Source organism: Microbacterium sp. LWH10-1.2, from assembly GCF_038397765.1.
Classification (GTDB): Bacteria; Actinomycetota; Actinomycetes; order Actinomycetales; family Microbacteriaceae; genus Microbacterium; species Microbacterium natoriense.
Map to the genome: position 1 here is coordinate 1 of NZ_CP151638.1, position 57,671 is coordinate 57,671.

Here is a 57,671-nt window from a genome sequence, read left to right on the forward strand (position 1 = left end):
ACGGGCTCGGCCTCTCCGAGCGTCGACTCGGCGCGTTCTTGCGCACCAAGCCGCGGGAGGAGTACTTCCTCTCCACGAAGGTCGGCCGGCTGCTGCGCCCGAACCCCGACCACGAGCGCGGCGGGCTCGACACGGCGAACGACTTCCACGTGCCCGACGACGTGCGCCGCGTCTGGGACTTCTCGGCCGACGGCATCCGCTCCTCGCTCGCCGAGTCCCGCGAGCGTCTGGGCATCGAGCGCATCGACCTGCTGTACCTGCACGATCCGGAGCGCAACGACCTCGACCTCGCGCTCGCCGAGGCCCTGCCCGCGCTGGAGCAGCTGCGCGCCGACGGCGAGGTCGCCCAGATCGGCATCGGATCCATGGTGACGGATGCGCTCGCCGCCGCCGTGCGCGGAGCCGACCTCGACCTGATCATGGTCGCCGGCCGCTACACGCTGCTCGAACAGCCCGCCGCCGCCGACGTGCTGCCGGCGTGCCGCGAGAGGGGCACCGCCATCGTCGCGGCATCCGTCTTCAACTCCGGCCTGCTCGCGCAGAGCGAGCCGCACAGGGACGGACGCTACGAGTACGGGCAGCTCCCCGAGGAGCTGTGGGAGCGCCTCGTGCGGATCGCCGCGATCTGCGCCGACCACGATGTGCCGCTGCCGGCGGCGGCGCTGCAGTTCCCCCTGCAGTCGGACGTCGTGCGCGCCGTCGTCGTGGGCGGAAGCCGCCCGGCCCAGCTCGTGCAGAACGCCGAGTACGCGGCGCTGGAGATCCCCGCCTCGCTCTGGCAGACTCTGGCCGCCGAGGCTCTCGTCCCGGCCTGACCACCCCACCCGTCCGACCCGAGGAGACGCACCGTGCTCGAAGGCATCCACCCCCTGCTCACCGGCGAGCTGCTGCTGCACCTCGACCGGATGGGGCACTCCGACTCCGTCGTCGTCGCCGACGCGCACTTCCCGGCGTGGGCGCTGGGGGAGCGGGTGATCGATCTGCCGGGCACCACCACGCCCGAGGTCGTCGCCGCGATCCGCACGGTGCTCCCTCTCGACGACGCCCCCGGCATCGACCTGATGGCCTCGGCCGACGGCGAGGTGCTCGACGTGCAGCATCAGCTCATGGCGGCGGCGGGGACGGATGCCGGCTCCACCGCCTTCGTCGAGCGCTTCGCGTACTACGGGGTGGCGAAGGCCGCGTACCTCATGGTCCGCACGGGAGAGACCCGCAAGTACGGCAACGCGCTGCTGCGCAAGGGCGTCGTGGGGCACCCCTCCGCCTGAACGCAGAGGCCCTTGAAGTCGGCGGTCGCGGCGAGAAGACTGTCTGCGTCCGCACGGCGAAAGGGAGCATCATGGCGCACGGAGACATCACCCACATCGACATCCCGGTCACCGACCTGACGGCGGCGTCCGGGTTCTACTCGGCGCTGTTCGGCTGGCAGATCGCCGAGCCGCCCGGGTTCGAGGGCTACCCCATGTGGCAGGCTCCCAACGGCATCTCGGGCGGCGGGCTCGCCCCGCGCAGCGAGGGCTTCACGCAGCCGCGCTCGTACGTCGAGGTCGACTCGATCGACGACACGGTCGCCGTCGCGCTCGCCGCCGGGGGATCGGTCGCGATGGAGAAGCAGCCCATCACCGACACCAGCGCGTGGGCGGTCGTCGTCGACCCCGACGGCAACCACATCGGCCTCTTCGAGGGCGTCGTCGGCATGTAGCCGGCGCGGCGGCGCTCGCTCAGCGGTCGGGCGCGGGGTCCTGGGCCTCCCACTCGGCGACGAGCTGCGGCATCCGCTCGGCCATGAACCGGAGGAAGCCCGACATCTGCGCGGCGCGCTCTGCCGAGACCTCCTCGTCGCCGAGCTCGGCGCCGATCCGGTCGACGTGCTCCGCGAGGCGGCGGTAGACGGGGATGTTGCCGATGATGACCGAGTGGAAGCCGTCGGGTGCGAGGTCGTAGCGGTCGCGGCGGTGCCCGGCCGTGGGCAGCCGACGCACGAAGTGCGCGTCCTGCAGGTAGCGCACGGCCCCCGACACGGCGGCGGCCGACACCCCGAGGCGATCGGCGAGGTCGGCGGCCGTGTACCCGCCGTCCGGGGCTGCGACGAGCGCCATCATGACGCGCGCGGGCATGCGCGGCATCCCCGCCGCCGTCATCATCGCGGCCGCCTGCTCTGCGGCGTCCTGTCCCCGGTGTTCCATGTGCTCCCCAGGTTATCCGTCGGCCGCGAGCTCGCGGCGCCTCATGAGGGTCAGCGCCCCGCCGCCGGCGACCGCGACCGCAGCCACGAGCCACCAGAGCCCGCGGAGGTCGACGTCACCGTTCGAGACGACGGGGGTCACGGCGATCGGCGAGAGGTCGGTGGCCCACTCCGGCATCCCGAACAGCGGTCCGAACATGCCGAGGATGCTGGCGACGCCGATGAGCGCCCATCCGACGCCGAGCGTGGCACGCGGCAGCACGACGAAGACCAGGGCCGTGATCGCGGTGAACACGGATGCCGCGACGAACTGCCCCAGCCCGGTCACGGTGACCACGCGGTACAGCGCGCTCGCGCCGCCGTTCGCGGCGATCCCGAGGTACGCCGTGGCCATGGCGGCCGCGATGACGAGCGCGACGGCGCACGTGGCGACGATCGCGTAGTCGGCGAACCACCGCACGCGCCCGACCGCGGCGGCGAGCACCGACTCGGCCGTGCCGTGGGCCTCCTCCTGACGGGCGCGGACGATCGTCTGCACGGCCGCGCACGCGGCGAGGATGCCGAGCATGGTGAAGAAGACGGTGATCACGGCCTCGTCGAGGTTCCCCGCCCTGGCGATCTTCTCGAGGATCTGCGCGACCGCCGGATTCTCGCCGGCGACCTGACCCGCGAGTGACGACAGGGTGGTGGCGAGGATGCCGGTGAGCGCTCCGCCGATCGTCCAGCCGAGCACCGACCCCCACGACAGCCGCCAGACCAGCGCGTGCGGAGACGACAGCGCCGCCGTGGCGTTCGCGCGGCCGTTGCGCTCCGCGATGAAGCTCGCGCCCATGTCGCGGGCCGACTGCAGCAGCGTCGCGGCGGCGGCGAGGAGGAGTCCGAACCCCAGCGCGAGCACCGCGGGCCAGGGGTCGTCGGCATCGTAGGGACGGGTTTGCTCGGCCCAGCCGAACGGCGAGAGCCACACGAGCCAGGAGCTCTCGATGCGGGTGAGGTCGTCGCTGGGGGTCCCCGCGACGTTGCCGATCCCGCGGAGCAGGAAGGTCGCCACGAGCACCCACACGGTCAGCGAGTTCGCGCCGCGCGATGTGCGCATGAGCTGCGCGGCGACGAGGCCGATGCCGAGGAAGGCGACCCCGGTGGCGCCGGCCGCCGCTCCCGTGAGCAGGGAGCCGCCGCCATCCATCCCCGCCGCGATCAGCGCGAGCGCCGTGAGCAGCGCGAGCACGAGGTTCGCGGCGAGGCCGTGCACGATCGTCGCGACCGTGGGCAGGGTGCGTCCGGCCGACGTGGCGGCGACGAGCTCGCTGCGCCCCGCCTCCTCGTCGCCGCGGGCGTGCCGCACGGCGAGGAACGTGCTCATGAGCGCCGCGAGCATCGCCAGCCAGGGGAGGTCCTCGAAGGCCAGGAAGGCACCGACGGACGTGCCAGACGGGAGACCCCGGAACATCAGGATCACCGGGTTCGCCATCACCGCCGTGAGCACCTCCTGCCGGTCGGCGACCGTGCTGTACGACTGCGTGACGCCGCCGTAGCCGGCGTACGCGAGGAGGACCGCGCCGAGGATCCACAGCGTCAGCTGCAGCCAGTCCCGGCGCAGGCGCTGGCGGAGGAGGGGGATCATGATCGCGCGCTCCTCCGGGTACGGGCCGGGGCCGCGGCATCCGCGTCGCCCGCGGCATCCGTCACGTCGTCTCCGTAGTGGCGGAGGAACAGCTCCTCCAGAGACGGCGGCTCGATGCGCAGACCGGTGACCACCCGCTGGGCGAGCACGGGGAGGACGGATGCGACGTCATCGCTGTCGACCGTGAACCTCGCGCGACCGTCGGCGAACGACGGGTCATGGGCGGCGGGGATGCCGTCGGCCGCCGCGGCATCCGTCGCTGTGAACGACACCTCGGTGCGGGTGAGATGACGCAGCTCCGCCAGCGTTCCGGACTCCACCACGCGCCCCGCGCGGATGATCGAGACGCGGTCGCACAGCAGCTCGACCTCCGACAGGATGTGGCTCGACAGCAGCACGGTCGCACCGGCATCCCGCACTCTGGCGACCTCCTCGCGGAACACGACCTCCATCAGGGGGTCGAGGCCGCTCGTCGGCTCGTCGAGGATGTACAGGTCGGCCGGCACGGTGAACGCCGAGATCAGCGCCACCTTCTGCCGGTTGCCCTTGGAGTATGCGCGACCCTTCTTGCGCGGGTCGAACTGGAACGCGGTCTCGAGGCGCTCGCGCTCGCTCCGGTAGACGGCACCGCGGGTGTCGGCGCCGCGCAGGCGGCTGAGCAGGTCGATGGCCTCGCCGCCCGAGAGATTGGGCCACACGCTGACGTCACCAGGCACGTAGGCGATGCGGCGGTGCAGGTCGGTCGCGTCCCGCCAGGGGTCGCTTCCGAGGACGGATGCCGTGCCCCCGGTCTTGCGCGCGAGGCCGAGGAGGATGCGGATGGTGGTCGTCTTGCCCGCGCCGTTCGGGCCGAGGAAGCCGTGCACCTGGCCCGCGGTGACGGAGAGGTCGAGGCCGTCGAGAGCGTGCACGCGGCCGTAGTGCTTGGTGAGGCCGCTCGTGCGGATCACTGTGTCCATGAGCGGCACGCTACGCCGGTTTCAGAAGTTTGTGAAGAGTGTGAAGCGTTTGTTGTCGGCGATCGGTTCCGCCACCGGGTCGTTGAGCGAGGAGCGCAGCGGCTTCTCTCTCGGGTCGTTGAGCGAGGAGCGCAGCGACGAGACGAAACGCGGTGTAGGCGACGGGGTTCTGGTCGTGCGTGTCGGTGGGGCGTTTCGTCTCGCTGCGCTCGCTCAACGACCGGGGTGGGGGTGGGGCGTTTCGTCTCGCTGCGCTCGCTCAACGACCGGGGTGGGGGTGGGGTCAGGGCTCCGAGCGGCGGGCGCGGTAGGCGGCCACCGCATTGCGGTTGGCGCACGTGGTCGAGCAGTAGCGCTTCGAGCGGTTGCGCGAGAGGTCGAGGGCGAGAGCGTCGCACGTGTCGTCGGCGCATACCGAGATGCGTGAGCCCTCGTCGGCGCGGATGACGTCGATCAGTGCCATCGCGGTCTCCACGAGCACGCGGTCGGAGAGAGGCGCGTCGTCGACGATCGCGTGCAGGTGCCAGTCCAGCTCCCCGTGCCGTGTGAGGCGCGGGGCCAGGGTGACCGACGCGAGGGCGTCGTTGACCCGCTCGGCCATCTCGTCGCGCGGAGCCAGCAGCATCTCGCGCAGGCCGGGGCGGAGGGCGCGGAGAGACGCGGCCTCGGCGTCGTCGCGATCGATCCTGCCGGTGTAGGGGAAGGCGCCGAGGAAGGCCTCCTCGTCGGCGGCATCAGCCATCGACTCCGGATCCTCCGCCGTGTTGACCAGCCACACGGCCGCGCGCAGGGCGTCCTCCGTGTCATAGGTGAAGATCATGTTGACATGTTACATCGCGCAGGAGTAGCGTCACATGTCATGAGCGCAGTAGCTGATGACATCGCGCGGGTGACCGCGCCCCGCAGGTCGAACGCCGGCCTGCTCTTCGCGCTCGGCGCCGCGGTCTCGTTCGGCATGTCCGGCATCTTCGCCCGCGGCCTCATCGATGCGGGCTGGACCCCGGGGGCCGCCGTCACCGTGCGCATGTGGGTGGCCGCCCTGGTGCTGCTGGTGCCCACGCTCCTGGCGCTGCGCGGCAAGTGGGGCCTCGTCCGCCGCCACGCGGGAATGGTCCTCGTCTACGGCTTCCTCGCCGTGACCGCCGCACAGCTCTGCTACTTCCAGGCGGTCGCCGTGATGGATGTCGGCATCGCCCTGCTCATCGAGTACACCGCTCCCATCGCCGTCGTCTTCTGGCTCTGGATCCGCAGGGGAGAGAAGCCCACGCGCCGCAGCCTCCTCGGCGCCGCGATCGCCTTCATCGGACTCGTGCTCATGCTCGACGTCCTCACCGGCGCGCAGGTGAACCTCGGCGGCATCCTGTTCGCGCTCGGAGCGATGATCGGCGCCGCGACCTACTTCGTGCTGTCGGCGCGCGCCGACACGGGCCTGCCGCCGATCGCGCTGGCGGGGCTCGGGCTCCTCATCGGCGCGATCGGCCTCACCGTCGCTGGCGCCGTGGGGGTGCTCCCCATCGCGTGGACCACGGCTGACGTGGAGTACAGCGTCATCACGGTGCCGTGGTTCGTCCCCGTGCTGGCGATGGGTGTCATCGCGACCGCGCTCGCGTACATCCTCGGCATCGTCTCGACCCGGATGCTCGGCTCCCGCCTGGCGTCGTTCATCGCACTGTCCGAGGTCGTCGCCGCGATGGTCTTCAGCGCGCTGATGCTCGGTCAGGTCCCCGGCCCGGTTCAGGCGATGGGAGGCGCGCTCGTGCTCGCCGGGGTCATCATCGTCAAGCTCGGCGAGCCCGCGACGGATGCCGTCGCCGAACAGTTCGTCGAGCCGCTCCCCGTGGAGGGGGCTCCTGTGTCTGTGGTGCCTGCCTCTGTGGCGCCTGCGGATGCGGCCCCTGTCGTCGCTGCCGAGCGCGAGTAGCGGCACGAGGCGCCGACTCCGTGCGAGTGGGTGCCGGCGCGGAGCTTATGTATACCTCTTGCGGGTGAGGCCACCTCTCATGGCCAACCGTACCGGTTTATGTATACACTGAGGGCATGACCCTTGCCGCGGAACGGACCACAGCGAGCGACCGCGCCTACGCGCATCTGCTCGACGGCATCCAGTCCGGCGCACTCGCCGCAGGCGTCGTGCTGGGCGAGGTCGAGCAGGCGGAACGTCTCGGCATCAGTCGGACCCCGATGCGCGAGGCGCTGCGCCGGCTCGCCGCCGACGGGCTCGTCGTGCAGCAGTCACCGCGCGTCACGGTCGTCGCAGATCTCGACGCCGACGACATCCGCGCCCTGTTCGAGATCCGCCGCGCGCTGGAGGAGACCTCCGCCCGTCTCGCCGCCTCCCGCGGCGACGCCGCTCTGTTCGCGGCGCTCGCCGAGGAGTTCGCGCACGTCGACCTGACGGCTGACGCGGGGCGCGACGCGTACTACGCCCTGATCGCGCGCTTCGATGCGGCCCTCGACGAGGCCGTGGCCAACGACTACATCGCCTCGGCTCTGCGCACCGTGCGCACCCACCTCGTCCGGGTGCGGCGCATGGCGCGAGACAAGCCGGAACGGCTCGCGGCATCCGCGTCTGAACACCGCACGATCGCCCAGGCGCTCGCCGCCCGCGACGGCGACCTCGCCGCCCACGCGACGCACGTGCACCTGCACAACGCGCTCACCGGCATCCTCGACTCCCTGACAGCCAACCCAGAAGGTGTGAAATGACCGTCACCCACCACGTCCGCGTCCACCGCAGCGAAGAGAACCTCGCCCGCGAGGACCAGCTCGCCTGGAAGATCGCCGAGGTCGCCACCGACCGGGTCGAGGTCGAGCCCGCCGTCGTCGACATGATCATCAACCGCATCATCGACAACGCCTCCGTGGCGGCGGCATCCCTCACCCGTCCTCCGATCAACGCCGCCCGCGCGCAGGCGTTCACCCACCCCGTCTCGACCGGCGGGGTCGGAGCGACGGTCTTCGGCGCCGCTCTCGACCACCGCACCAGCCCCGAGTGGGCGGCGTGGGCGAACGGCGTGGCCGTGCGCGAGCTCGACTACCACGACACGTTCCTGGCTGCGGAGTACTCGCATCCCGGCGACAACATCCCGCCGATCCTCGCGGTCGCACAGCACGTCGGCGCAGATGGCCGAGCGCTCGTGCGCGGCATCGCGACGGGCTACGAGATCCAGATGGACCTCGTGCGCGCGATCTGCCTGCACAAGCACAAGATCGACCACGTCGCGCACCTCGGCCCGTCGGCCGCCGCCGGCATCGGCACCCTGCTCGGCCTCGACGCCGAGACGATCTACCAGGCCGTCGGCCAGGCGCTGCACACGACCACCGCCACCCGGCAGAGCCGCAAGGGCGAGATCTCCACGTGGAAGGCGCACGCCCCGGCCTTCGCGGGCAAGATGGCCGTCGAGGCGGTCGACCGTGCGATGCGCGGACAGACCAGCCCCGCCCCGATCTACGAGGGTGAAGACGGCGTGATCGCCTGGATGCTCGACGGCAAGGATGCCACGTACGAGGTGCCGCTGCCGGCACCGGGCGAGCCCAAGCGGGCGATCCTCGACTCCTACACGAAGGAGCACTCGGCCGAGTACCAGGCGCAGGCGCTGATCGATCTGGCGCGCCGGCTCCACAACGCCCGCCCGGAGCTGGCCGACCCCGCGAACGTGGAGTCGATCGTCATCCACACCAGCCACCACACGCACAACGTGATCGGCTCCGGGGCGAACGACCCGCAGAAGTACGACCCGACGGCGTCGCGCGAGACGCTCGACCACTCGATCCCGTACATCTTCGCGGTCGCGCTGCAGGACGGCGGATGGCACCACGTCGACTCCTACGCCCCCGAGCGCGCCGGCCGCGCCGACACGGTCGCGCTGTGGCACAAGGTCACCACGGCGGAGGATGCCGAGTGGACGCGCCGCTACCACTCCGAGGACCCCGACGAGAAGGCGTTCGGCGGTCGCGTCGAGATCCGCCTGACCGACGGCTCGACCGTGGTGGACGAGATCGCCGTCGCCGACGCGCATCCGCTCGGCGCCCGTCCGTTCGTGCGGGAGAACTACATCGCGAAGTTCCGGCTGCTGGCGGAGCCGGTGCTGGAGCCCGCCGAGATCGAGCGCTTCCTGGAGCTCGTGCAGCGTCTTCCCGAGCTCACGGCCGCAGAGGTCGGCGAGCTCTCGATCATCGCCAGGCCCGGCCTGCTCGAGGCCGCCGACGCCCCGAAGGGGCTGTTCTGATGCTGTACTCCACCGTCACCCCGGCCGAGAAGCGGCGGCTGTTCCGGGAGCGGCTCGCGAGCGGTGAGCTGCTGCGCTTCCCCGGGGCATTCAACCCGTTGAGCGCCCGTCTCATCGAGCAGAAGGGCTTCGACGGCGTCTACATCTCCGGCGCCGTCCTCTCCGCCGACCTCGGCCTGCCCGACATCGGGCTCACGACCCTCACCGAGGTCGCGGGACGGGCGAAGCAGATCGCCCGCATGACCGACCTCCCCGCGATCGTCGACGCCGACACCGGGTTCGGCGAGCCGATGAACGTCGCCCGCACGATCCAGGAGCTCGAGGATGCGGGGCTCGCGGGCACCCACATCGAGGACCAGATCAACCCCAAGCGCTGCGGCCACCTCGACGGCAAGAGCGTCGTCGACGAGGACACCGCGATCAAGCGCATCCGCGCGGCGGCCGACGCGCGTCGCGACGAGAACTTCCTCATCATGGCGCGCACCGACATCCGGGCCATCGAGGGGCTGGATGCCGCGATCGACAGGGCGAAGGCGCTGGTGGATGCCGGGGCCGACGCGATCTTCCCCGAGGCCATGCGCACGCTGGAGGAGTTCGAGGCGATCGCGAACGCGGTGGACGTGCCGATCCTCGCCAACATGACCGAGTTCGGCAAGTCCGAGCTGTTCTCCACGGACCAGCTGCGGGATGCCGGGGTGAACCTCGTCATCTGGCCGGTGTCGCTGCTGCGCATCGCGATGGGCGCTGCAGGGCGCGCACTGGATACGCTGAACGACGAGGGGCACCTGACCTCGAAGCTCGGAGAGATGCAGCACCGCGCCGATCTCTACGATCTGATCGACTACGAGTCGTACAACCACTTCGACTCCGGCGTCTTCAACTTCACACTCGAGCGGTAACCCACGAAGGAGTGACCATGACCGAGCCGGACATCAAGAAGGGCCTCGCAGGCGTCGTCGTCGACACGACGGCGATCTCGAAGGTCAACCCCGAGACGAACAGCCTGCTCTACCGCGGCTACCCCGTGCAGGAACTGGCGGCGACGCAATCGTTCGAGGCCGTGGCGTACCTGCTGTGGCACGGCGAGCTGCCCACGCCAGAGGAGCTGGCCGCGTTCCGGCTGACCGAGCGGCAGCACCGCGCGCTCTCTCCCGAGGTCAAGGACGCGATCGACCGGCTGCCGCTGGACTCGCATCCGATGGACGAGGTGCGCACCGCCGTGAGCGTGATCGGCGCGATCGAGACCGCGGGCATCGCCAACGTGCTGGATGCCGTCGGCACGCCGGAGGAGAACCAGGAACGCAGCCTCACGCTGTTCGCCGCGCTCCCCGCGATCGTGTCGTACGGGCAGCGACGTCGCCGGGGACTCGGCCCCGTCGAGTCCCGCGACGACCTCGACTACGCCGCGAACTTCCTCTGGCTCACGTTCGGCGAGGAGCCCGACCCGGTGGTCGTCGACGCGTTCAACCGCTCGATGATCCTCTACGCGGAGCACTCCTTCAACGCCTCCACGTTCACGGCCCGCGTGATCACGTCGACTCTCAGCGACCTGTACTCGGCGGTCGTCGGGGCGATCGGCGCGCTCAAGGGTCCGCTGCACGGCGGGGCGAACGAGGCCGTCATGCACATCTTCGACGAGATCGGCACGGCTGACCAGGTCGAGGGCTGGCTCGATGCCGCGCTCGCCGAGAAGCGCAAGATCATGGGCTTCGGACACCGCGTGTACAAGCGGGGCGACTCCCGCGTGCCGACCATGAAGGCTGCGCTGGACTCGCTCGTCGCGCACTACGACAAGCCGGCCGTCGGCGAGCTGTACGACAGGCTCGAGAGCGAGTTCGTCGGACGAAAGGGCATCTACCCGAACCTCGACTACCCCTCGGGTCCGGCGTACAACCTCATCGGCTTCGACACGCTCACCTTCACTCCGCTGTTCGTGGCGGCGCGCATCACCGGATGGACCGCGCACATCATCGAGCAGCAGTCGTCGAACGCGCTGATCCGTCCGCTGTCGCTGTACGACGGTCACGACGAGCGCCACATCGACGAGTACGAGCCCGACACCGCGGCGATCGACGTGCTCGATCGTCCGGAGGAGGCCGCAGGCTGAGTCCTCCGGGCCCTTCGGCAGGCTCAGGGACCCCGTTCCGGCCAGCGCCGAGACCCATCATCAACGCCGAGACCCACCCCCGCCGACGTGTGCGGGGGTGGGTCTCGGCGTTCTCAGTGGGTCTCGGCGCTCAGGAGGCGTCAGGCGCGCGCCACGTCGAGCTCGATGACCGACCACGACAGCGGGGGGAGGGTCGCGCGCACGGCGTCGCCGACGACCTCTGCGGCCGCGAGCGGCACCATATGCACGGCGTCGGGGGTGGTCTCGAGGTTCGCGGTGCGGCGGTCGCCGCCCTCCGGCACCGTCAGTGTCTCGGCCTGGCGCAGGCGCACGTCGCCCAGGCCGTGCAGGCCGATCGTGAGGTCGTTCTGCTCCTCCAGCGAGCGGTTGGCGACGAACACCACGAGCTTCCCGGACTCCTCGTCCCAGGTGCCGGCGGCATCGATGGAGTCCACGCCGCCGTAGCGCTTCGTCTCGATCTGCGAGGCGGTCACGGCGAGGCGCAGGATGCGGCCCTTCGCGAGGCGCGCCATGCGCTCGAAGGGCCAGAAGCTGGTCTGGCGCCAGGCCGGGCCGTTCTCCTCCGCCCTGATCGGCGCGATCACGTTGACGAGCTGGGCCTGGTTGGCGATCTTCACGCGATCGCCGTGCCGCAGGAGGCTGTTCAGCAGGGTGCCGACGACGACGGCATCCGTCACCGAGTAGGTGTCCTCGATGATCCGCGGGTGCTGCCGCCACCCGGCCGCGGCGATCTCGGCCGCCTCGACCTCGTTGTACCGCACCTGATCCCACACGTTCCACTCGTCGAACGAGATGTCGACCTGCTTCGTGTGCTTTCCGGCGGCCTTGACCGCGTCCACCGTGGCGATGACGCCCTCGATGAACGCGTCCATGTCGACGGACTCGGCGAGGAAGGACGCGGCATCCTCGTCGTGCTCCTGGTAGTAGGCGTGCATCGAGATGTAGTCGACCTCGTCGTACGCGTGGGTGAGCACGGTGTGCTCCCAGGAGCCGAACGTCGGCATGGAGCGACTGGACGAGCCCACGGCGACGAGCTCGATCGTCGGGTCGACCAGCTTCATGGCCTTCGCGGACTCCTGCGCCAGCCGGCCGTACTCGGCCGCGGTCTTGCCGCCGATCTGCCACGGTCCGTCGAGCTCGTTGCCCAGGCACCAGAGCGTGATGTCGAACGGCTGCTCGGCGCCGTTCCTCCGACGGAGGTCCGACCAGTACGTGCCGCCGGGGTGGTTGGCGTACTCGACGAGGGCGCGGGCCTCCTCGACACCGCGGGTGCCGAGGTTGACGGCCTCCATGACCTCGGCGCCCGCCTCCTTCGCCCAGTCCATGAACTCGTGCAGACCGAAGGCGTTCGTCTCGATCGTGTGCCAGGCGCCGTCGATGCGCACGGGGCGGTCGGCCACCGGGCCCACCCCGTCTTCCCAGCGGTAGCCGGAGACGAAGTTGCCGCCGGGATAGCGCACCACGGTGGGGCCCATCTCCTTCACGAGGGCGAGCACGTCCGTGCGGAAGCCGCGCTCGTCGGCCAGCGGGTGCCCGGGCTCGTAGATGCCGGTGTAGACGCAGCGTCCCATGTGCTCGACGAACGACCCGAAGAGTCTCCGGGGGACGTCGCCGATCGTGAAGTCGCGGTCGACGGTGATGCGGGCCTGGGTCATCGCTCTCCTTGGATCCGAGTCCGACGCCGAACGGGAACGGCGCGGATCTCCATCATTACATCGATGTAATCGAGGAGCAAGGATGCCGTCGGCATCCGTCCGCACCCGTCAGGGACGGTAGCCGCGAGGACGGCCCTGCGTACTCGCGCGCTCTTCCAGCCGGTGCGGCAGGGTGACCCCCCGAGGGGCGGCGCCGCGGTCGTCGATGCGGGACTCGAGGAGTCCGAGCGCGGCGTCGGCGACGGCTCGGCGCTCGAACGCGATCGTCGTGAGGGCGGGGGAGGCGAACCGCGAGAACTCGATGTCGTCGAAGCCGGTCACGATCACGTCGCCCGGCACGCTCACGCCGCGTTCGTGCAGGGCGTGCAGCGCGCCGAGCGCGAGGGCATCGGTGAACGCGACGATCGCGTCGAACGCGACGCGGCGTTCGTAGAGCGTCCGCACGGCGTCGGCCCCTCCGGTCGCGGCCCAGTGGAGAGGGTTGATCTCGAGGGCGGGGTCGCGGGCGATGCCCGCCTCGCGGAGGGCGTCGTGCACGCCCTCCAGTCGGAGGCGGCTCGTCGCGGTGGCCGCGGTCGGGTCGTCGTCGGCGCCGACCACCGCGATCCGCGTGGCCCCGCGGGACAGCACGTGCCTGGTCGCGTCCGCCGCGGCACGGCGGCTGTCGATCCTGACGTGGTCGGCCCTGTTCTGCTCGACCTCGCCGATCACCACGAGGGGCGGCAGTCGATCGGCGTACTTCAGGACGCTGTCCTCCAGCCGGATGGGGTTGAGGATCAGACCGTCGACGAGGCGGGCGCGAGCCCGGGAGACGAGCTCCTTCTCCCGCTCCGGCACCGACGCGGTCTCCTCGATCTGCACGGCGAGCCCCCTCTCGTGGGCGGCCTCGACGATGTGCTGCACGAGCTCGGCGGAGAACGCGCTGGCGAGGTCGGGGAGGGCGACGGCGATGATCCCCGAGCGGCCCTTGCGCAGTCCGCGGGCGCTGAGGTTCGGCACGAAGTCGAGCTGCGCCATCGCCGACTCGACCCTCGTGCGCGTCTCCTCGCGGACGGCGACGGCGCCCGTCACGACGTTCGACACCGTCTTGATCGACACGCCGGCGAGAGCGGCGACGTCCTTCATGGTGGCGCGCGGCGGCAGCATCGCTGTCATCCGGTCAGCCTATCCTCCGGTCCTTGCTCCGCCGAGCTGCATCGATGTAATCCTCCGCGTGGAGGCTACGATGACGCCATGAGCACCGAGCGCAACTGGGCGGGCAACGTCGTGTACCGGGCGTCGTCCGTCGAGCATCCGGAGTCGGTCGACGAGCTGCGCGATCTGCTCGGGCGCGGCGGTCCCGTGCGGATGCTCGGCTCCCGCCACTGCTTCACCGACATCGCCGACACCGACGGCGTGCTGATCGCGCTCGACCGGATGCCTCGCCGCATCGAGGTCTCTCCGCAGCGCGACGCCGTGCGCGTGTCGGGGGCCCTCCGCTACGGCGACCTCGCTCCCGTCCTGGAGGAGCAGGGTCTCGCCCTCGCGAACCTCGCCTCCCTGCCCCACATCTCCGTCGCCGGCGCGGTCGCGACGGGCACCCACGGCTCCGGCGACGCGATCGGCTCCCTCGCGAGCGCCGTCAGCGGGCTCACGATCATGACCCCGGCGGGGGAGATCGTGGAGCTGACTCGGGGCGACGAGGGCTTCGACGGGGCCGTCGTGTCGCTCGGGGCGCTGGGCGCCGTCATCGACCTGACGCTCGACGTAGAGCCGACCTATCAGGTCGCCCAGCACGTGTACGAGCATCCGTCGTGGGAGGCGATCCTCGCCGATCTCGACGCCGTCACCGGCGCGGGCACCAGCGTGAGCATCTTCACGACCTGGCAGCGCACCGACGTCGCCGACCAGATCTGGATCAAGCAGCGCGTCCCTGCGTCGAGGGCCGAGGCCCGCAGCCAGCAGTCGTCGCGGGAGGGTCTCGCCGCCGCGCTCGGCGCCGAGGCCGCCGACGGCGAACGGCATCCGATCCTCGGCGTGGACCCCGCGGCCTGCACCGCGCAGGAGGGCGTCGCCGGTCCGTGGTTCCAGCGGCTGCCGCACTTCCGGCTGGAGTTCACGCCCTCCGCCGGAGCGGAGATCCAGAGCGAGTTCCTCGTCGCGCGAGCGGATGCGGTCGCCGCGATCTCCGCCGTGCGCGCGCTCGCCGACCGCATCGCCCCGCTGCTGCTGGTCACCGAGATCCGCACGGTACGTGCCGACGAGCTGTGGCTGAGCTCGTCGTTCGGGACGGATGCCGTCGGCATCCACTTCACGTGGAAGCCGGAAGAGGAGGCCGTGCGCGCGCTGCTCCCCGTGATCGAGGCGGCGCTGCCCGCCTCCGCCCGCCCGCACTGGGGCAAGGTCTTCACGCTCGACGCGGCCGAGGCGCGGGCTCGTTACCCGCGGTGGGACGACTTCGCGGCCCTGGCCGCCGCCTACGACCCGGATCGCCGTCTCGTGGGTCCGTACCTGGAGCGCCTCGGGCTGTGAGCGGAGCGTCTCAGAGCGCGCGCCGCAGCTCCGGCGCCGCGAGGATGCGCGACAGCGTGCGGCGGCCGAGCTCGCTCATCGTCGGGTGCGACTCGCGGTAGTACCAGACCAGACCCATCGCCTGCTGCAGCGCCCAGGCGGCTCCCCGCCGCCACACGAGCTCCTCGTCCCTCGACGCCGACGGGTCCGCGCTGCGCAGCGCCTCGCGGAACACCGCTCTGGCATCGGCGTCCAGGAGATGCCAGCCGGAGACGAGGTCGAGCGCGGGGTCGGCCGGGGCGAAGCCGCCTCCGTCGAGCACGCCGCCCAGCCGCTCGCCGTCGAGGAGCAGGTTCGCCGGGATCAGGTCGCCGTGCGACATCACATCGGGGCCGGACGAGGGGAGCACCCGCAGGTCTCGCCACAGCGCGCGCAGTTCGTCGACCGCGAGGAGCCCCTCGCTCTCACGGAAGCAGAGGTCGAGCCAGTCGTCGGAGTCGGGGAGGTGGCCGCCGCGTCCATTCCCGGAGAAGACGCGGCCCCTCGTGTCGGCGCTGCGGAGGGCGGAGACGAGCGCCGCGAGGTCGCGGGCGAACACGGGGGAGTGCGCCGCGGCATCCGGGGACGCGACCTCGCCGGGGATCCAGGTCTGGATCGACCAGGGCAGCGGGTAGCCGCGTCCGGGGGCGCCGATCGCGAGGGGGACCGGGGTCGGCACGGTGGCGTGCGCGGCGAGCTCGTGCATCGCGGCGGACTCCGCGGCCAGGGCCGCCGTCGTCTCCTCGGGGTCGGCGGCGACGAGCGGGAAGCGCGCCGCGGCGCCGTCTCCGATGCGGAAGATCGCGTTCACGGTGCCGGCGACGGCGATGCGGCGCACCGACTGGTCACGCCACCGCGGGAACTGCTCGTGGATCAGCGCGGCTGCCGTCTCGGTCTCGATGAGCAGCTCGTCGTCGTGCAGGGGCATGGGGCCATCCTGTCGCATGCCCGAGGTCCCCATTCGGCCCGCACCGCGGGAAGGACCGTTTCGCGTCATCAATCGCGCGTCGAGGAGTCTCATCTGGTGAAGGCGCAGAAAGATCGCTGCCCTGCACCGCGCCTCGATCCTCGGTGCAGGCGACCCATCATCGGAGAATCACGTGACCACGCTCAACCCCTACATCTCCTTCCACCAGAACGCCCGCGAGGCGATGACCTTCTACCAGAGCGCTCTCGGCGGAGAGCTGCGCATCGACACGTTCGAGAACTACGACATGGGTCTGCTCCCGAACGAGAAGCACCTCGTCATGCACGCTCAGCTGGAGACGCCCGACGGCCTCACCCTGATGGGCGCCGACACCCCCAGCCACATGCCGTACGCCGCCCCGGCGGGCATCTCGGTGTCGGTCAGCGGCGATGACGAAGCGCGCCTGGAGAGCATCTGGAACGCGCTCGCCGCGACCGGCACGATCACGGTGCCGTTCGAGACGCCGCCGTGGGGCGGCCGTTTCGGCATGCTCACCGACGCGTTCGGCATCGGCTGGATGGTCGCGCTGAACGCGACCGCCACGGCGTAGCGAGAGCGGCGGGGCGGCTTCCGCTCAGGTGACCGTCCAGTCCAGGGTCGCCCCGTCGTCATCTCCGTCGAACTGCCTGGTCGGGCTGGCGTACACGCAGTCCACATCGGTCGGGTCGCCCGTGGAGCAGTACGTTCAGACCCGCTCCGGTCGCGAACCCGGTCGCAGGAGACGATGCTCCTCGACCGGGTTCGCGACCGGAACGGGTGGATCAGGACGGCGTCAGCAGGTGCGCCCGGCGAACGAGGCGGATGCCGCGGCGACGCCGCCGACCGAGGCCTGCACCTGACCGGCCGCGATCGAGGCCGCCCTGGTCGTGTAGGTCACGGTCGTGCTCTTGCCTCCGGCGACGTCCACGATGCGCTCGCCGTAGGGCGAGGCCAGGGCGACCTCGACGGGGGAGGCCGCCGCGTTCGTCACCTTCGCGGTCACGACGACCTTGCCGGCGACGCAGCGGGACGACACGTCGAGACCGACGCCCGGCGTGACCGTGACGGTGGCCGTGACCGGCATCCGCGAATCGTCCTGCGCGATGCCGCGCACCGTGAAGGCGCCGGGGGACGCGTAGTCGGCCGGGTCCACTCCCGCCCAGGCGACGTCGACCGTGGAGGTCGCGCCGCTCGCGGTCGTCAGCACGGCCTTCGGCAGCGAGGGTGCGCGACCGGCGGTGGTGGATGCCGTGATCGGGGCGACCTCGGTCACCGCGATCTCCGGCGCGAAGCCCTCGAGCACCGTCTGGTACTCGGCGCGGGTGACCGGGATCACCGTGCCGTGGCGCGGCTTTCCTCCGTCGCTGTTCTGCGGCAGGTTCGCGCGCAGGATGGACCCGAGCGGCTGCCACGACGATCCGTTCGCGATGTCGTCCGACCCGAACGGGATGTAGTGGTTCGGCCCGCCGTGGTAGTTCGGCTGATCGATGAACAGATACCACTCGAAGCCGTTCACGTCTCCCGGGTTGGCGGGGAAGATGCTCGGTCCCTCGCCGCTGGAGTACGTGCCTCCCGGCTCGCCGTTCGGCAGTCCGGTCGCGATCTGCTCCTTGACCAACGTCCACTGGTCTGCGGCGCCGGAGGCTCCGGGCAGCGCACCGGTGATGGTGGCGAGCAGGTCGGTCGACTTCTCCTCGCGGAGGGTCATCGACGCCTCGTCCTTCGTGAAGCGGTAGTACACGCCGTCCTGCTTCGCGACCGTGGAGTCGATCAGGCCCTTGCCCGTGCCACGCGGCACGTCCGACCACACCTGCGGCTCCGAGAAGGTCACGAAGTCGTCGGTGGTCGCGTACATCATTCGGTTGTAGGTCACCGCTGTGCGGCTCGCGGCGTCGGTCGTCGGGTACAGGTTCGACGCCCAGAAGACCACGTAGCGGCCGAGCTCGTCGTCCCAGTACGCCTCGGGTGCCCAGGTGTTGCCGGCGTAGGCAGACGACACCTGCACGTGGCGCTGCGCCGACCAGTTCACGAGGTCGGTGGACTCCCACACCTCGATGAACAGCGACCCGGAGATCTGCGCGGTCGTGAAGCCGCCGGCGAGGCCGTCGATCTTCAGGTCGGTGGCGAGCATGTAGAACTTGTCGCCCTCGTGCGAGCGGATGATGAACGGATCGCGCAGGCCCTGCGTGCCCTGCGAGGACGCGAAGATCGGCTCCCCGTCGTTCAGGGTGTTCCAGCGCAGCGCGTCGTCGCCCTTCGAGGCGGCGAGGCTGACGCGCTCGGCGCCCGCCCCCTCACCCGTGAAGAACGCCCACACGTACGCCTCGGGGTCTCCGGCGTCCGCCGGCTGCGGGCGCACGGTCAGCGTGAACTGGCGGCTCGCGGTGGCTGCTCCGCTCGTCGCCGTCGCGGACAGCACGACGGTCGCGGCGGCGGCATCGGCTGCGGGGCGCGTGATCGACACGGTCGCGACGCCGGCCTTGACGCCCTCGCGGAGGGTCGCCGCGGCGCCACCGGACACGACGGTCCAGTCCAGGGTCGATCCGTGGGCCCCGCTCGTCGGAACCGAGAACGACGTGCGGACGTCGTCCTGACCGGCGATCGAGACGGCGGCGATGTCGGCATCCGCCTTCGCCTGCGCCGACAGCTCGGCCGGGACCGTCACGGAGAACGTGCGGGTCGTCGTGGCCCCGCCCAGCGTGAAGGTCGCGGTGAGGGTGGCGACGGCATCGGCTGAGCCCGGAGCCGGTCGCGTCACGGTGGCGGATCCGCCCGACACCTGCACGGCGGCGTCGTCGGACGCCCACGAGATCGCCACACCGCTGCTGCTCGTCGGCAGGGTGAAGGACGCGGTCGCCGTGCCAGGCACCGAGACCGCTGCGACGGCCCGGTCGAGCGCCTGGTCGGAGAAGACCTGCTGCACCTGCGCCGCGCTGAGAGCGGTGGAGTAGACGGCGAAGTCGTCGACATCGCCCGCCCACCCGTTGTCGTTGTACGTCGAACGGCCGAGGTACGACACGAGCGACGAGCCGAACGACGCCACGGAGCGCGCGATCGGCACGGACGAGATCTGCGCGCCGTTGACGTACGTCGTGAGCGTGCCGGCGGCGCCGTCGATCACGGTCGTGTACAGCGCAGGGCCCGAGGGTGTGCGGATGCCGCTGCTCGCCGCGTTCGTGGCGCCGGCTCCAACCTCGGTGCCCCAGGGCGCCGAGGCGTTCGTCGCGTTCGTCACGACCGACTTCACGTAGCCGTTCGGATTCGTCGGGTTCAGCAGCCAGTATCCGCTGGAGTAGCTCGCACCGGAGGCGACGGGGGCGCCGATGAAGGCCGCCGCGGTGTTGGCGGCCCCCGACCGGCCGGTGAGCCAGGTCGACACGGTCAGCTGCTGCGCCCCGACGAGCCCGGCCGTCGGGATCTCGAGATAGCCCGCGGTGGCCCTGGCGCCTCCGGGCAGCGTGAGCTGCCCGTTCTGCACGGTGGCGCCGGTCTGCTTGATCACGCCGTCGTAGCCGTTGCCCGATGCGTCGCCGACGGTGCCGCCGGCGGCGGAGTCGAACGTGTAGTGGATGAGCGGTGCGGGACCGCCCGCGGCGACCGAGGCGGTGTGCGTGGACACCGCTCCGATCGCCACGATGGTCGCCGTGGCGGCGGCGATGGCCGCCGTCTTCCTGATGCTCCTGGAGAGCAGGGTCGTCATGTTCTCTTCTCCGATCAGCCGCAGGCGCCGGCGGGGGTGGGGGTGGTGGCTCCGTAGGTCTGCCCGTCCGCGCCCGTGGCGGTCACGGCGACCGTTCCGGCGGGGACCGTGGCCAGGCGGCTCGCGAACGACGCCGACGTCGAGGCGCCCGCCGCGAGCGAGACCGTCTTCGAGCCGTACGGGGTCGCGACGGTCACGTCGGCGCGGACCGCCGAGGCGTTGTGCACGGCGACGACGACCTGCGCCTTGCCGGCGACGCAGCGGAGCGTGGCGTTCGCGGTGATCGTCAGGCCGTCCACGGGGGCGGCGGCCGAGGCGGAGGTCGAGACGAGCCCGTCGCGGTAGCCGTCGTACGTCGCGGTGACGCTGGTCACCCCGGCGGGCACGGTGACCGTCGCCGTGCCGTCGCTCAGCGCGACCGTGGTGCTCCAGGAGCCGCCGGCGAAGGTCACGGCGCCGGCGACGTCTCCGCCGTCTGCGGCGGTGACGGATGCCGTCGCCTGCCGACCGTTCACCGTGAGAGCCGTCGACGAGGAGACGGCCGCGATCGACGTCCAGTCGTGCATCGCGGTGAGCACGGTCTGCGGGACGCTGACGAACGCGCCGTGCCGCGGGCTCGCGGGGAGTCCGCCCTGGGGTCGCACGTTCCAGGTGGACCGCTGCGAGAGGCGGTTCGACTGGCTGCTCGAGGCGATCTCGTCGCCCGTGGTCACGAACGCGCGGTAGCCGCCGGCGCCGTAGTTGTCGACGAGGAAGACGTAGCCGTCGCCGCTCGCGTTGTTCGGGTCGCCCTCGTTGAGCTTGATGATCTCGGGGCCCTCTCCGGCCTGTCCGGTCTCGAGGCTCGTCATGCGGGTGTCGGTGAGCTGCCAGGTCTGGGTCGGGTCGGCGCTCCAGCTCGACGAGGTGGTCGGCGCGGTGAGGACCTTCGAGCGCTCCAGGAAGATGTCCTTGCCCGCCTCGAGGGTGCCGGCGGCGCCGGACTCCTCGTTCTTCGTGAAGCGGTAGTAGTAGTCGCCGATCTTCGTGACGGTCGAGTCGATGCGCGCGTACCCGGTGTCCTGCCAGCTCGCGGGCGGCGAGGTGAACGTCTGGAAGTCGCGGGTGAGCACGGCGAACATGCGGGCGTAGAGCTTGTCCGTGTTCGTGTGGGAGGCGTCGGAGTACAGGCGCGAGGCGAAGAACACGACGTAGGACTGCAGGTCGTCGTCCCAGTACGCCTCGGGGGCCCAGGTCATGCCGGCCTCGGGCTGGTTGATCGTGATGCCGGTGTTCTCGCCGTTGGTGCGGTCCCAGTGCACGAGGTCGGTCGATTCCCAGACCTCGACCTTGAGGCTGCCCTGCGACTGCGCGGGGCCCCAGCCGGTGCCGCAGCCGATGCAGAGGTCGGTGGCGATCATGTAGTACTTGTCGCCGTCGTGCGAGCGCAGGATGTACGGGTCGCGCAGACCCTTGGTGTCGGCGGTGGAGGCGATCACGGGGTTGCCGCCGTTGACGGGGGAGAACGTGAAGAAGTCGTTTCCGCTGGTCGCCGCCTGGTAGATCTTCTCGTCGCTGTCGGACTTGAAGTAGGCGCTGGCGTAGCCGGCATCCGGTGCGGTGCGGCCGTGCTCGGCGACCGTCACGGCGAACTCGCGCTGCACGGTCGTGCCGTTCAGGGTCGCGTGCGCGGTCAGGGTGACCTCGCGGTCGCCGGCGCCGTAGGCGGGGCGCTCGACGAGGCCGCCGCCGCGGTACGGGTCGGCCATGCCGACGGCGGGGGCCGCGTAGGCGGGGTCGGTGGGGGTGACCAGGGCGGCGTCGGACGACGTCCACGTGATGGTCGATCCGTCGACGGCGCCCTTCGTGACGAGCGGGAGATTCTCGGTGGTGCGCGGGGCGATCGAGAGCGCATCGAGGTCGGCGGAGGCGGATGCCGCGGCGACGGTCACGGAGAACGTGATCGGCGAGCCCTGGGCGGGGGTCGCGGTGAGGGTCACGGCGGTGTCGGAGGTGACGGAGCGGGACACCACGCCGGTGTTCGAGATCACCGAGGGGGCCGAGGACGACCAGGTGAGCGCGACGCCGTTGGAGGATGCCGGGAGCACGAGGTTGCTGCGCACGGCGTCGAGGGAGCTGTTCGCGCCGACGATGATCGGCAGCAGATCGGAGCGGAGCAGGCCCTGCGTGGTGGCGGCCTTCTGGCCGGACGTGGGCATGCTCGCCGCGACCTGCGCGGCCGTGAGCGAGGTGTCCCAGAACTTCACGTCGGTGACGTCGGCCTGCAGCAGCGCGTCGCCCGTGTAGAGCGAGCGTCCGAGGTAGCCGAGCGTGCTGCCTGTGGGGACGATCGAGCTGAGGTTGTACGCGTGCGTGGCGGTCGAGATGACCTGGCCGTCGCGGTACAGGGTGAGCGTGCTGCCGCTGCCGACCATGGTGAGGGTGGTGAAGCCGGGGTTCAGGCCGCCGCCGGCGGGCAGGCGCACCTCGCCGTTGCTGCTTCCCGACTTCACGCGGATGCCGGAGAGCACCTGGTTCGCGTAGGAGCCCTCCGCGGAGCGGGGGTTGACGAACACGTGGTTGCCGAGCTGGGTGGTGTTCCACGCGCCGACGCCGTCGCCGATGACCCATCCGAACTGGTTGGTCGCGGTCTGCGTCGCCACGGTGTACTCGACGGTGAAGTCGTTGTCGGCGCCGGTGACGAGCCCCTGGGGGAGGCTCGCGTACCCGTCCTTCTTGAACCTCAGCACGGCGTCGCCCGACGCGTCGACGAACGACGCGTCGGTGAATCCGGTGAGCGCGGCGTTGCGGCCGTTGCCCGACACGTCGATCAGCGCCTGACCAGAGTGCGACATGTCGTAGTGCGCGGCCGGTGCGGGCACGTCGGCCGCGAACGCCGCCGAGGGGGCGAACGCGCAGACGGATGCCGCCAGCGAGCCGATCACGCCGGCGGCGAGCATCCGGCGGCGTCGAGGTGGTCGGGTGGGTGCGCTCATGGGCGGTACTCCTTGTCGTCGTTGACGGGCGTGTGGCAGGGCTCCGGCTGCGCCTGGTGAGCCCTCGGGTGGGCTTCCTCGGGGAATGTTAGCGGACACAACACCGAAAAGACAGGGGTCGGTGAAATGGTTGCGACCGTGGAATCCGATGCTGGCGTGCACGCGCGGCCGTATGCTACAGTCGGCCCGTTACCGGTAACAGACAGTGATCGGTAGACGCCACGCCCACTGCTGGGAGTGGAAGCGGCAAGGACGCCCATGCAGTTCCTGCCCGAATCCGAGGAGCGCACCCGACAGCTCCTCGGCTGATCGCCGATTCGGTGCGGCATCCGCCGGCCGAGGAACTGGAGAAACGAAGATGATGAAGAAGGGCACCGCAGCACGCTGCGCAGCCGGAATCCTGGGCGGGCTGCTGCTCGTCGGCGTCGGCTCGGCCGCCTTCGCCGAGTTCCCCGACGCCGAGGACACCGACGGCGTCGACGTCAAGGTCGACATCGCCCCCACCGCGAACGGCGCGCTCAGCCTCACCGTCGCGAACACCGAGACCACTCTCACCGAGAGCGGGACGACGGCATCCTTCCGCCAGTTCACCGGCGCTCTGCCGAACGTGACCGTCACCGACACCCGCACCGACGTCCCTGCCGGGGTCGCCTGGTACGTCGTCGGTCAGGCAGGGGACTTCGTCGGCACCGCCGGCCAGCCGAACATCACCCCCGACCACCTCGGCTGGGCTCCGGCCGTCGTCACGGCCAACGACGGCGAGGTCGCACCCGGCGACGTCGTCGACACCTCGCTCGACTCTGGTCAGAACGCGGTCGGCCTCGCCGGTCAGGAGCTGCTCTACCTGGCTCTCGATTCCGCCGACGCCAAGGCCGTCTCCGGGCAGTGGACCGCGAACGCCAACCTCGTGCTGAAGACCCCGGTCACCGTGGCACCCGGGTCGTACACCTCGCTGCTCACGCTGTCCCTCTTCGAAGACGCGTACTGATCCCCCCCATCGTCTGCCGGTGACGCCATGACCTCTCCCACCCCCACCCCGCTCGCACTGTGCGCCGCCGTCCTCGTGGCCGCGTTCGGCGTGCTCGGAGTCCCCTCGGTCGCCCAGGCCGAGGAGGCGCCGAGCGACGCGGTCTCGTGGTCGGTGTCACCGGCGGACGAATCGGGTCCTGACGGCCGCACCTCGGTCGAGCATGAGCTCGACCCCGGCGAGAGCGTCGACGACCACATCGTCGTGCGCAACCTCGGCTCGGCCGACGTCGTCTTCCACCTCGCCGCGGCAGACGGCTACTACACGCCCGCCGGCCGGTTCGACATGCTGCCCTCCGACCAGGAGTCCGTGGCCGCCGGCACCTGGATCTCGCTCCCCGACGAGGTCTCCGTCCCCGCGGGCGGCGCCGTCGTGGTGCCGTTCACGGTCGCGGTGCCCGACAACGCCGAACCCGGCGACCACGCGGCGGGAGTCGCAGCATCCGTGCTGTCGATCCAGAGGGACGACGCCGGCGGCACCGGGGTCGGCGTCGAGAGCCGCGTCGGGATCAAGGTGATGACCCGCGTCACCGGCGAGATCGCCCCGGCGTTCGCGGTCCGCAACCTCAGCGCCGACTACGAGATGACCTGGAATCCGTTCAGAGCGGGGTCGGCCACCGTGTCGTTCGACGTGGCCAACACCGGCAACACCCGACTGGATGCCGCGGGCGAGCTCAGCATCGCCGGACAGACCATCGCGTTCCCCGCCGAGGGGGAGCGCCGCCAGGAGATCCTTCCCGGCGAGAGCCGCACCTTCACGATCACGGTGCCGGACGTGTGGCCGCTCGTCGCCGTCGGCGGAGACCTGCGGATCACCCCGTCGTCGTCGACGCTCGCCGGCGACCCCCTCGCGGTCGACGCCTCGACCACGTCCGTCACGGTCTGGGCGATGCCATGGCCGCAGCTCGGCCTCCTGGCCGGTGCGGCCCTGCTGATCCTCGCGCTCCTCTGGAACCGCATCCGCTCCCGGCGCCGCATGGAGGCGCTCCTCAGCACCGCGCGGGAGCGCGGACGCGAAGAGGCACTCGACGAGGCCCGCCGAGAAGAGGCCGTGCGGTGATCGCATCGATCCTCGCCGGGGTCGCGGGCGCCGCAGCGGCCGTCGACGCCGAGGGTGACTCCGCAGCCGACGGCGTGCGCGGCGTGCAGATCCACGTCGACATCTCTCCGCTCGACTGCGTCGGCGTCTGCGTCGGCGGTCAGCTCCCCGGCACCGGCGCCGACGTGCCCGGCGCGATCCTGCTCGTCGGCGCGCTGCTCGTCGGGATCGGCATCGCCCTCCTCATCGCTCGACTCCTCGTCCGCCGTCGCCGTCACGGCGACTGACCTCACAGGGGGCGGCCGACGCCGACCGCCCCGTAGACCATGGCCGACGACGGCCGCACAGAAGGAGATGCAATGACGCAACGCTTCGCCGCCAGGGCCGTCGCAGGCCTGGCGACCCTCGTTCTCGGCATCGGCGGCGCCGTGGTCGCCGCCTCGCCGGCATCCGCGGCCGACACCCTCGTCGCCTACTACCCGCTCAGCGAGACGACGGGCACCGTCGCGGCCGACGCCTCCGGTTCCGGTCGGAACGCGACCTACGTCGGCGCGCCGACGCTCGCGGGGGGAGAGGGCGTCCGCCTCGACGGGGTCGACGACCATGTGAAGCTCCCCGACAACCTCCTCGCCGGACTCACCTCGATCACGGTGAGCGCGGAGGTCCTGGTGCGGCAGGCCCAGGCGACCCCGTACTTCATCTACGGCTTCGGCAACACCGACGCCTCCGGGGTCGGCAACGGCTACCTCTACTCCACGGGCAACCCGTACAAGGCCTCCATCGCGAGCGGCAACTGGTCGACGGAGCAGACGGTCGGCGGATCCGGCGCGAACCTGCAGCGCGACGTCTGGAAGACCCTGACCTACACGCTCGACGACGCCACCGACACCGCCCGCATCTACCTCGACGGGGTGCAGGTGGCGCAGAACACCGCGGTGACGCTGACCCCCGCGGCGATCGGGGGCGGCGTGACGACCGCGAACTACCTCGGTCGATCGGTGTACAACGCCGACAGGACCCTCGCGGGCAGCCTCCGCGACGTGCGCATCTACAGCAGCGCGCTGAGCGCGGGAGATGTCGCCGCTCTCGTCCCCACCGACGCGATCAGGATGCAGCGGGATGCCGCGGGGCTCTCCCTCGGCGACCTCTCGCAGGTCGCAGCCGACCTGGCTCTTCCGAGCACGGGGGCGAACGGGTCGACGATCTCGTGGGCGTCGAGCGACGCCGCGCGCATCAGCGCGAGCGGCGTCGTCACCCGCCCGGCGGCCGGCAGCGCGTCGGCGCACGTCGTCCTCACCGCGACGGTGGTCCGCGGGGCCTCCACCACGACGCGCACGTTCGACGCCACGGTGCTCCCCCTGCCCGGCGGCGACGCCCTCGCTCAGGCGGACCTCGACGGCATCACGATCCCGAACGCCGACGACATCCGCGGCAACATCACCCTCCCGTCGACGGGCGCGGTCAACGGCAGCAGCATCGTGTGGTCCGCGTCGCCTCAGGGCGTCATCTCCACGACCGCGCAGGACGGCAGGGCGCCGGGCGTCGTGACCAGGGGGAGCGCCGACACCGCGGTCACCCTCACCGCGACGGTGCCGGGGACGACGGCGCAGCGCTCGCTCGCGGTGACCGTCACCGCGGCCCCCGCAGTGCTCGACCGGGACTACACGGCGGGCTATCTCTGGACGCACTTCGCGACGGAGGGCGGCTACGAGAAGATCTTCTTCGGTCACAGCGACGACGGCCTGCACTGGTCGAAGCTGAACGACGACAAGTCCATCCTCGCGAACCTCGCGGGTGACCTCGGCGTGCGCGATCCGCACCTGGTGCGCGCTCCCGAGGGCGACAAGTACTGGATCATCGGCACCGATCTGCACGCCGAGGGCGGCGGCGCGGGCGGCTCGGGCTGGAACCAGCTCACCGCGAGCCAGAGCATCGTCGTCTGGGAGTCGACCGACCTCGTCACCTGGAGCGATCAGCGCATCGTCTTCGCCGGCTTCGACAAGGCGGGGTGCGTCTGGGCGCCGGAGGCGATCTACAACGACGCCACAGGCGAGTACTACGTGTACTGGTCTGCCCGCGATCAGCGCGACGACGGCACGAACGACTGGGCGCTGCGCGTCTACCTCACCAAGACCCGGGACTTCGTGACCTTCACCGAGCCCGAGATCTGGGCCTCCCTGAACGACCGCGGCGACGGTGCGACAGGACCGAACATCATCGACTCCACGATCGCCAAGGAGGGCGACACCTACTACCGGTTCTCCACCTCGGACTGGAACACCGTGGTCGACACGGCCACGAGTCTCGACGGCCCGTGGACCACCGTGATCGCCTCGGGGCAGGCGGCGTCCCACGGCCTGCGGGCGTCGATGGAGGGGCTCACGGTCTATCAGCTGCCCGACGGGCGCTGGTCGGTCATGGGCGATCAGAACGCGTACTACGGCCACACCGCCGACACGCTCGCGAGCCTGCAGTTCACCCAGCTGAGCAGCGGCGCCGGCGCGAACCAGTACTCCTTCGACCAGAAGTTCCGTCACGGCTCCGTCATCCGCCTCTCACATGCCGAGGAGGAGAGGCTGCTCGCGGCCTACGGCCCCGATCGCGTCGAGCCGGAGGAGCCGCAGGAGCAGCCCATCGCGGAGTACACCTTCGACGACGGCACCCTGAAGGACTCCGCCGGGACGGCGGACCTCACCGCCTTCGGCACCGCGGCGGTGGCGACGGATGCCGTCAAGGGCAAGGCGCTCCGCCTGGACGGCAGCTCCGGCGGATACGCCGCCTTCCCCACGGGCTTCTTCGACGGCCGCAGCACCATGACGGTGTCGATGGACGTGAAGTCGGAGAAGACCAGCGGCAACTTCTTCACCTTCGCGATGGGGGCGGACACCACCAGGTACCACTTCCTCCGCGTCCGCGGAGGAGACGTCCGCAGCGCCATCACCCAGAGCTCCTGGCAGAACGAGTCGGCCGTCACCGGGACGGTCTCGGCCGGGCAGTGGCACCGGATCGACGTGGTCTTCGACGGAACGACGATGAAGGTGTACTCCGACGGGGTCAAGCTGGGCGAGAACTCGACGCTCGGGGCGACCGTGCAGCAGCTCGGCTCGAACCTCTCCGGCTACCTCGGCAGATCCTTCTACGGGGCCGACGAGTACTTCAAGGGATGGTTCGACGACGTGCGCATCTACAACCGCGCGCTGAGCGACACCGAGATCCTCGGGAACGCGGGGGTCACCGATCAGCTCATCAACGTGTCCCTCGCCGACCCCGCCGCCCTCAAGGTCGCGCCGCTGGTCGACGGAACCGCGCACACCGCCACCCTTCCGGTCGTCAAGGGGACGGACCTCGCCGCCCTCGCCCCGACGTTCGGCACGGCGGCCGGGGTGACGGTGTCTCCGGCATCCGGCACGGTCGTCGACCTGCGCACGCCGAAGACGTACACGCTCACCGCACCAGGGGGTGCGACCACGACGTGGACGATCACGGCGACCGTCGTGAACAGCCCGGTGCTGCCGGGGCTGTACGCCGACCCGAACATCGCGGTGTTCGGCGACACGTACTTCATCTACGCCACCTCCGACGGCTACGCCGGCTGGGGCGGCAAGGAGTTCTACGTCTGGAGCTCGAAGAACCTGGTCGACTGGACACGCTCCGACGAGCCGTTCCTCACTCTCGACGGGGCGAACGGCGACGTGCCGTGGGCCACGGGCAACGCGTGGGCTCCGACGATCATCGAGCGGGAGGGGAAGTACTACTTCTACTTCAGCGGCCACAACGCGGCCCTGAACCGCAAGACGATCGGCGTCGCCGTCGCCGACAGCCCGTACGGGCCGTTCGTCGCGCAGCCGCAGGCGATGATCCTCAACAACGAGGCCGTCACCTCGGGGCAGGCCATCGACCCCGCGGCGTTCCACGACCCCGTGACGGGCAAGTGGTACCTCGGATGGGGCAACGGCTCCCCGGTGCTCGCCGAGCTGAACGACGACATGATCTCCATCAAGGCCGGCACCTATCAGCGGATCAGCGGACTGACGGACTTCCGCGAGGGCGTCTTCTTCAACTACCGCAACGGTCTGTACCACCTGACGTACGCGATCGACGACACCGGCTCGGAGAACTACCGCGTCGGCTACGCCACGGCGACGAGCATGACCGGACCGTGGACGTACCGCGGGGTGATCCTGCAGAAGGACCTCTCCCTCGGCATCAAGGGCCCAGGCCACAGCTCGATCATCAACGTGCCGGGGACCGACGACTGGTACATCGCCTATCATCGCTTCGCCATCCCCGGCGGAAACGGCAACAACCGTGAGACCACGATCGACAGGGTGGAGTTCGGAGCCGACGGCCTGATCACGGCGGTGGTGCCGACGCTGGAGAGCGTCGCTCCGCAGCTGATCGAACCGCAGGCGCCGATGCCGGAGGTGTCGGTGGTGGCGACCACGCGGTGCACCGCAGGCAAGGTGACGCTCGTCGTGCAGGTGAAGAACACGGGGGAGACCCCCGTCGCCCTCGAACTCGCCACGGCCTACGGCACGCGGGCGGTCGAATCCGTGGCCGTCGACGCGTCGACCTCGCAGACGCTGTCGACCCGTCTCGCCGGCATCCCCGCCGGGACGGTGTCGGTCACCGCGACCGTCGACGGGCGCTCGGTCGCGGCGACCGCCGGGTACGTCGCGCGCAGCTGCGGCTGACACCGGCAGGACCGACGGAGTTTCCGCCCGCGGGGTGACCCGCGGGCGGAAACTCCGTGTTTCTGTGCCCCGCGCAGTAATGTCGTGTTGTTGCCGGTCACATGGTCAGGGGGAAAGCGTGAGCACAGACGGAGGCGGGCCGCGCAAGCCGAGCATCTACGATGTGGCGGATCGCGCCGGAGTGTCGCACATGACCGTCTCGCGCGTGCTCAACGGGCACCCGAACATCCGCGCATCCACGCGGGAGAAGGTGATGAACGCGATCGCCGAGATGAGCTACACGCGCAGCTCGATCGCCAGGGCCCTCGCCACCAACCGCACCATGCGCATCGGCGCCCTGATCGACAACCCCGGCTACTTCGGACCCAGCAGCACCCTGCGCGCGATCGAGGTCGCCGCGCGCGAGTACGGCTACGCAGTGAGCTCGTTCTCCGTGGGTGACGGGGAGGACCGCCGCGTCGACGCCGGGGTGATGGAGCTCATCACCCAGGGCGTCGACGCCCTGTGCGTCATCGCCCCCCGCGCCTCGTCCCTCGACCTGCTGCGACGTCAGTCGATCGGCGTGCCGACGCTGGTCGTCAAGGAGGAGCCCGATGAGGAGATGCACACGGCATCCGTCGATCAGCGCGCGGGCGCGACGGCGGCGGTGCGCCACCTGATCGATCTCGGACACCGCTCGATCCTGCACGTCGCCGGTCCGCCGGACTGGTTCGACGCCAAGGCGCGGACCGAGGCCTGGCGCGCGGTGCTCGAGGAGGCCGGTCTTCCCGTGGCCGAGCCGATGATCGGCGACTGGTCGTCGGATTCGGGGTACGCGTTCGGCACGAGCGTCGAGCTCGGCGACGCCACGGCCGTCTTCGTCGCGAACGACCAGATGGCCCTCGGGCTCATGCACGGCCTCGCCGAGCGTGGCATCCGGGTGCCAGACGACGTGAGCGTCGTCGGCTTCGACGACGTGCCGGATGCTCGGCACTACCTGCCCCCGCTCACGACGGTTCGTCAGGACTTCACGCTGCTCGGCAGGCTCGTCATCGGAGAGCTGCTCTCGGCGATCGAGGGCGGCGAGACGGAGGAGCGCGAGCTGATCCAGCCCGAGCTCAAGCTGCGCGCGTCGACCGCCGCTCCGCGGAGCTGAGCCGACTCCTCTCGCGCTCATCGAGGCGCCGGATCGCGGCGCGGCCATTCGGCGACGGCCCGGGGCGTCCCCTAAGGTGACGCGCCTGTTGACGTGGGAGCGGGGTGTCCCTATGCTCGCTGTTACCGCTCACTGTTGACGTCAACACATACTCTGAGGACAGACGATGAAGTCGAAGAGAACCATTGCCGCGCTCGGGATCTGCGCCCTCGGCGCCGGCGCGCTCGTGACCGGCGCCCCCGCGGCGCAGGCGGCTGCGATCCCGCTCACCATCACCCCCAACCCCGGCTACGCGTCATCCCCGTTCGAGGGATGGGGGACCAGCCTCGTCTGGTTCGCGAACGCGACGGGCGGCTACCCCGACGACGTCCGGCAGGATCTGCTCGACAAGGTCTTCGGCGAGGACGGGCTCAACCTCAACATCGCCCGGTACAACATCGGCGGAGGTAACGCGACCGACGTGCCGGGGTACCTGCGCCCCGGCGGCGCCGTGGAGGGCTGGTGGAACCCCGATCTCGCGAGCTCGACGTACGCCGACCGCGCGGAGTACCGTGCGGCCTGGGACGGCGACGACCCGGCGAGCTACGACTTCGACGCCGATGAGACCCAGCGCTGGTGGATCGACGCCCTGAAGGACCGCATCACGCACTGGGAGGCGTTCAGCAACTCGCCGCCCTACTTCCTCACCCAGAGCGGCTACGTCTCGGGCGGCATCGGCAACGGCAACGCGGAGCAGCTGTCCGCCGCCGACATGGACGCGTATGCGGACTACCTCGTGACGGTCGTCGAGCGCCTCGAGCAGGAGCACGGCATCGACTTCGCCAGCCTCGATCCGTTCAACGAGCCCAACACGAACTACTGGTCCACCACTCTCGGACCCGACGGATGGCCCACCTCGGCGAGCAGGCAGGAGGGCGCGCACATCGGACCGGCCGCCCAGGACGCGATGATCAAGGTCCTCGCCGACCGCCTGGCGGAGCCCGGCACCGCCACCGACGTGCCGATCTCGGCGATGGACGAGACGAACCCGTCGATCTTCGCGACCAACTGGAACGCGTGGAGCGACGAGTCCAAGGCCGAGGTCGACCAGCTGAACGTACACACCTACGGCACCTCAGGGCGGCTCGTGGTGAGGGACATCGCGAAGAGCGCCGACAAGCCGCTGTGGATGAGCGAGGTCGAGGGCGACTGGGACGGCACCGGCTACAACCTCACCAACATCGAGAACGGCCTCGGGATGGCCGGTCGCATCGTCGACGACCTGCGCGAGCTGGAGCCGAGCGCCTGGGTGTTCTGGCAGCCGGTCGAAGACACCTACAACATGCAGAAGGTCGAGAACAAGAACTGGGGATCGGTGTTCGTCGACTTCGACTGCAACGCCGACGGCGACTCCGTGCGGCGCATCGCCGACGGCGAGGCCGACCCGAGCTGCCGCGTGCAGACCAACGCGAAGTTCAACACCGTGCGCAACTTCACGCACTACATCCGTCCGGGGGATGCCCTCATCCCGTCGGGCGACGCGCAGACCACCGCGGCCGTCTCGGCCTCCGGCGACGCCGCGACCCTCGTGCACGTGAACACGGAGTCCTCGGCGCGTGAGCTCACGCTCGACCTCTCGCGCTTCGGCGCCGTGGCGGCAGGGGCGACCGTGACGCCGATCGTGACCACGCAGTCGACGGCCGCGAACCCCACGAGCAACGCGCTCGTGGCGGGAGCGCCCGTCGCGGTCGACGCGGCCACCCGCACCGCGAAGATCACCGTCCCCGCGAAGTCGGTGACGACGCTCGTGATCTCCGGGGTCTCCGGCGTCGCCGACGAGGCCGCCTCGCTGCGCGACGGCCACAGCTACCAGCTGTTCGGCGTGCAGAGCGGCAAGGCGCTCGCCGCGAACGGCACGGCGGCGGTCATCCGCACCCCCGCCACCACCGCGGATGCCGCGACCGCCCAGACCTGGACCGTGCGGACCCTGTCGGGAGAGGGGACCGATCGGCACCGCTTCGCCCTGCAGTCGGGTGACGGCAGATTCCTCGCCGAGTCCGGCGGAGGGGCGACCGTGGTCTCCGCCACGCCGGAGCAGGCGGCATCCGATCCCGCCCTGCAGTGGATCTCGTCCACCGCCGACGGCTCGACGTTCTCGCTGCTCAGCGTCTCGGGCGAGCGTGTGCTCGACGTGAACGGGCAGAGCTCCGCCGATGGCGCGAGCGTGGGGCTGTGGACCTCGAACGACGGGGCGAACCAGCGCTGGACGCTCGCCGACACCGAACTGGTCGAGGTGCAGAAGGTCACGACGGGTGCGGTGCAGGGCACGGCCCCGGCACTTCCTTCCACGGTGGCGCTGACCTACCGGGGTGGTGTCGAGCGCACCGCCGCTGTCACGTGGAACACGGCGGGGGCTGACTGGTCGGCGCCCGGCACCAGGACGATCGACGGGACGGGCGTCGACCTCTTCGGCGCGGCCTTCACGGCCACGGCGATCGTCGAGGTCGGGTCCGTGACGATCACCGATCCGGTGTCCGTCACGACGTACGCGGGTGCACCGCTGTCCTCGGTGCGAGCCGCGGCGCCGGCGACGGCGCCCGCCGTGATCGGAGCCACCGACCAGCGGCTGCCCGTCGACGTCACCTGGGACTGGAGTGGAGTCGCCGACTCCTCGTTCGCCACTCCCGGCGTCGTCACCGTGCCGGGGTCGGCACGCGCGCCGGGCGGGGGAGCGCTCACGGCGACCCTGTCGGTGATCGTGACCGTCCCGTCGACGCGGAACGTCGCCCCGGCGAGCACGGCATCCGCGACCTTCACCGAGAGCTCCAGCTACGGCGCCGACCGCACGAAGAACGGCCTCACCACGGACAAGGGATGGTCGAACTGGAGGTCGGGCACGAAGAACACGCAGGACACGCTGACCTACGCGCTGACCCGCACCGAGACGATGCAGAGCGCCAGGATCTTCTTCTACAAGGACGGCTCGTCGAACAGCTGGCCGCAGTCGCTCTCCGTGCAGTACCGCCTCGGCGCCGGCGCCTGGACGACGGTCGGGTCCCTCGTCGACGTCCCCGTCCCGGCGGACGGCTCCGCTCCTGTGGTCGACGTGCCGCTGGGCTCCGTGCAGGCCGATGCCGTGAGGGTGGTCATGAACGCCCGCGCCGCCACCCACATGATCGTGTCGGAGGTCGAGCTGCAGGCATCCGCCCCCGGCGTCTCCTCGGTGGACACGCTCTCCGCGATCACCCTGGACGGCGTGCCGCTGCAGGGCTTCGCATCGGCGACGACCGCGTACGAGGTGCCGTGGCCCGCGGGCGAGCAGCGTCCGGTGCTGCGCGGGGTCGCGACCGACGGCGCGGCTGCCGTCGCGGTCACGCAGGCCGGTGACTCCGGGGTCGCCACGGTGCTCGTCACGGCGCCCTCCGGCGCGTCCCGCACCTACGACATCGCCTTCGTCGACAGGGCCGGCCCGACGCTCGATGCGACGCTGGTCGGCAGTGTGCGCTGCGTGGCGGGCAAGGCGCAGCTCGTCCTCACGGTGACCAACACCGGAGACGTCGCGACCGACGTGACCGTCACGACGCCGTACGGCTCGAGGGCGTTCTCGGGGCTCTCCCCGCAGGCGAGCGCGTCCGCAGCGCAGTCGACGAGGCTCGCCGTCGTCCCGGCGGGGAGCGCGCAGATCGTGCTGAGGGCTGATGTCGACGGGGTGCACCATGAGCGCACCCTGCAGACCGTCCTTCCGGCAGGCGGGTGCGGCGCGGCGCGCTGACCCCTCGCCGACGGAGGGGCGTCGAGGCCGGGAGACCGTCCTCGGCGCCCCTCTCGTCACGACGGCGTAACGACGGGGAATCCGGACTTGCGCAAAGTTTTGTTACCGCGCACAATTGGGTGAGCACAGCACCACACACGTCGTCCACGGCGGACGCGTTACCCGACGGCGAACCGCCGGAGGCACTCAAGGAGGAGACAACAATGGCTACATCCAAGCGACTGCTCGGAATGATCGGACTCGGCGTCGCCGGCGCTCTCGCGCTGGGCCTGACGGGCTGCAGCGGCGGCGGGGACGACAAGGGCGGATCCGACGCGGGCTCCGGCTCCGGCGACCTCATCACGGTCGGCTTCGTCGCCGTCGGCCCCGAGGGCGGCTGGCGTCAGGCCAACGAGAAGAACATCCAGGACACCTTCACCGAGGATGCCGGCTACGACCTGAAGTACGCGCCGGCCGCGAACCTCGACCAGAAGTCGCAGATCGACAACTTCACGTCGTTCGTCGACGAGGGCGTCGACGTCATCCTGCTCTCGGCCACCGAGGCCACCGGCTGGGAGGACTCGCTCAAGCGCGCGCAGGAGGCGGAGATCCCTGTCATCCTCCTCGACCGCGGCATCGAGCCCGACGACACCAGCCTCTACGTCACCCGCATCGCGCCCGACAACGTCGAGGTCGCGAAGGAGGTCGGCACCTGGGCCGCAGCCGAGTTCCCCGACGGCGGCAACTACATCGTCCTCGAGGGCCCGGCCGGCGTCGGCGTCGTGAACGAGCGCAACAAGGGCTTCGAAGAGGGCCTCGGCGACTCCTCGCTGGTCAAGGTCGCGGCGCAGACCGCGAACTGGTCCACCGAAGAGGGCAAGAGCGTCACGGAGACCCTGCTCAAGTCGAACAACAACGACATCCAGTTCATCTTCGCCCAGAACGACGAGATGGGCCTCGGCGCATCCCAGGCGGTCGAAGAGGCCGGTCTGACCGTCGGCACCGACGTCAAGATCGCGACGATCGACGGCACCAAGAACGCCATCCAGGCGCTCGCCGACGGCAAGCTCAGCTACGTCCACGAGTACAACCCGCTCTTCGGCGAGACCGCTCTCGACGTCGTCAAGAAGGCGCTCGACGGCGACAAGGTCGACTCGTACATCGTCGTCCCGAGCAAGGCGTTCGACTCCGCCGAGGCCGCCAAGGCCGCTCTGCCCGACCGCAAGTACTGAACCACCCGCCCGGGCGGCGCGCCGAGCGCCGCCCGGGCACCCTCCGCAGAGAGACACAGAGACCGGAAGTCAGAGCAATGAACGAAGAACTGCCCATCGTCCAGATGCGGGGGATCTCGATCGAGTTCCCCGGCGTGAAGGCGCTCGACGGCGTGGACTTCCGGCTCTTCCAGGGCGAGGTGCACGCGCTGATGGGCGAGAACGGCGCCGGCAAGTCGACCCTCATCAAGGCCCTCACCGGCGTCTACGGCATCGACTCCGGCTCGATCGTCGTCGCCGGCCAGGAGCGCAGCTTCCGCGGGACGAGCGACGCGCAGGCCGCGGGCATCTCGACCGTGTACCAGGAGGTCAACCTGGTCACGAACCTCTCCATCGGCGAGAACGTCATGCTGGGGCACGAGGTGCGCGGCCCCTTCGGCATCAACTGGCGCGCCACCCACCGTGCGGCCACCGAGGCCCTCACCCGTCTCGGCCTGGAGGACCTCGACACCCATCAGCCGCTGTCGAGCCTGTCGATCGCGATGCAGCAGCTCGTCGCGATCAGCCGGGCGATGGCCATCAAGGCCAAGGTGCTCATCCTCGACGAGCCCACCTCGAGCCTCGACGCCGCCGAGGTCGACGGCCTCTTCCGCGTCATGCGGACCCTTCGCGACCAGGGCGTCGCGATCCTCTTCGTCTCGCACTTCCTCGACCAGATCTACGCGATCAGCGACCGTCTCACGGTGCTGCGCAACGGGCAGTACGTCGGCGAGTACCTCACGCGCGAGCTCGACCGCCATGCCCTCATCTCGAAGATGATCGGCAAGGACCTCGACGCGCTCTCGGCGCTCGGCGGCAACCGCCGCACCGACGCCCGCACCGCCGATGAGGCCCCCGTCGTGTCCGCCCGCGGACTCGGACGCCGCGGATCCGTGCAGCCCACCGACCTCGACATCCGCCGTGGAGAGGTCGTCGGCTTCGCCGGCCTCCTGGGCTCAGGGCGCACCGAGCTCGCCCGACTGCTCTACGGCGCCGATCGCGCCGACGAGGGCACGGTCGAGCTGAACGGCGTCGTCGGCGACATCAAGTCCCCGGCCGACGCCCTCGCGAAGCGCATCGCGTTCTCGACCGAGAACCGCCGCGACGAGGGCATCATCGCCGACCTCACGGTGCGCGAGAACATGATCCTCGCCCTCCAGGCGGAGCGCGGCTGGGCGCGGCCGATCCCCAAGAAGGAGCAGGACGAGATCGTCGACAGGTACATCGCCGAGCTCAACGTCCGCCCCGCCGACCCGAACCGCCCGATCAAGAACCTCTCCGGAGGCAACCAGCAGAAGGTCCTCCTCGGCCGCTGGCTCGCCACCGAGCCCGAGCTGCTGATCCTCGACGAGCCCACCCGCGGCATCGACGTCGGAGCCAAGGCCGACATCCAGGAGGCCGTGGCGCAGCTCGCCGAAGAGGGGATGTCGGTGGTGTTCATCTCCTCCGAGCTGGAGGAGGTCGTCCGCCTGTCCGAGCGCATCGTCGTGCTCAAGGACCACCAGAAGATCGGCGAGATCCAGAACGGCCCCGACGTCACCGCCCAGTCGGTCGTCGACGTGATCGCCGCCCACGGCGTGGAGAGCGCCGCGGAGAGCCTCGACGAGGCGCCGGGCGGAGAAGCCCAGCCCGTCGACGCAGACGCAGAAGAGGAGACGCGATGAGCGCCGCAGCATCCCGCCCCACCGCCTGGCTGAGGGAGGTGATCCGCAAGCCGTGGTTCTGGGGGATCGTCGCCCTCGTGGCACTGCTCGCGCTCAACGTGCTGAAGGACCCCACGTACCTCGCCATCTCGGTCAACCCGAACAACGGCAACCTCGTCGGCAACCTGGTCGACATCCTCAAGGCCGCGGCCCCCGTCATGATGATCGCGCTCGGCATGTCTCTCGTCATCGCCACCGCGGGCATCGACCTCTCCGTCGGATCGCTCATGGCGGTCGGCGGCGCCGTGTCGATGGAGTTCCTGAAGGCGGCGGGAGACTCCACCTCCGTCGGCGTCGCACTGGCCGCGATAGGGCTCACGCTGCTGATCACCGGCGTCCTCGGCGCCGTCAACGGCATCCTCGTCGCCTACGTCGGACTCCAGCCGTTCATCGCCACCCTCGTGCTCATGCTCGCGGGCCGCGGCATCGCGAAGGTCATCACGGGCGGCCAGAACACGGCCGCGTCCAGCGACCCGTACCGCTGGATCGCGAACGGCTACGTCGTCGGCATCCCCGTGGTCTTCCTGTTCGCCGTGCTGATCGTGCTGGTCGTCGCCGCCGTCGTGCGGCGCAGCGCGCTCGGGCTCATGATCGAGGCGATCGGCATCAACCCCAAGGCCAGCCGGATGGCCGGCATCAAGCCGCGCGGCCTCCTGCTGACCACGTACATCCTCAGCGGTCTGCTCGCCGGGGTCGCCGGCATCATGTCCGTCGGCACCGTCATGACGGTCGACATCTCGCGCACCGGGTACCAGCTGGAGCTCGACGCGATCCTCGCGGTCGTGATCGGCGGGGCCTCGCTCGCCGGCGGCAAGTTCTCGCTCAGCGGCGCCTTCGTCGGCGCCCTGCTCATCGCGACGCTCGACAAGACCGTCGTGTTCCTCGGCATCTCCTCGTCGGCCACCCCCGCCTTCAAGGCGATCGTGATCGTCGTCCTGTGCCTGCTGCAGTCCGACCGCGTGCGCGGCTGGTTCACGCGCCGTCCGAAGGCCGTGTTCCCGACCGCGCCGAGAGTCGAAGCCCGCAAAGAGGAGGTGACGGCATGACCGTCCTGACCGAGGCTCCGGCCCGCACGGATGCCGCGACCGGCGTCATGACCCGCATCCGCCGGCTCGTGTCGACCAACCCGTCGACCCTGCCCACCGTCGCCGCCGTCGCCATCCTGATCGCGATGGTCGTCTACGGGGAGATCGCGTACGGCCGCATCGTGCAGGCCAACACGCTGTCGAACCTGCTCATCAACAACACGCACCTCATCGTGCTCGCGGTGGCGCTGACCTTCGTCATCCTCACCGGCGGGATCGACCTGTCGGTGGGGTCGATCATCGCGTTCTCCTCGGTCGCCGGCGTCATGCTGTCGAACGCGGGGTGGCATCCGCTCGCCGTGCTGGTGGTGATGATCGGCTCCGGCTCCCTGTTCGGCCTGGTCTCCGGCATCCTGATCCGGTACTTCAACGTGCAGCCGTTCATCGCGACGCTGGCGATGATGTTCCTGGGTCGCGGTCTCGCGTCACTGCTCAGCACGGTCCCCGAGCGGCTCGGCGAGGACTCCCCGCTGCGCTGGATCGGCACGCAGATCAAGGTCGTCGACGGGCCGAAGGTCAACGACCTCGTCATCACCCCGGCCGTGATCGTGGCTCTGCTCGTCGTGGTCGTCGCGTTCTTCGTCCTGCACCGCACGCGCACCGGCCGCACCGTGTACGCGATCGGCGGCTCCGAGAACTCGGCGGCGCTCATGGGCCTCTCGGTGCCGCGCACCAAGGTGCTCGTGTACGTGATCAGCGGCACGCTCGCCGGCATCGCCGCCGTGCTCTACACGGGGCGTCTCGGCACCGCGCAGAACATCACCGGCATCGGCTGGGAGCTCGACGCGATCGCGGCGGCCGTGATCGGCGGCACCGTGCTCACCGGCGCCTACGGCTACGTGCTCGGCTCGGTGGTCGGCGCGCTCGTGCTCGGCCTCATGAACGTGCTCATCACCCGCGACGGCAAGATCCCGCCCGAGATGACGACGATCATCACCGGCGCGATCCTCCTCATCTTCGTGCTCCTGCAGCGCGCCGTCACCCGCAAGAAGGAATAGCCGATGACCGCATTCACCCCCGAGGTCGAGGCGTCCATCCGCGCCGTCCGTGCGGACGTCGCCCGCTTGCACGCCGAGCTCGTGCGCTACGACCTGATCGTCTGGACCGGCGGCAACGTGTCGGGCAGGGTCCCGGGCGCCGACCTGTTCGTGATCAAGCCGTCCGGCGTCTCCTACGACGACCTGACGCCCGAGAACATGATCCTCTGCGACCTCGACGGCACGGTCGTGCCCGGCACCCCCGGCAGCGACCGGAGCCCCTCCAGCGACACGGCGGCGCACGCCTACGTGTACCGGAACATGCCGGAGATCGGCGGCGTGGTGCACACCCACTCGACGTTCGCCGTCGCCTGGGCTGCGCGCGGCGAGGAGATCCCCTGCGTGATCACGGCGATGGCCGACGAGTTCGGCGGGCCGATCCCGGTCGGCCCCTTCGCGATCATCGGCGACGACTCCATCGGCCGCGGCATCGTGGAGACCCTCCGCGGTCACCGCAGCCGTGCCGTGCTCATGCAGAACCACGGCCCGTTCACGATCGGCGTCGACGCGAAGGATGCCGTGAAGGCCGCCGTCATGGTCGAGGACGTCGCCCGCACGGTGCACCACGCCAGGGAGGCGGGTCCGCTGATCCCGCTGCCGCAGGAGGCCATCGACCGGCTCTACGACCGGTACCAGAACGTGTACGGCCAGAGCGCGGACGCCCGCCGATGAGCGGTCGCGACGACATCGCCCATGGACGCACGAGCCTCGGCATCGAGTTCGGCTCCACCCGCATCAAGGCGTGTCTGATCGGCGCCGACGCCTCCGAGGTGCTCGCCACCGGCTCGTTCTCCTGGGAGAACCGGCTCGAGGACGGACTGTGGACGTACGGGCTCGACGAGGTGTGGGCGGGGCTCCAGTCGGCGTTCGCCGACCTCGTGGCCGATGCCCACGACCGCTACGGAGTGCGACCGGCGACCTTCGGCGCGATCGGCGTCTCGGCGATGATGCACGGCTACCTCGCCTTCGATGAGGACGGCGAGCTGCTGGTGCCGTTCCGCACGTGGCGCAACACGAACACCGGTGCGGCGGCGGCCGAGCTGACCGCGCTGCTCGGGGTCAACATCCCGCTGCGCTGGTCGATCGCGCACCTGCATCAGGCGGTCGTCGACGGCGAGCCCCACGTGCCGGGCATCGGCTTCATCACGACCCTCGCCGGCTACGTGCACTGGCGGCTCACGGGCGCCCGCGTGCTGGGCGTCGGCGACGCCTCGGGCATGTTCCCCATCGACTCGGCGACCGGCGGCTACGACGAGAGGATGCTGCAGGCCTACGACGCGCTCGCGGGCGACCGCCTCCCCTCGGCGCTCGGCGCGCTGCTCCCGGCCGTGCTCCCCGCGGGGGCCCCGGCCGGATCACTCACCGCAGAGGGTGCGCTGCTGCTCGACCCCACGGGTGCGACGCCCGCCGGCATCCCGCTGTGCCCGCCGGAGGGCGATGCGGGCACGGGAATGGTCGCCACGAACTCGGTGTCACCGCGCACGGGCAACGTCAGCGCGGGTACGAGCATCTTCGCGATGGTCGTCCTCGAGCGTCCGCTCGCCGAGGTGCACCACGAGCTCGATCTCGTGACGACCCCGGTCGGAGACGCCGTGGCGATGGTGCACTGCAACAACGGCGCCAGCGAGCTCGCGGCCTGGGCGGGGCTCTTCATCCGCTTCGCCGCATCCGCCGGCCACCCCGTCGGAGACGATGCGGCGTTCGACGCGCTCTTCCGCGAGGCGCTCGGAGGGGAGGCGGATGCCGGCGGCATCCTCGCCTACAACCATCTGGCGGGTGAGCCGCTGGCGGGGCTCACCGCAGGCCGACCGCTCGTCGTGCGCACCCCGGACAGCGCCTTCACGCTCGCGAACTTCATGCGCGCGCAGCTGTACGGCGTGTTCGGAACCCTGGCGCTGGGCATGCAGGTGCTCGCCGCCGAGGGCGTCGGGCTCGACCGGATGTTCGCGCACGGCGGCATGTTCCGCACCGCGGGCGTCGCGCAGCGGTTCCTCGCCGGCGCGCTCGGCGCCCCGGTCGCCGTGGGCGATCTCGCCTCCGAGGGCGGGGCGTGGGGCATCGCGGTGCTCGCGTCGTACCTCGCTCACGCCGACGACCTCGCCCTCGACGCGTATCTCGACGAGAGCGTGTTCGCCACGGCATCCCTCCGCACCGTCGCTCCCGATCCAGAGGACGTCGCGGGCTTCGCCGCCTACCTCGACCGTTACCGCGCCGGCCTCGCCATCGAGTCCGCCGCCATCACCGCACTCCCTCCCGGTCTTTGAGCGAGCGGAGCGAGACGAAACGCAGCTTCCCGTCGGACACCACGTTTCGTCTCGCCGCTTCGCTCCTCGCTCAACGAACGGAAACAGAAAGGCCAGAAATGCCCACGCTCACCACCTCCCTCGACGGCTTCGAGGTCTGGTTCCTCACCGGCAGCCAGCACCTCTACGGCCCCGAGACTCTCGCGCAGGTCGCGGAGCAGTCGCAGGAGATCGCCCGCATCCTCGACGAGGCGGGCGAGGTTCCGGTGAAGATCGTCTGGAAGCCGGTCCTCACCGACGCGGCCTCCATCAAGAGGACCGCCCTCGAGGCGAACGCCGACGACAGGGTGATCGGACTGATCGCGTGGATGCACACGTTCAGCCCCGCGAAGATGTGGATCGCCGGTCTCGACGCGCTGCAGAAGCCGCTCGCGCACCTGCACACCCAGGCCAACGTCGAGCTCCCGTGGGCCGACATCGACTTCGACTTCATGAACCTGAACCAGGCCGCGCACGGCGACCGCGAGTTCGGCTACATCCAGACCAGGCTCGGCGTGCCGCGCAAGACGATCGTCGGCCACGCGAGCGACCCGCGCGTGCGCCGCGAGCTCGGCACGTGGCAGCGCGCCGCCGCCGGTCTCGCCGCCGCGCGTTCGCTGAAGCTGGCGCGCTTCGGCGACAACATGCGCTTCGTCGCGGTCACCGAGGGCGACAAGACCGAGGCCGAGCTGCGTTTCGGCGTGCAGGTCAACACGTGGGGCGTCAACGAGCTGGTGGACGCCGTGGCCGCGGCGTCCGCGTCCGACATCGACGCGCTGGTCGCCGAGTACGAGGAGCTGTACGAGGTCGCCCCCGAGCTGCGTCGCGGCGGCGACCGGCACTCCTCGCTGCGCGACGGCGCCGCGATCGAGATCGGCCTGCGCTCGTTCCTGGAGGAGGGCGGCTTCGGCGCCTTCACGACCTCGTTCGAGGACCTGGGTGCGCTGACGCAGCTCCCCGGCCTCGCCGTGCAGCGTCTGATGGCCGAGGGCTACGGCTTCGGCGCGGAGGGCGACTGGAAGACGGCCGTGCTCGTGCGCATCGCGAACGTGATGGGATCTGGCCTCCCCGGAGGTGCGAGCCTCATGGAGGACTACACCTACGACATGACCCCCGGCGACGAGCTGATCCTCGGCGCGCACATGCTGGAGGTCTCGCCTTCGCTGACCACCGCGAAGCCCACGCTCGAGATCCACCCCCTCGGCATCGGCGGCAAGGACGACCCGGTGCGCCTGGTCTTCACCGCCGACCCCGGACCCGCCGTCGTGGTGGCGCTCAGCGATATGCGCGACCGGTTCCGCCTCACCGCGAACGTCGTCGAGAACGTGCCGCCGCGAGCGTCGCTGCCGAAGCTGCCGGTGGGCCGCGCGGTGTGGAAGCCCGCGCCAGACTTCACGACCTCCGCGGCCGCGTGGCTCACGGCCGGTGCCGCGCACCACACGGTGATGTCGACGGCGGTCGGGATCGAGGCGTTCCGCGACTTCGCCGAGATGGCCGAGGTCGAGCTGCTCGTTATCGACGAGGAGACCACGCTTCCCGAGTTCCAGAAGCAGGTGCGCTGGAACCAGGCGTACTACCGCCTCGCGCAGGGCCTGTGAAGATAGAGGCGTGATGAGCATTCCGAGGTCGGGCAGGCAGCTGCGCATCGCGAGCGGCGGATACGAGGCCGTGATCGCGAGCGTCGGCGCATCCCTGCGAACGCTGCAGAAGGACGGGCGCGACCTCGTGGTGCCCTTCGAGGCCGACGAGGTGCGCCCCGGCTACCGCGGCGCGACCCTCGCCCCCTGGCCGAACCGCATCGTCGACGGACGCTACGTCTTCGCCGGCGTCGAGCACCAGCTCCCGCTGACGGAGCCGTCGCGAGGGCAGGCGCTGCACGGACTGCTGTGCTGGACCGAGTTCGCCGACCGGCTCGTGCTCGACGACCGCATCGTGCTCGCCGCCGTGATCGAACCGCAGTCCGGCTATCCGTTCCGCGTCGAGGTCGAGGTCGAGTACCGGCTCGACGCCGACGGTCTCGCCCAGACGGTCACCGCCCGCAACCTCGGGACGGATGCCGCCCCCTGGGGCACCGGTCCGCACCCGTACCTCGTGGCCGGCCCTGAGCGGAGCGTCGACGAGTGGACCCTGACGCTTCCCGCGTCCGAGGTGCTCACGGTCACGCCCGATCGGCTGAGCCCCGTGGCCGTGGAACCCGTGTCCGCGCACCCCGAGTGGGACTTCCGGGCCTCGCGGCCCATCGGCGACGTGTTCATCGACCACGCGTTCACCGGCCTCACCCGTGCAGACGGCGTGGCCGAGGTGCGTCTGACGGCACCCGGCGGGACGGGCGTCGCGATGACCTGGGACGAGCGCTGTCCGTGGGTGCAGGTGCACACCGCAGACAACCCCGGCGTCGACGGCATCCATCGCATCGGCCTCGCGGTCGAGCCGATGACGTGCCCGCCCGACGCCTTCACCTCTGGCGTCGATCTCGTCGTGCTCGCGCCGGGCGCGGAGCACGCGGCATCCTGGCGGATCCGCGCGCTGTGACGCACCCGGCGCGAATGCGCCGGTCAGGACAGCGCTGAGACCAGGGCCTCGGCGGCGGATGCCGATGACTGCGGGTTCTGCCCGGTGATCAGGAGCCCGTCGACCACGGTGTGATCGCTCCAAGGCTGCGCCACGTCGACATCGGCCCCGAGCTTCCGCAGCGAGGTCTCCAGCAGGAAGGGCGCGCGATCGGCGAGACCGCCGAGGCGCTCCTCCTCGTCGGAGAACCCCGTGATGCGACGGCCGGCCACGATCGGCCGTCCGTCGGCGGTGCGTGCGGGGAGCAGAGCCGCGAGCCCGTGGCACACCGCCGCGAGCGGGCGTCCGCCCGCCACCGTGGCCGTGATCAGCGCGGCGGAGGCGGCGTCGGTCGCGAGGTCCTGCATCGGCCCGTGCCCTCCGGGGTAGTAGACGGCGTCGTAGGCCGCGGGCTCGACATCGGCGAGCACCAGCGGGGACGAGAGGCCGGGGATCGCGGCGAGAGCGTCGACATCGCCTTCTCCGAGGCTCGCCACGTCGGCGACCGGCGTCGCCCCGCCGGGGGTCGCGAACGCGACGGAGTGACCGGCCGCGGTGAGCAGGCGGTAGGGCGTCAGCAGCTCTTCGGCCCAGAAGCCGGTGGGGTGCGCGGTGCCGTCGGCGAGGGTCCAGGTGCGGGCGCCGGTGACGACGAAGAGGACGGTGGACATGGTGTCTCCAATGCGGTCGAAGTGATCGGGGTGCATCAGGGGGAACGGATGCCGATGGTGCGTGATTCCGATACATTCTCGATATGAGCGATCGGAATGTCGATGGTCTGCGCGACCTCCCGCTGTGGCGCACGTTCCTCGCCGCCTACCGGGCCGGTTCGGTCTCCGCCGCGGCGCGCACGCTCGGACTCGCGCAGTCGACGGTGACCGCTCAGCTCCAGGCCCTCGAGAGGAGCACCGGAGAGCCCCTGTTCGAGCGCTTCGCACGCGGCATCCGTCCGACCCCTCGCGCCGACGAGCTCGCCGCGCGGCTCGCGGCCCCGCTCGACGCGCTCGCCGCAGCGGTGGGGCAGGATTCGACCGCCGCGGCGCCCGTGCTGCGGCTCGGCGGGGCGGCTGAGTTCCTCGCCAGAGTGGCGCTCCCCGCGCTCGCGCCCGCCGTCGCCGCGGGGCTCCGTCTCTCCGTCACCGCGGGCCTGGCCGACGACCTCCTCGACGCCGCGCGCACAGGATCCCTCGACCTCGTCGTCTCCGCCGTGCGCCCTCGCGGGAGGTCGGTGGCGGCGTCAGCGCTGTGCGACGAGGAGTTCGTCCTCGTCGCGTCGCCGTCGCGCGGGATCGCTCCCTCCGCCGAACTGTCGGCCGCCGAGCTCGCAGACATCCCGCTGCTCGCCTACGCCCACGACCTGCCGATCCTGCGGCGGTACTGGCGGCACGTGTTCGGCATCCGACTGGAGCGCGAGCCGGCGCTGGTCGTGCCCGATCTGCGGGCGCTCGCCGCCGCCGCCGTCGGGGGAGCGGGCGTGACGGTGCTGCCGAGCTATCTGATCGCCGACGAGCTCGCGGACGGGCGACTGATCGTGCTCCGGCCGACCGACGATCCGCCCATCAACACCCTGTTCCTGGTGCGTCGCCCCGGCGCGCTGTCCCCGCACGCGGCCACGGTCGAGGCTGCTCTGCGCGCCGCCGTCTCCGGCTTCTGAGCCTCAGCGTGCGAGCCAGCCCCGCAGCGTCCTCGTCACCCACGGCAGCACCCAGTACGTCATGATCGGCGTGAGCACGACGGTCGTGCACAGCACTCGCAGCCAGATCGGCAGCTCGTTCCACCCCGGCACCGGGCTGAGCGCGTAGGCGAAGGCGACGTTCGCGGGGAAGAACCCGAGCCAGATCGACACGGCCTGCTTCCACCGTGGCGGCGTCCGCACCACCGAGACGGTCGCCGTCGTGCCGTCGGCGCGGGGGATGGTGATGGTGTCGGTGCTCGGGTCGTCGAACCAGCCCTCGATGCCGGTGCGCCGCTTCGCGCGCTCGCTGCGCACGAAGCCCTCCCCGGCCGAGCGCCACCACTCGCGTTCCCCCGAGCGCTCCCACGCGACGAGGGTCTCCTCGTCGGCGAAGCGGTAGAGCATGTGCCAGACGTTCGAGTCCTCGCCGTCGCGCACCCAGCCCGACCCGAGGAACCCCGGATATCTGTGCGCGAGGTTCACACCGGTCTGCGCCCAGGCCGTCGCTTCGGCGACGTGGTCGGGGTCGACCTCGCGGCGGATGGACACGGTGATGGGTTCGCTGGACATGGTGGGTCCTCGGAGGGGTGCGCGGCCCGGATCGCGGGCACGTCGGAAGGGGGATGCGCCAGGGTCGCGGCGCCTCGTCGATTCTATTTCGGATGCCGAGGGGAGGCGTCGCGCGGGCGTCCGCTGCCGGAGAACGAAGAGCGGCAGCCGGTTCCCGCAGAACCCGACGCGGCCGCTGCCTCGCCTGGTGTGATGGATGAAGTACCCGATCTCCCGCGGTTCTCGCGGGGAATCGGGATCCGCGCCCCCAGCGCGGAAAGGCCGGTCCCCTCCGGCCCTGGCGGCGGTCCCCACCCGTCGCCGGTCGGCAGGACCCGGAGCCCCATCCGGGTTCTGCCGGCGTTACTGTGTGACGTGACATCGCACGGCCCCCGGTCTCCTCCGGTCGGCGTCGCCGGCGATCCTCGGCCCGCAGCAACGGGGAAGGAGCACACGGATGCCCGGCACCAGCACGAGCGCAGCCCGCAGCGGCAACACGTCCGTGCGCCGCGTGCACTTCCCGATTCCGAGCATCCGGTCGCTCGAAGGGTGCGAGGTCACCGGGGAGTACCTCCGCCGCGTGGACACCAGGGTGATCGGGGTCGACGACGGCGCCCCGCTGAGGGCGCGGATCGCTCGGGTCGGTGACATCCGGTTCTGGCACGTCGCCTCCCCGGAGATCGAGATGCAGTGGCCGTCTCCCGCCCCGACGACCCGGCTCCTCTTCGTGATGTGCGTCTCAGGGCGGATGACGGTCGAGCCCGTGTTCCCTGCGGGGCGGAGCAGCACGCGCGTCGTCGTAATCCCCGCCACCACGGCGGAGTCGCGGATCCGCTTCTCGGCTCCGCGCAACGAGTTCTTCGCGATGTCGGTGCCCGACCCGGGGATGCTGACGACGGCGGGCGCGCGACCGGCGGCTCCCGCGATCAGCCTGGATGCGCTGCGCCCGTTCATCGGCTTCATCGACGGGGTCACCGCGGTCGATGACGCCGAGCACCTCGACGCGTCGCCGCTGCACGCGGCGGCACGGAGCGTCGCTCGGAGCATGATCGAGCTGGTCGGCGGCAGCCTCACCGATCGACGCTGCATCGTGACGAGGGCGACGGACATCATGCTCGCGGAGTCGGACGATCCGAGGCTGACGACGGCATCCCTCGCCGACCGGCTGGACGTGTCGCCGCGCACCCTGCAGGCGGCGTTCGCCAAGGAGGAGCTCACCGTCAGGGGGATGCTGCGCGACATCCGCGCGCGCTCGGCCAGGGCGCTCAGGCGGTCTCAGCCGCACCTGTCGGCCACCTCAGTCGTCCGCGCGGTCGGCTTCGGCTCTGAAACTGCCATGTTCCGCGCGCTGCGCGAACTGGGGGAGCGGGATGCTCCCCCAGTTCCGATCTCCTGAGCAGACGGCTCGCTTCGATTTCACGTCGGACTCTCATAGGGCCGCCGTATCGACGGGTTGGGACCCCCACTTGTGAGGGATATGCCGGTTAGACCGTGATGAAAGTGCCCCCACGCGATTCTCTAGGGTGACACGTTCTGCGCGCCTGGTGAAGCTCGCTGCGTGATCGTACGGACTTCGAGAGCATGGTGGTGGAAGATGTCGCATGAGCAGAGCGCGCCCTATCGCGGGCGCAAGGCTGCCCGACGCAGACGGCGGAGAGCACGCATCGGCGTGCTGGCGTTCGCAGCGGTGCTGTCGCTGTTGGCGTTCACTGCGATGCAGTCGACGGCGCCGGTGCTCGCGCAAGTCGGAGCGGTGACGACACCCGACTCGGCCTCTGAGGAGAATGCAGCGGGCGGCGAGACCGACCCGGCGACGGCTGACGCGGAGTCGGCAGACGGTGCCGTGGGCACGTCTGCGGAGGCCGTCGAGCCCGCAGTGGAGGGCCAGATCGACGGCACGATCACCCGGGCCGAGGCGATCGATGCCGGAATCACGCCGATGAGCGTGCCGGTGCCTGGGCCGAACCAGATCGTGATCAGCGTGAAGGTCGGTGGAGACCGCCTGCCTGGTGGCGGCATGAGCGACGTGGACGCCACGGGAGTCGCTGGGGTGACGTTGCGACTGTCCAATGCGGCCTCCGCGCCGAACACGTGGAGTGCGTTCGGATGGGCGACGTGCGTCTCCGATGCCCAGGGTGACTGCAACTTCGTGGTTCCGGTGCAGGCCGGCGCAACCTCGGCCGCGGGGATGAACGTCAATCAGCAGCCCTATGTGCATCAGATCAGCGAGAACACTTCCGGCTGGCACCTCGCACCCGTTCCGCTCTACGTCACCGGCGTAACCACGACGTCGTACGTCTTCCGTCTAGCAACCACCGTCACTGCCGGGAGTACCTATCGTTCGACCACATTCTCGCCCTTCATGAAGGCTTCGGCGGACCCCGTAGGCAGCCAAGTGACGTCATCGAATGGGCGCTGGATGGTCGTGAGAGACAATCCGCCGATGGTGGAGTCGTGTGGCCTCGATGTCGCCGTCGTGATGGATCTCTCGTCGTCGATCGGCGCCCAGCTCCCCGCAGCGAAGGGAGCACTGGATACGCTCATCAACAGCCTCGGGGGCACGCCGAGCAACGTCGCGCTTTTCAACTTCAACACCAACAGTCCCGCGCTTACCGCCGGAGGAACGCTCAGTAACTATCCGACCCTCATGCCGGTCCGGACAGCCGCCGAGGCCGCCGTCGTCAAGGCCATCTACGCAGGTTGGCAGATCTTCGGTTCGACGAACTGGGACCAAGCGCTTGCCGAAGTCGCGGCGGCGTCGCCCCGGTATGACGTGGTCGTCTTCATCACCGATGGGAATCCGACCATCCACTCCGACGGCGAGTGGACCGATACGGGCACCTGGGGCAATTACGTCACGACACGCAGCCTTGAGGCGTCCACGTTCTCGGCCAACGCCGTGAAAGCAGAGGGGGCGAGGGTCGTACCGTTCTTCGTCGGAACTGCCCCGACGGTCAATCTGCAGAACAACCTGCGTCTGATCTCCGGGCCCACCCTCGGTAGTGACTTCTTCATCTCCGCCGACTACACTGCGGCGGCTCAGCAGTTGGCGGAGTTCGCCAATGACAACTGCCAGAGTAGCGTCGTGCTCAAGAAGCGCGTGGTCAACCCGGGGTTCGACACGGCCGGAGCGACGAAGGCGCAGCTCGACGCGAACTCCACTCTCGCGCCGAACTGGACCTTCGATGCGTCGGCGACCTCCCCGACGTCGATTCCCGGTGGCACGACCGTGTTCACCACCGGTGCCGACGGTTCCGTCGTGGTCCCGCTCGCCTTCGCAGAACCCGCCACATCAGGGGCAGTCACCATCGCGGAGCGGCAACAGGCGGGGCACCTCCTCATCCAGGCGGGCGGACAGAACGCCTACTGCGAGGACGCGAACACAGGAACACGCGTGAACGTCACGAACGTCGGGACCACAGCGTCGAGCAATCCCGGCTTCACGGCGACGGCGACCGCAGGGGTCGCGCTCGAGTGCGTCGTGTACAACCAGACCATCCCGCCGGCATCCGTGTCGGTGTCGAAGCGCGTGCAGGACGTGAGCGGTCAGAACGAGCGCGCAGGCCAGGGATGGACCGTGGGCATGACCGCGACCGCGACGGCCGGCACCGCCACGGCCAGTCCGGCCGCGGCCACGCAGGTGACCCCAGCGAACGGCACGGCGCCGTGGACGGTCGGCTTCGGTACCGGGGCTTCGCGGGCCTCTGTATCCGTGTCGGAGACGCAGCAGCCCGGCTGGACGTTCGTGAGCGGCACCTGCAGGGTCACCTCGTTGACAGGCGCCGTGCGCGATCAGGTGATCGCAAGTGCGGCCGGGACGACCCTCACGGGGATTGCGCCCGGTGACTCCGTCGCGTGCACCTTCGTCAACAGGCCGCAGCCCGGAACCGTCACGTGGGGGAAGGTCGATGGCGACGGCACCCGGCTGAAGGGTTCGAGCTGGACGATCACAGGCCCCGGGGCTTCAGGCGCCGTGCGGACGGTCGATGACTGCATCGTCGCCACCTGCACAGGGGCGGACACCGATGCGCGTCCCGGCTATCTGAGCGTGACCGGCCTCGACTGGGGGAGCTATTCCCTCGTCGAGACCAAGGCGCCGGCCGGGTACGTGCTCGACGCGACGCCCCGCGCATTCCAGGTCGGAGTCACCGCGCCGGCTTCGCTCACCGTGTCGCTCGGCGCCATCGCCAACCGGCAACAGGCCGTTCCCACCATCCCGCTCACCGGAGGGATCGGGCGCGATCATCTGTTGATCGCTGGTGCCTCCGTCCTCCTCCTCACCGTCGGCTTCGCCCTCTGGCAGCGCCGACGGCGGAGATTCACATGAACCGGGAGCCTCTCGGTCATGATTCCGCGTCGCCGGGTTCCCGGTCGCACACACCCGTTCGCGTCGCTCTCGACGTGACTTACAGAAAGAGAAGTCCAATGCTCCGCAAGAATTCGACGCCGGCCAGTGGCCGCCGCGCAGTGGCGGCGATCGCCGCCCTGTCGCTGGGCCTCCTCGGAGCGACGATCGCGGCGACGGCGGCGAATGCCGCGCCCGTCCCCGGCCCGGTCGACGACACCCGGATGGGTTCGCTCACGATCCACAAGTACGCCTATCCGGCCGACGGATCGCAGAATCCCTCCGGCACCGGCACTGATCCGACGAACCCGATCGGCGGAGTCGCCTTCGAGGTCTGCCGGATCAACAACGTCACCTCCCTCGGCAACACCAGCAACCTCGGCTGGGCGCAGGTGAACGGCCTCAGCGCGACGTCTTCGGCGAGCCCGAGCACGCCGCTCACGGGCACGACCAACGGCGTCGACGGGACGACGACCTTCCCTCTCAGCAGCTGCACGACGGTGACGACAGCCGCCAACGGCACCGCTCCGGCGATCACGAACCTCCCCGTCGGCGCCTACTGGGTGCACGAGACCGTGGTGCCAGCCGGCGTCACGGCGGGTGCGCCTTTCATCGTGACCGTGCCTACCCCGGCCGACACGACCGGCGGCGCCGCGAACACCGGCGACTGGGAGTACGACGTGAACGTGTACCCCAAGAACACGAGGAACTCGGCGCCCACCAAGACTCTCGGTGACCAGCCGACCAACGGCGTCGTGCTCGGCGATGACATCGACTACACGATCCGCCAGGTGATCCCCGCACTGCAGACGGGACAGACCTACAGCAAGGTCGTCGTGACCGACACGCTCGATGCGAAGCTCGACCTCGTGGCGGGGACCGTCGTGGTCAGGGTCAACGGCACGACGATCTCCGACTACACTCTCAGCACCACCGGTGACGTGATCACCGTGACGCTCGGCGCCACCGCCCGAGGCGCGCTCCAGGCCGATGACGTGCTCACCGTGGACTTCACCGCGAAGGCGAACGCCACCGGTGTCATCTCCAACACCGCGTACGTGAACGTCAACGACCTCAACGTCACGCCTGGCGAACCCGGCACCCCCACCAACCCCACGGTGACGCGGTGGGGCAACGTCCTGGGTCTCAAGACCGATCGCGACGGCAACGCCAACCTGGGTGGCGCTGAATTCGAGGTGTACTTCACCGCCGACACCGACGGGACGTGCGCGATTCCCGCGACGACCGCTGTGGGCGCTGCGGTGACGACGGTGACGTCGCAGCCCGACGGCACGATCGTCGTTCCGGGCCTCTGGGTCGGCGACACCAATGCTCCGGTATCGAACCGTTGCTACATCCTGAAGGAGATCGTCGCGCCTGCGGGTTACGTTCTTCCTGCGGGTGACGCCGCGCTCACCGCGGTCAACGTCCAGGCGGACTCGGCGGTCACCGTGCCGTCGTTCTCGGTCCGGAACGACCAGCAGCTCGTTCCCGGACTGCCGCTGACCGGTGCAGACGGCGCCCGGGCTCTGACGGTCGTGGGCGGTGCGCTCGTCCTTCTCTCGGTCGGTGGCGTCCTCGTCGCTCGCCGGCGTCGGCAGTCCATCGACGCCTGAGTAATCTCGGGCAAGGCCTCCCGGGCGGGTGACCGCTCGGGAGGCCTTTTTGAGGAGGAACACGAATGGTGACCAGGAGCGACCGCCGGGTACGGTCAGTGGAAGTGAAGCCCGTTGCTCGTGGCCGTCGCTGGACTCCCAATCTCCTGCTGATGCTCACCGTCGTCGGCGCCGTCGTCGGGGTCACCGTGCTCACGTACTCGAGCGCGGCCAGCTGGATCTCGGCTCTCAACCAGTCCCAGGTCGTCAACGACTACGCGATATCGGTCAACGACGCCGAACCCAGTGCGGCCGAGCAGATCAGGGAGGCGCGCGCGTACAACTCCGCGCTTTCGTCCGGCGCGCTGCTCGCCGCGAACGCGAATGTTCCGGAGGGGATGTCGGCATCCGACGGCGGATTCGACTACTTCGGAATGCTGAAGACGTCGACAGGGGTCATGGCGCGATTGCAGATCCCCGACATCAATCTCGATCTCCCTATCTACCACGGTACGAGCGAGGCGACGCTGGAGATGGGGATCGGCCACCTGGAGGGAACCTCGTTGCCGGTCGGCGGTGCGAGCACCCACTCCGTGCTCACCGGGCATCGTGGACTGCCGACGGCGACGCTCTTCACCGACCTCGACCGCCTCGAGATCGGAGACGTATTCACGATCACGACGTTCGGCGAAGTTCTCACCTACCGGATCGTTGAGCGCAAGGTCGTGGCTCCGGAGGACACGGAGACCCTGAGGCAGGTGGAGGGTGAGGATCTGGTCACCCTGGTGACCTGCACTCCTCTGGGCGTCAACTCTCACCGGATCCTCGTGACGGGCCAGCGGGAGACCCCCGCGCCGCCAGCGGCGATGCATGACGCCGCGCAGGACGCGGAAGGGGCGGGCTTCCCCTGGTGGGCGGTCGCCTACGGGGCGGCGCTCGTCGCCATCGCGGTGTACGCCTGGTGGGCGGGACGCCCCAGTGGTCGGAGACACGAGGCGAATGACGTGTCTCCGACCAGCGGACCCCGCTGACACTGCGTTGCTGAGCAGCAACAGGTGAAACGGGCATCTGCAACGACGGATTCCTTGCCGCCCCTCAGTTCTAGGGGTTCTGAGTGATGTCGCGTGAGGATCAGGCCCGCGACCGGTCTCTTACCGTATGACAGTGAGTGGCCAGGGGAGAACCTGCACCCTCGAGGCCTCGGTGCGCGGCAACGGCGTCGCGCTCCGGGTTGTGTGTTCTGGAACAGTGCTGGGGAGCCTGTCTGAGGGGGAGAGCACGCACGGAGGTGTCGGAGAGCGCAAGGGGGTGCGTTCTCCGACACCGTATCGAGATGAGTGGAACGGAAGGTGGGGCGATGCGCGGCACTCGGGGGACTGTGCTCAGAGTGGGGATCGTCGATACGCATCGCACGATCCTCGTGGGGATGGCCGCCATGATCAACGCCCGCGAGGGGTTCCACGTGGTGGCCGCGGGCCGTACCGTCGCCGAGCTCATGATGGTGTCGCGACGGATGGACATCGTCCTCCTCGATGCGAAGTCATCGCTCGGGGCGCCCGTGGAAGCCGATGTCTCATCGCTCATCGCCATCGGCGCGCGTGTGCTGCTGCTCGTCGACGAGACGATACCCGGCGGACGCGTGCGCGCTCTGCCGGCCGGCGTCTCAGGAGCGGTGCGCCGATCAGACGACGGGTCTCACCTGGCGACGAGGATCCGCGCGGCCGTTCACCGAGCGTCGGCATCCGCTTCCGTTCCCGACTCCGCCCGCGACGTGGAGTTGTCGGCACGAGAGGCTGAGGTGCTCGGTCTGTATGCCTCAGGTGAGACTGCAGAGACGGTTGCCGGCCTGCTGTTCATCACACGCGAGACGGTCCTGGATCACATCAGGAGGATCCGCACGAAGTACGCCGCGGCGGGTCGCCCAGCCGTGACGAAGGTCGATCTCTTCCGCAGGGCCATCGAGGACGGAATCGTGCACGCGGGGGCATAGGCTGCGCCACGAGCTCGGTCCCCCAGAAAGGTCTTCTCGATGCGACATGTGTTGAGGAGGCCTGATCGCGAAGTCGTGATCCACAAGACCCCGGGGCGGGACTGGAGTGTCGCCGCCCCGGGCCCGTGCGCCTGCTGATGCAGGGGTGCATGGCGGCGGGCGCACGAGGCGGCGGGGATGCGGGCCATCCCCGCCGCTGACGCACCGCCTGACGGAATGGAGCACTCAGCGTACCGATCCGCAGATCTCAGACGACGTTCCGATGGAGTGACCGGAATACTGCACGAGCGCTATGCTCAGCTGTGGGGAGAGCCCACCCGAGGGAGATTTCTTCATGCCCATTCTCGTCGGAATCGTCGAGGATCACCCTGCCACGGTGCTCGGCACCGTGGCGATACTCCGGAAGCACGCTGACATCGTCGTCGCCGCGACGGGATCGCGCGCTCCGGACCTCCTCTCCAAGGCGTCGAAGCTCGACGTCGTCATGCTCGATCTGGCGCTCTCCGACGGCTCTTCTCCGACGGAGAACATCCGCACCCTGGCGCCGCTCGGAGCGCAGATCATCGCCTACACCTCCGGTGAGCAGTCGCGTCTCGTCCGCGAGGCCGCGCGCGCCGGCGCCTCCGGGATGATCCGCAAGTCCGAGCGCATGGAGGTGATCGTCGAGTCGGTGCGTCGCGCAGCCCGGGGCGAGGTCATCGCGTCCCCCGACTGGGCGGCGGCGCTCGACGCCGACCGCGAGTTCGTGTCGGCGAGGCTGAGCCCGCGGGAGTCGGAGGTGCTCTCCCTCTATGCGTCGGGGGAGACCGCCGACCGCGTGGCGCAGTCCCTGTTCCTGTCGCGGGAGACGGTGCTCGATCACATCCGTCGGATCCGCGCGAAGTACGCGGCCGTCGACCGCGCCGCGCCCACGAAGGTCGACCTGTTCCGTCGCGCCATCGAGGACGGGCTCGTCGCGCCGGATCAATGACCTCGCTGCGCGACGAGCTGGCGCTCGTCGACCGACGCCTGGGCCGGATCATCGCGTGGTGCGGCATCCTGAGCACCGTCGCCGCATGGTCTCGCATCCTCCCGCAGATGCCCGAGTTCGCCCCCTGGTGGACGCTCCTCGCCGCCGTGCCCGTGCTCGTGATCGTGGTCCTCGCGGTCGCGGGAGCCACGCTCTCGGCGACCGCGTGCCGCGTGCTCTGGGCGACGACGATCCTCTCGGTCACGGTCGCTCAGGCGACGGTCTTCCTCGGCTACCGTGGCGATGACCCCGACGGACTGCGTCCGTGGATCGGCGTGCTCGGTCCTATCGCCGTGTGCCTGATGCCGCTGCTCGTGCGCTCCGCGGTCACCGCCGTCGCGCTCGCGGCGGTGATCCCCTTCGCGATGGCGCTGTCGGGGCTCGTGTTCCTCGGAGCCGTGCCCGCGACGGCGCTCGCGATGACCCCGATCCACGTCGGCAACATCGCCGTGCTCGCGGCGGTGATGGGCGCGCGGGCGCGACTGCTCCGCCTGGAGCGCGCCGAGGAGTCGACCCGGCGTCTCGAGTCGCGGCGCGACAGGGCGCAGGAGCGGCTGAGGAGCCAGCGCGCGGTGGCCAGGATCGTCCACGACGAGGTGCTGTCGGTGTTGACCGCGGCGATGCGTCTTCCCGGGCCGGCGCTCCCGGAGGTGCGGCAGGCGGCGTCGGCGGGGCTGGAGGCGCTCCGCACCGCCATGCGCATGCACCCCGGGACCCAGATCGACGTCGAGCGGGAGCTGGAGGCCGAGGACGCCGGACAGGCTCTGGCCCGAGTGGCGCACGGCATCGCCGCCGACGCGGATCTGAGCATCGCGATGAGGGCGGGCACGGTCCCCGCCGCAGTGCTGGAGCGCTCGTCGCTCGCGCTGGGGGAGGCGCTCCGCAACAGCGTCCTCCACGCACGGAACGGGGGCCCGGCCGTCTCGGTCGACGTTGGGGGAGACGAACTCACGCTCGTGGTCTCCGACCGAGGACCGGGCTTCGATCCGGATGACGTGGCTCCCGAGCGGATGGGGCTGCGCAACAGCATCCTGCAACGCATGCGCGACCTCCCCGGCGGCACGGCGGACGTGACCTCGGGCGCGGGCGGCACACGCGTCGAGCTGGGATGGCGGCGCGCTGCGGCGAGGGTGATCGACTCCGGACTGTCCACTCGGATCGCACGGGCCGCGGTCGCCACGCTGTGGGTGACGGGGATCGTGCAGAGCCTGTTGATCGATCTCTTTCCCGTTCCGAACCCCGCCGTCGGCATCGGATGCTATCTGGTGGCCCTTCTCGGCGCCCTGATGGTCACGGCGCAGCATCCCGGCAGGCTGCGCGGCGCGGAGGCGGCGGCAGTCATCGGATGCGCGGTCGTCGTCGCGCTGTGCGTGCTCGCCTACGCCGACATCTTCGACGCTCCCGCCGGGGAAGTATGGCTGCTGACCTTCGCCTCCTACCTCGTCGCTCTCGTGGTGGCGCGCGGCAATCCGGCCGCAGGCTGCGTCGGCGCCGTCCTGCTCGTCGGGCTCGTCGTCGCGTGGGGATCCGCGACCGGACAGCCCGCCATCGGGGTCGTGGCCATGGCGACGCCGACCGTGGTCTCCCTGCTGGTCGGCGTCACGTGGTTCATCGGCGTCAGCAGGATCTCCGTGCGCGAGTACGGCGTCCGCGCCGCCGCTGTCGAGGCCGCATCGGCGACCGTCTTCGCCGCAGCCGAGCGGTGGTCGTCACGGCGGGAGCTGTCCGGCATCCGCAGGACCGCCCAGCCCCTGCTCACCGCGCTCGCCTCGGGCGCCGACATCGACGACGCGCTCATCGGGGAGCTCGCCGCGGCTGAGGGGAGCATCCGCGACCGCATCCGCGCTCCCGGCCTGCACCACCCGGCACTGGTCGCGGCGGTGGATGGCGCACGCCGGAGAGGCGTGCATGTGCTGCTGCTCGGCGAGGAGACGGCGATGAGGCACCGCCTTCCCGGTGAGCTCGCCACGTCGATCGCGCGACTGGTCGCGGAGAAGGGGGCGGTCGCGGTCACCGTCAGGGAGGTGCATCGCGACGGCGGTTCCGT

At 70.4% G+C, this 57,671-nt stretch carries 43 protein-coding genes (1 of these 43 running past the window's edge); 32 read left to right on the plus strand and 11 right to left on the minus strand.

Annotation, left to right across the window (positions count from 1 at the left end; genetic code table 11):
* Positions 1-38: 38 nt before the first annotated feature.
* The 3 genes from MRBLWH10_RS00005 (at position 39) to MRBLWH10_RS00015 (ending at position 1,702) form a co-directional block, all read left to right on the plus strand.
* Complete coding sequence (locus MRBLWH10_RS00005; protein ID WP_341942613.1) at positions 39-815, plus strand: aldo/keto reductase; 777 nt, start codon at positions 39-41, stop codon at positions 813-815.
* 33 nt (positions 816-848) lie between these two features.
* Positions 849-1,268: an RbsD/FucU domain-containing protein gene (locus MRBLWH10_RS00010; RefSeq protein WP_105677105.1), complete on the plus strand. Its 420-nt coding sequence runs from the start codon at positions 849-851 to the stop codon at positions 1,266-1,268.
* Positions 1,269-1,339: 71 nt separating this feature from the next.
* Positions 1,340-1,702, plus strand: coding sequence for a VOC family protein (locus tag MRBLWH10_RS00015; protein ID WP_341941154.1), 363 nt, complete (start codon positions 1,340-1,342; stop codon positions 1,700-1,702).
* Between the two features lie 19 nt (positions 1,703-1,721).
* Here MRBLWH10_RS00015 and MRBLWH10_RS00020 read toward each other — a convergent pair whose 3' ends face one another.
* From MRBLWH10_RS00020 to MRBLWH10_RS00035, 4 genes are all read right to left on the minus strand, one after another.
* Positions 1,722-2,186 carry a MarR family transcriptional regulator gene (locus tag MRBLWH10_RS00020; protein WP_105677102.1) on the minus strand — a complete coding sequence of 155 codons (465 nt, stop codon included), beginning with the start codon at positions 2,184-2,186 and terminating at the stop codon, positions 1,722-1,724.
* 12 nt (positions 2,187-2,198) lie between these two features.
* Complete coding sequence (locus MRBLWH10_RS00025) at positions 2,199-3,809, minus strand: polyketide antibiotic transporter (RefSeq protein ID WP_341941155.1); 1,611 nt, start codon at positions 3,807-3,809, stop codon at positions 2,199-2,201.
* Positions 3,806-4,768, minus strand: coding sequence for an ABC transporter ATP-binding protein (locus MRBLWH10_RS00030; RefSeq protein WP_341941156.1), 963 nt, complete (start codon positions 4,766-4,768; stop codon positions 3,806-3,808). The genes MRBLWH10_RS00025 and MRBLWH10_RS00030 overlap by 4 nt, the downstream gene beginning before the upstream one ends.
* 283 nt (positions 4,769-5,051) lie before the next feature.
* A complete protein-coding gene (locus MRBLWH10_RS00035; protein ID WP_105677100.1) occupies positions 5,052-5,588 on the minus strand; it encodes a CGNR zinc finger domain-containing protein in 537 nt (178 codons plus the stop codon).
* A gap of 39 nt (positions 5,589-5,627) precedes the next feature.
* Here MRBLWH10_RS00035 and MRBLWH10_RS00040 point away from each other — a divergent pair, with 39 nt between their 5' ends.
* The 5 genes from MRBLWH10_RS00040 (at position 5,628) to MRBLWH10_RS00060 (ending at position 11,104) form a co-directional block, all read left to right on the plus strand.
* On the plus strand, positions 5,628-6,689 hold the full coding sequence (locus MRBLWH10_RS00040) for an EamA family transporter (RefSeq protein WP_341941157.1): 1,062 nt from the start codon (positions 5,628-5,630) through the stop codon (positions 6,687-6,689).
* Between the two features lie 116 nt (positions 6,690-6,805).
* Positions 6,806-7,474 carry a GntR family transcriptional regulator gene (locus tag MRBLWH10_RS00045; RefSeq protein ID WP_223585779.1) on the plus strand — a complete coding sequence of 223 codons (669 nt, stop codon included), beginning with the start codon at positions 6,806-6,808 and terminating at the stop codon, positions 7,472-7,474.
* On the plus strand, positions 7,471-8,997 hold the full coding sequence (locus tag MRBLWH10_RS00050) for an MmgE/PrpD family protein (RefSeq protein ID WP_341941158.1): 1,527 nt from the start codon (positions 7,471-7,473) through the stop codon (positions 8,995-8,997). The genes MRBLWH10_RS00045 and MRBLWH10_RS00050 overlap by 4 nt, the downstream gene beginning before the upstream one ends.
* The gene (gene prpB / locus MRBLWH10_RS00055) at positions 8,997-9,896 is read left to right on the plus strand and encodes a methylisocitrate lyase (RefSeq protein ID WP_223585781.1); all 900 of its coding nucleotides are present in this window, start codon (positions 8,997-8,999) and stop codon (positions 9,894-9,896) included. The genes MRBLWH10_RS00050 and prpB overlap by 1 nt, the downstream gene beginning before the upstream one ends.
* 17 nt (positions 9,897-9,913) lie before the next feature.
* A complete protein-coding gene (locus MRBLWH10_RS00060) occupies positions 9,914-11,104 on the plus strand; it encodes a bifunctional 2-methylcitrate synthase/citrate synthase (RefSeq protein ID WP_341941160.1) in 1,191 nt (396 codons plus the stop codon).
* Between the two features lie 140 nt (positions 11,105-11,244).
* Here the strand turns inward: MRBLWH10_RS00060 and MRBLWH10_RS00065 are convergent, their stop codons facing one another.
* Together MRBLWH10_RS00065 and MRBLWH10_RS00070 are read right to left on the minus strand one after the other, a co-directional pair.
* The gene (locus MRBLWH10_RS00065) at positions 11,245-12,780 is read right to left on the minus strand and encodes an alpha-N-arabinofuranosidase (protein WP_341941161.1); all 1,536 of its coding nucleotides are present in this window, start codon (positions 12,778-12,780) and stop codon (positions 11,245-11,247) included.
* A gap of 108 nt (positions 12,781-12,888) precedes the next feature.
* Positions 12,889-13,935 (minus strand): LacI family DNA-binding transcriptional regulator, encoded by a 1,047-nt coding sequence (locus MRBLWH10_RS00070; protein ID WP_341941162.1) that lies wholly within the window; start codon positions 13,933-13,935, stop codon positions 12,889-12,891.
* A gap of 78 nt (positions 13,936-14,013) precedes the next feature.
* Between MRBLWH10_RS00070 and MRBLWH10_RS00075 the strand changes: the two genes are divergently transcribed.
* Positions 14,014-15,291 carry an FAD-binding protein gene (locus MRBLWH10_RS00075; RefSeq protein WP_341941163.1) on the plus strand — a complete coding sequence of 426 codons (1,278 nt, stop codon included), beginning with the start codon at positions 14,014-14,016 and terminating at the stop codon, positions 15,289-15,291.
* Between the two features lie 10 nt (positions 15,292-15,301).
* Here MRBLWH10_RS00075 and MRBLWH10_RS00080 read toward each other — a convergent pair whose 3' ends face one another.
* Positions 15,302-16,237 carry a phosphotransferase gene (locus tag MRBLWH10_RS00080; RefSeq protein WP_341941164.1) on the minus strand — a complete coding sequence of 312 codons (936 nt, stop codon included), beginning with the start codon at positions 16,235-16,237 and terminating at the stop codon, positions 15,302-15,304.
* 172 nt (positions 16,238-16,409) lie between these two features.
* Between MRBLWH10_RS00080 and MRBLWH10_RS00085 the strand changes: the two genes are divergently transcribed.
* The gene (locus MRBLWH10_RS00085) at positions 16,410-16,826 is read left to right on the plus strand and encodes a VOC family protein (RefSeq protein ID WP_341941166.1); all 417 of its coding nucleotides are present in this window, start codon (positions 16,410-16,412) and stop codon (positions 16,824-16,826) included.
* A 222-nt stretch (positions 16,827-17,048) separates the two neighbouring features.
* Here MRBLWH10_RS00085 and MRBLWH10_RS00090 read toward each other — a convergent pair whose 3' ends face one another.
* Together MRBLWH10_RS00090 and MRBLWH10_RS00095 are read right to left on the minus strand one after the other, a co-directional pair.
* The gene (locus MRBLWH10_RS00090) at positions 17,049-19,955 is read right to left on the minus strand and encodes an immunoglobulin-like domain-containing protein (protein WP_341941167.1); all 2,907 of its coding nucleotides are present in this window, start codon (positions 19,953-19,955) and stop codon (positions 17,049-17,051) included.
* Positions 19,956-19,969: 14 nt separating this feature from the next.
* Positions 19,970-22,930, minus strand: coding sequence for an immunoglobulin-like domain-containing protein (locus MRBLWH10_RS00095; RefSeq protein WP_341941168.1), 2,961 nt, complete (start codon positions 22,928-22,930; stop codon positions 19,970-19,972).
* A 358-nt stretch (positions 22,931-23,288) separates the two neighbouring features.
* Here MRBLWH10_RS00095 and MRBLWH10_RS00100 point away from each other — a divergent pair, with 358 nt between their 5' ends.
* From MRBLWH10_RS00100 to MRBLWH10_RS00165, 14 genes are all read left to right on the plus strand, one after another.
* Complete coding sequence (locus MRBLWH10_RS00100) at positions 23,289-23,918, plus strand: hypothetical protein (protein WP_105677078.1); 630 nt, start codon at positions 23,289-23,291, stop codon at positions 23,916-23,918.
* Between the two features lie 27 nt (positions 23,919-23,945).
* The gene (locus MRBLWH10_RS00105) at positions 23,946-25,016 is read left to right on the plus strand and encodes a hypothetical protein (protein ID WP_341941169.1); all 1,071 of its coding nucleotides are present in this window, start codon (positions 23,946-23,948) and stop codon (positions 25,014-25,016) included.
* Positions 25,013-25,282: a hypothetical protein gene (locus MRBLWH10_RS00110; RefSeq protein ID WP_341941170.1), complete on the plus strand. Its 270-nt coding sequence runs from the start codon at positions 25,013-25,015 to the stop codon at positions 25,280-25,282. The genes MRBLWH10_RS00105 and MRBLWH10_RS00110 overlap by 4 nt, the downstream gene beginning before the upstream one ends.
* Positions 25,283-25,354: 72 nt before the next feature.
* A complete protein-coding gene (locus MRBLWH10_RS00115) occupies positions 25,355-29,689 on the plus strand; it encodes a family 43 glycosylhydrolase (RefSeq protein ID WP_341941171.1) in 4,335 nt (1,444 codons plus the stop codon).
* Between the two features lie 118 nt (positions 29,690-29,807).
* Positions 29,808-30,824, plus strand: a complete 1,017-nt coding sequence (locus tag MRBLWH10_RS00120) for a LacI family DNA-binding transcriptional regulator (RefSeq protein ID WP_223585792.1) — start codon at positions 29,808-29,810, stop codon at positions 30,822-30,824.
* A 166-nt stretch (positions 30,825-30,990) separates the two neighbouring features.
* Entirely contained in the window at positions 30,991-34,575 is a 3,585-nt protein-coding gene (locus MRBLWH10_RS00125) for a glycoside hydrolase (RefSeq protein ID WP_341941172.1), read from the plus strand.
* Between the two features lie 203 nt (positions 34,576-34,778).
* The gene (locus tag MRBLWH10_RS00130; protein ID WP_105676806.1) at positions 34,779-35,786 is read left to right on the plus strand and encodes an ABC transporter substrate-binding protein; all 1,008 of its coding nucleotides are present in this window, start codon (positions 34,779-34,781) and stop codon (positions 35,784-35,786) included.
* Between the two features lie 77 nt (positions 35,787-35,863).
* Entirely contained in the window at positions 35,864-37,468 is a 1,605-nt protein-coding gene (locus MRBLWH10_RS00135) for a sugar ABC transporter ATP-binding protein (protein WP_341941173.1), read from the plus strand.
* Positions 37,465-38,553: an ABC transporter permease gene (locus MRBLWH10_RS00140; protein ID WP_341941174.1), complete on the plus strand. Its 1,089-nt coding sequence runs from the start codon at positions 37,465-37,467 to the stop codon at positions 38,551-38,553. Before MRBLWH10_RS00135 ends, MRBLWH10_RS00140 begins: the two co-directional genes overlap by 4 nt.
* Positions 38,550-39,590: a sugar ABC transporter permease gene (locus tag MRBLWH10_RS00145; RefSeq protein WP_341941175.1), complete on the plus strand. Its 1,041-nt coding sequence runs from the start codon at positions 38,550-38,552 to the stop codon at positions 39,588-39,590. Before MRBLWH10_RS00140 ends, MRBLWH10_RS00145 begins: the two co-directional genes overlap by 4 nt.
* Positions 39,591-39,593: 3 nt before the next feature.
* Positions 39,594-40,301: an L-ribulose-5-phosphate 4-epimerase gene (locus MRBLWH10_RS00150; protein ID WP_341941176.1), complete on the plus strand. Its 708-nt coding sequence runs from the start codon at positions 39,594-39,596 to the stop codon at positions 40,299-40,301.
* On the plus strand, positions 40,298-41,893 hold the full coding sequence (locus MRBLWH10_RS00155) for an FGGY-family carbohydrate kinase (protein WP_341941177.1): 1,596 nt from the start codon (positions 40,298-40,300) through the stop codon (positions 41,891-41,893). The genes MRBLWH10_RS00150 and MRBLWH10_RS00155 overlap by 4 nt, the downstream gene beginning before the upstream one ends.
* A gap of 98 nt (positions 41,894-41,991) precedes the next feature.
* Positions 41,992-43,509 (plus strand): L-arabinose isomerase, encoded by a 1,518-nt coding sequence (araA, locus tag MRBLWH10_RS00160; protein ID WP_341941178.1) that lies wholly within the window; start codon positions 41,992-41,994, stop codon positions 43,507-43,509.
* Positions 43,510-43,522: 13 nt separating this feature from the next.
* The gene (locus MRBLWH10_RS00165) at positions 43,523-44,443 is read left to right on the plus strand and encodes an aldose 1-epimerase family protein (RefSeq protein ID WP_341941179.1); all 921 of its coding nucleotides are present in this window, start codon (positions 43,523-43,525) and stop codon (positions 44,441-44,443) included.
* 23 nt (positions 44,444-44,466) lie between these two features.
* On the opposite strand, the gene MRBLWH10_RS00170 is transcribed toward MRBLWH10_RS00165, so the two are convergent.
* Positions 44,467-45,132 (minus strand): type 1 glutamine amidotransferase domain-containing protein, encoded by a 666-nt coding sequence (locus tag MRBLWH10_RS00170; protein ID WP_341941180.1) that lies wholly within the window; start codon positions 45,130-45,132, stop codon positions 44,467-44,469.
* Between the two features lie 83 nt (positions 45,133-45,215).
* On the opposite strand from MRBLWH10_RS00170, the gene MRBLWH10_RS00175 reads away from it, so the two are divergent.
* Complete coding sequence (locus MRBLWH10_RS00175) at positions 45,216-46,115, plus strand: LysR family transcriptional regulator (protein ID WP_341941181.1); 900 nt, start codon at positions 45,216-45,218, stop codon at positions 46,113-46,115.
* 3 nt (positions 46,116-46,118) lie between these two features.
* Here the strand turns inward: MRBLWH10_RS00175 and MRBLWH10_RS00180 are convergent, their stop codons facing one another.
* Positions 46,119-46,706, minus strand: coding sequence for an antibiotic biosynthesis monooxygenase (locus tag MRBLWH10_RS00180; RefSeq protein ID WP_105676822.1), 588 nt, complete (start codon positions 46,704-46,706; stop codon positions 46,119-46,121).
* Positions 46,707-47,142: 436 nt separating this feature from the next.
* Here MRBLWH10_RS00180 and MRBLWH10_RS00185 point away from each other — a divergent pair, with 436 nt between their 5' ends.
* The 7 genes from MRBLWH10_RS00185 to MRBLWH10_RS00215 form a co-directional block, all read left to right on the plus strand.
* Positions 47,143-48,081 carry a helix-turn-helix domain-containing protein gene (locus tag MRBLWH10_RS00185; protein WP_341941182.1) on the plus strand — a complete coding sequence of 313 codons (939 nt, stop codon included), beginning with the start codon at positions 47,143-47,145 and terminating at the stop codon, positions 48,079-48,081.
* A 198-nt stretch (positions 48,082-48,279) separates the two neighbouring features.
* Positions 48,280-51,012, plus strand: a complete 2,733-nt coding sequence (locus tag MRBLWH10_RS00190) for a VWA domain-containing protein (RefSeq protein ID WP_341941183.1) — start codon at positions 48,280-48,282, stop codon at positions 51,010-51,012.
* 98 nt (positions 51,013-51,110) lie between these two features.
* On the plus strand, positions 51,111-52,646 hold the full coding sequence (locus MRBLWH10_RS00195; protein WP_341941184.1) for a SpaH/EbpB family LPXTG-anchored major pilin: 1,536 nt from the start codon (positions 51,111-51,113) through the stop codon (positions 52,644-52,646).
* 152 nt (positions 52,647-52,798) lie between these two features.
* Entirely contained in the window at positions 52,799-53,656 is an 858-nt protein-coding gene (locus MRBLWH10_RS00200) for a class C sortase (protein ID WP_341941185.1), read from the plus strand.
* 356 nt (positions 53,657-54,012) lie between these two features.
* Complete coding sequence (locus MRBLWH10_RS00205) at positions 54,013-54,615, plus strand: LuxR C-terminal-related transcriptional regulator (protein WP_341941186.1); 603 nt, start codon at positions 54,013-54,015, stop codon at positions 54,613-54,615.
* A gap of 334 nt (positions 54,616-54,949) precedes the next feature.
* Positions 54,950-55,585: a response regulator transcription factor gene (locus MRBLWH10_RS00210; RefSeq protein WP_341941187.1), complete on the plus strand. Its 636-nt coding sequence runs from the start codon at positions 54,950-54,952 to the stop codon at positions 55,583-55,585.
* On the plus strand, positions 55,582-57,671 hold the 5' portion of the coding sequence (locus tag MRBLWH10_RS00215; protein WP_341941188.1) for an ATP-binding protein. 70 nt of this gene lie beyond the right edge of the window; only the first 2,090 of its 2,160 coding nucleotides appear in the window; it begins with the start codon at positions 55,582-55,584; its stop codon lies beyond the right edge, outside the window. Before MRBLWH10_RS00210 ends, MRBLWH10_RS00215 begins: the two co-directional genes overlap by 4 nt.

What these genes read in the sequence shown, in the direction of transcription:
- MRBLWH10_RS00015 (WP_341941154.1), top strand. Translation starts at nt 1,340, where the DNA reads ATGGCGCACGGAGACATCACCCACATCGACATCCCGGTCACCGACCTG.
- MRBLWH10_RS00020 (WP_105677102.1), bottom strand. Translation starts at nt 2,186, where the DNA reads ATGGAACACCGGGGACAGGACGCCGCAGAGCAGGCGGCCGCGATGATG.
- MRBLWH10_RS00025 (WP_341941155.1), bottom strand. Translation starts at nt 3,809, where the DNA reads ATGATCCCCCTCCTCCGCCAGCGCCTGCGCCGGGACTGGCTGCAGCTG.
- MRBLWH10_RS00030 (WP_341941156.1), bottom strand. Translation starts at nt 4,768, where the DNA reads ATGGACACAGTGATCCGCACGAGCGGCCTCACCAAGCACTACGGCCGC.
- MRBLWH10_RS00035 (WP_105677100.1), bottom strand. Translation starts at nt 5,588, where the DNA reads ATGATCTTCACCTATGACACGGAGGACGCCCTGCGCGCGGCCGTGTGG.
- MRBLWH10_RS00040 (WP_341941157.1), top strand. Translation starts at nt 5,628, where the DNA reads ATGAGCGCAGTAGCTGATGACATCGCGCGGGTGACCGCGCCCCGCAGG.
- MRBLWH10_RS00045 (WP_223585779.1), top strand. Translation starts at nt 6,806, where the DNA reads ATGACCCTTGCCGCGGAACGGACCACAGCGAGCGACCGCGCCTACGCG.
- MRBLWH10_RS00050 (WP_341941158.1), top strand. Translation starts at nt 7,471, where the DNA reads ATGACCGTCACCCACCACGTCCGCGTCCACCGCAGCGAAGAGAACCTC.
- prpB (WP_223585781.1), top strand. Translation starts at nt 8,997, where the DNA reads ATGCTGTACTCCACCGTCACCCCGGCCGAGAAGCGGCGGCTGTTCCGG.
- MRBLWH10_RS00060 (WP_341941160.1), top strand. Translation starts at nt 9,914, where the DNA reads ATGACCGAGCCGGACATCAAGAAGGGCCTCGCAGGCGTCGTCGTCGAC.
- MRBLWH10_RS00065 (WP_341941161.1), bottom strand. Translation starts at nt 12,780, where the DNA reads ATGACCCAGGCCCGCATCACCGTCGACCGCGACTTCACGATCGGCGAC.
- MRBLWH10_RS00070 (WP_341941162.1), bottom strand. Translation starts at nt 13,935, where the DNA reads ATGACAGCGATGCTGCCGCCGCGCGCCACCATGAAGGACGTCGCCGCT.
- MRBLWH10_RS00075 (WP_341941163.1), top strand. Translation starts at nt 14,014, where the DNA reads ATGAGCACCGAGCGCAACTGGGCGGGCAACGTCGTGTACCGGGCGTCG.
- MRBLWH10_RS00080 (WP_341941164.1), bottom strand. Translation starts at nt 16,237, where the DNA reads ATGCCCCTGCACGACGACGAGCTGCTCATCGAGACCGAGACGGCAGCC.
- MRBLWH10_RS00090 (WP_341941167.1), bottom strand. Translation starts at nt 19,955, where the DNA reads ATGACGACCCTGCTCTCCAGGAGCATCAGGAAGACGGCGGCCATCGCC.
- MRBLWH10_RS00095 (WP_341941168.1), bottom strand. Translation starts at nt 22,930, where the DNA reads ATGAGCGCACCCACCCGACCACCTCGACGCCGCCGGATGCTCGCCGCC.
- MRBLWH10_RS00100 (WP_105677078.1), top strand. Translation starts at nt 23,289, where the DNA reads ATGATGAAGAAGGGCACCGCAGCACGCTGCGCAGCCGGAATCCTGGGC.
- MRBLWH10_RS00105 (WP_341941169.1), top strand. Translation starts at nt 23,946, where the DNA reads ATGACCTCTCCCACCCCCACCCCGCTCGCACTGTGCGCCGCCGTCCTC.
- MRBLWH10_RS00115 (WP_341941171.1), top strand. Translation starts at nt 25,355, where the DNA reads ATGACGCAACGCTTCGCCGCCAGGGCCGTCGCAGGCCTGGCGACCCTC.
- MRBLWH10_RS00125 (WP_341941172.1), top strand. Translation starts at nt 30,991, where the DNA reads ATGAAGTCGAAGAGAACCATTGCCGCGCTCGGGATCTGCGCCCTCGGC.
- MRBLWH10_RS00130 (WP_105676806.1), top strand. Translation starts at nt 34,779, where the DNA reads ATGGCTACATCCAAGCGACTGCTCGGAATGATCGGACTCGGCGTCGCC.
- MRBLWH10_RS00135 (WP_341941173.1), top strand. Translation starts at nt 35,864, where the DNA reads ATGAACGAAGAACTGCCCATCGTCCAGATGCGGGGGATCTCGATCGAG.
- MRBLWH10_RS00140 (WP_341941174.1), top strand. Translation starts at nt 37,465, where the DNA reads ATGAGCGCCGCAGCATCCCGCCCCACCGCCTGGCTGAGGGAGGTGATC.
- MRBLWH10_RS00145 (WP_341941175.1), top strand. Translation starts at nt 38,550, where the DNA reads ATGACCGTCCTGACCGAGGCTCCGGCCCGCACGGATGCCGCGACCGGC.
- MRBLWH10_RS00150 (WP_341941176.1), top strand. Translation starts at nt 39,594, where the DNA reads ATGACCGCATTCACCCCCGAGGTCGAGGCGTCCATCCGCGCCGTCCGT.
- MRBLWH10_RS00155 (WP_341941177.1), top strand. Translation starts at nt 40,298, where the DNA reads ATGAGCGGTCGCGACGACATCGCCCATGGACGCACGAGCCTCGGCATC.
- araA (WP_341941178.1), top strand. Translation starts at nt 41,992, where the DNA reads ATGCCCACGCTCACCACCTCCCTCGACGGCTTCGAGGTCTGGTTCCTC.
- MRBLWH10_RS00165 (WP_341941179.1), top strand. Translation starts at nt 43,523, where the DNA reads ATGAGCATTCCGAGGTCGGGCAGGCAGCTGCGCATCGCGAGCGGCGGA.
- MRBLWH10_RS00170 (WP_341941180.1), bottom strand. Translation starts at nt 45,132, where the DNA reads ATGTCCACCGTCCTCTTCGTCGTCACCGGCGCCCGCACCTGGACCCTC.
- MRBLWH10_RS00175 (WP_341941181.1), top strand. Translation starts at nt 45,216, where the DNA reads ATGAGCGATCGGAATGTCGATGGTCTGCGCGACCTCCCGCTGTGGCGC.
- MRBLWH10_RS00180 (WP_105676822.1), bottom strand. Translation starts at nt 46,706, where the DNA reads ATGTCCAGCGAACCCATCACCGTGTCCATCCGCCGCGAGGTCGACCCC.
- MRBLWH10_RS00185 (WP_341941182.1), top strand. Translation starts at nt 47,143, where the DNA reads ATGCCCGGCACCAGCACGAGCGCAGCCCGCAGCGGCAACACGTCCGTG.
- MRBLWH10_RS00190 (WP_341941183.1), top strand. Translation starts at nt 48,280, where the DNA reads ATGTCGCATGAGCAGAGCGCGCCCTATCGCGGGCGCAAGGCTGCCCGA.
- MRBLWH10_RS00195 (WP_341941184.1), top strand. Translation starts at nt 51,111, where the DNA reads ATGCTCCGCAAGAATTCGACGCCGGCCAGTGGCCGCCGCGCAGTGGCG.
- MRBLWH10_RS00200 (WP_341941185.1), top strand. Translation starts at nt 52,799, where the DNA reads ATGCTCACCGTCGTCGGCGCCGTCGTCGGGGTCACCGTGCTCACGTAC.
- MRBLWH10_RS00210 (WP_341941187.1), top strand. Translation starts at nt 54,950, where the DNA reads ATGCCCATTCTCGTCGGAATCGTCGAGGATCACCCTGCCACGGTGCTC.